The sequence below is a fragment of the Geodermatophilus telluris genome, assembly GCF_900102745.1.
Classification (GTDB): Bacteria; Actinomycetota; Actinomycetes; order Mycobacteriales; family Geodermatophilaceae; genus Geodermatophilus; species Geodermatophilus telluris.
In genome coordinates this window covers 113,595-170,680 of sequence record NZ_FMZF01000004.1, presented here as the reverse complement: position 1 = coordinate 170,680, position 57,086 = coordinate 113,595, and the positions used below count along the sequence as shown (strand labels likewise).

The following is a 57,086-nucleotide window of genomic DNA, read 5'->3' as shown; positions in this document are numbered from 1 at the left end:
GGAGGCGGTGCAGGACCGGGCGGTGCCCGACGACGGCGTGCCGCGGATCGGGGCGCGGCTCAAGGCCGTCCGGCAGGCGCGCCGGCTGACCCTGACCGACGTGGCCGGGGCCAGCGGGTTGACCAAGGGGTTCCTCAGCAAGCTCGAGCGCGACCAGGCGAGCGCCTCGGTGGCCGCGCTGGTCCGCGTCTGCGCCGCGCTGGGCATCTCTCCCGGCAGCCTGTTCGAGGCCGCGCCGAGCGGGGAGGTCGTCCGGGCCGGCAGCTACCCGCCCATCTCCTTCGGCGGCCGGGGCCTGACCGAGTACCTGCTCACGCCCTCCGGCGAGCGCCGGGTGCAGGCGCTGCTGTCGGAGGTGGCGCCGGGCGGCGGCAGCGGCGCGGAGACCTACGCGCTGCCGGCCGAGGTGGAGTTCGTCTTCGTCCTGGAGGGCGACCTCGAGGTGACCGTGGCCGGCGAGGTCACCGCGCTCGGGCCCGGGGACGCGTTCACCTTCTCGCCCGGCGCCGAGCACGGCTTCCGCTCGCTGCGCACCGACGGGGTCACCCGGGTGCTCTGGGTGTTCGCGCCCGCGCTCTCCGAGGGGAGGGCGGCCGCGTCGCCGTCGTCCTAGGAAACCGTGGTTGACAACAGGGCAACCGATGGTGATGCTCCCCTGCGACCCACGCCACAGGAGTCCGCGGAGGACCCTGGGCGGAGACGCCGCACAGGCACGGAGGAGCGCACGTGGGAACCACCAGGTCCGAGCCGGGCACCGCCGCCCGGACGGGGCGCAGCCAGCTGCTGAGGCTCAAGCCGGTCGACGCCATCGTCGCCCAGCACGAGGAGACGGGCGGGCACGGGCTGCGCCGCTCCATGGGCCTGTGGCAGCTGACCGCGCTGAGCATCGGCGCCACGCTGGGCACCGGCATCTTCGTCATCCTCGGCGAGGCGGTCCCGCTGGCCGGCCCCGCCGTCGTCCTCGGCTTCGTGCTCGCCGCCGTGACCGCGCTGTTCTCGGCGCTGTCCTACGCCGAGCTCGCCGGCAGCATCCCGGTCTCGGGCTCCTCGTACTCCTACACCTACGCCACCATGGGCGAGCTGGTCGCCTGGGTCTGCGGCTGGTGCCTGATGCTCGAGTACGGCGTCTCGGTGGCCGCGGTCGCCGTCGGCTGGGGCGCCTACATCGACGACCTCGCCGCCAACACCGTCGGCGCGGTGCTGCCCGCCGCGCTGTCCGCGCCGCCCGGCGACGGCGGGGTGGTCAACGTCCCGGCGATCGTGGTCGTCCTCCTGGCGATGGTGCTGCTGCTGCGCGGCACCAGCGAGAGCGCCCGGGTCAACGCCGCCATGGTCGTGCTCAAGGTCGGCGTGCTGCTGTTCTTCTGCGTGGTCGCCTTCACCGCCTTCCGCGCCGGCAACCTCGCGCCGTTCCTGCCGATGGGCGTCGCCGGCGTGACCGCGGCGGCCTCGCAGGCCTTCTTCTCCTACATCGGCTTCGACGCCGCCTCCACCGCCGGCGACGAGGCCCGCGACGCCCGCCGCGACCTGCCGCGCGCCATCATGCTGTCGCTGCTGGTGGTCACCGTCGTCTACTGCCTGGTCGCGCTGGCCGCCGTCGGCGCCGTGCCGTGGCCGCAGATCAGCGGCTCGGAGGCGGCCCTGGCCGACGTGCTGTCCCTGGCCACCGGCCAGACCTGGACGGCGGTGCTGCTCTCGATCGGCGCCGTCATCGCGATCGCCAGCGTGGTGCTCACCGTGCTCTACGGGCAGACCCGCATCCTCTACGCGATGTCGCGCGACGGGCTGGTGCCCCCGGTCTTCTCGAAGGTGAGCGCCCGCCGGCGGATCCCGGTGGCCAACACCGTGATCGTCGGCGTGCTCATCGCGCTGCTGGCCGGGCTGATCCCGCTCGGCGAGCTGGCCAACGCCACCAGCATCGGCACGCTGTTCGCCTTCGCGCTGGTCAACGTGGGCGTCGTGCTGCTGCGCCGCACCCGCCCCGACCTGCCGCGCACCTTCCGCACGCCGCTCTACCCGATCACCCCGGTGCTCGGCGTGCTGTTCTGCGTCCTGCTGATGTTCGGCCTGGGCGCCTCGACCTGGGTCGTGTTCGTCGGCTGGATGCTGCTCGGCCTGGCCGTCTACTCCGGCTACGGGTACCGCCGCTCGGCCCTGCGCACGGGCGCGTGACCGTGCGGATCGCGCTGCTGCAGGGCCCGGCGCACACGCCCGACCCGGAGGCCGGGCTGGCGGCGGTCGCCGACGCCGCCCGTCGGGCCGCGGCGGCCGGCGCCCGGTTGCTGGTCACCCCGGAGATGTCGCTGACCGGCTACGCCATCGGCGCCGACCGGGTGGCCGAGCTGGCCGGGCCGGTGCCCGGTCCGCTCTCCGACCGGGTGGCCGCGATCGCCGCCGAGCACGGGCTGGCGATCGCCGTCGGGCTGCCGGTGCGCACCGCGGCCGGGGTGGCCAACACCGTCGCCGTCCTCGAGCGGGACGGCAGCCTGCTGGCCACCTACGCCAAGGCCCACCTCTACGGCGACGTCGACCGGGACGCGTTCGTGCCCGGCGACGTCGGCGTGGTGCAGTTCCGGCTCGACGACCTCACCGTCGGCCTGCTGGTCTGCTACGACGTCGAGTTCCCCGAGGCCGTGCGCGCCCACGCGCTGGCCGGCACCGAGCTGCTCGTCGTCCCCACCGGGCTGATGGACCCCTACGGCCACGTGGGCACGGTGCTGGTGCCGGCCCGGGCCTACGAGAGCCAGCTCTACGTCGCCTACGCCAACCGCACCGGCACCGAGGGCGCGTTCGTCTACTGCGGCGCCAGCTGCGTCGTCTCGCCCGAGGGCACCGAGCTCGCCCGCGCCGGCCGCGGCGAGGAGCTGCTGCTGGCCGACGTCGACCCCGCCGTCCTCGCCGCGTCCCGCGCGGTGAACACCCACCTCACCGACCGCCGTCCCGAGCTCTACCCCACGGAGACCCGCGCATGACCTCCGCCATCCCCGTCGCCACCCACGAGCCGGGCGAGGAGCGCCCGGCCCGGCCGCTGACGATGTTCGGCCCGGACTTCCCCTTCGCCTACGACGACTGGCTGGCCCACCCCGCCGGGCTGGGCGAGGTGCCCGAGAGCGAGCACGGCACCGAGGTCGCGGTCATCGGCGGGGGCCTGTCGGGCATCGTCACCGCCCACGAGCTGATGAAGCTGGGCCTGCGGCCGGTCGTGTACGAGGCCCACGAGATCGGCGGCCGGCTGCGCTCCACGCCGTTCGAGGGGCACCCCGGCGTGGTCGCCGAGATGGGCGCGATGCGCTTCCCGCCGTCGTCGACGTCCTTCTTCTCCTACGTGCGGCAGCTGGGCCTGCGCACGACGCGCTTCCCCAACCCGCTCGACGTGGCCACCCCGAGCACGGTGGTCGACCTCAAGGGCGAGACCCACTACGCGCAGACCCTCGACGACCTCCCGCCGCTCTACCGCGAGGTGGCCGACGCCTGGCACGACACGCTGGCGCACGGGGCGCGGCTGGCGGAGATGCAGACCGCCATCCGCGACCGCGACGTCAAGACGATCAAGGCGATCTGGGACGAGCTGGTCGAGCAGCTCGACGACACCACCTTCTACGGCTTCCTCGCCGCCTCGCCGGCCTTCCGCTCCTTCCGGCACCGCGAGGTGTTCGGCCAGGTCGGCTTCGGCACCGGCGGGTGGGACACCGACTACCCGAACTCGATGCTGGAGATCCTGCGGGTGGTCTACACCGCCGCCGACGACGACCACCTGTCGATCGTGGGCGGTTCCCAGCAGCTCCCGGTGGGGCTGTGGCGGCACGCGGTCGAGGAGCCGGTGCACTGGCCGGCCGGCACCAGCCTGGCCTCGCTGCACGCCGGCGGGCGCCCGCTGCCCGGCGTGACCCGGCTGCACCGCACGGCGCCCAACTGCCTCACCGTCACCGACTCCGCCGGCGGCATCCGCACCTTCCGGGCGGCGGTGTTCACCGCGCAGAGCTGGAACCTGCTCTCCCGGATCGCCTGCGACGAGAGCCTGTTCCCGATCGACCACTGGACGGCGATCGAGCGCACCCACTACATGGGCTCGACGAAGCTGTTCTGCCTGGTCGACCGGCCGTTCTGGAAGGACGTCGACCCGCGGACCGGCCGGCACCGGATGAGCATGACCCTGTCGGACCGGATGACCCGCGGCACGTACCTGCTCGACCAGGGCGAGGGGAAGCCCGGGCTGATCTGCCTGAGCTACACCTGGGCCGACGACTCGCTCAAGTGGCTGCCGCTGTCGGCCACCGAGCGGATGGAGGTCATGCTCGCCTCGCTGCGCGAGATCTACCCCGACGTCGACCTGCGCCGGCACGTCATCGCCTCGCCGGTGACGGTGTCGTGGGAGTCCGAGCGCGACTTCATGGGCGCGTTCAAGGCCAACCTGCCCGGCCACTACCGCTACCAGCGGCGGCTGTTCACCCACTTCAAGCAGGACGACCTGCCCGAGCAGTACCGCGGGCTGTTCCTCGCCGGCGACGACATCTCCTGGACCGCCGGCTGGGCCGAGGGCGCGGTGCAGACGGCGCTCAACGCGGTGTGGGGCGTGGTGCACCACCTCGGCGGGCGCAGCCACCCGGACAACCCGGGCCCCGGCGACCTGTTCGACGAGCTCGCCCCGGTGCGCCTGCCCGAGGACTGAGCCGCCAGCCGGCCGGGCGCACCTCTGCCGGCTCGTTCCGTCCCCTCCGGGTCGGACCGGGCCGGCAGAGCACGGAACCGGCCCGGGAGGCGCCGCGCACCCTGCCCGGCCGAGGTGGCCCGGTGGTCCTCAGCAGTCCCCGGGACCGAGGTCGGGCGGGGTGACGTCGATGCGATCGGCGTCGTCCTCCAGCCGGAGCTCGACGTAGCCGGCCGGCTCGCAGGTGACGTCGAAGCCGACCAGCGCGTCGCCGACCGTGTCGGGGTCCACGAAGTCGGGGGTGGGGGAGAAGCACGTCGGCGGGAACGCCCGCTGCCCGACGACGAGGGAGTCGTACCGCCAGGAGCCGTGGTAGGCGCCCTCGGGCACGTCGGCGGTCATGCTCGTCTCGAGGACCACCTGCCAGGCGGCCCGGTCCGCGCGCCAGTGGGCGGCGGCCACCGCGAAGTCGAGCCGGCCGCCGTCGACCTGCTCCTCGCCGGTCGGGTCGGCGCTGAGGGGGAGGGTGCTCCACCCGTCGCCGGCCGGCGGGGTGCACGACGCGATGTCCTCCTCCGAGTCCTCCTCTGTAGCCGTCTCCGTCGCCGCGGCCGGGTCGCCGCCTCCGCCGCCGGCCGGCCGCGCCAGCCACCAGGCCCCCGCCCCGAGGACGACCAGCAGGACGGCGACGGCGAGCAGGACCGGTCCGCGGCGGCGGCGCCGGCCGGTGGGTGCCGCCGCCTCGCCCCGCAGCGACCGGAGGAGCCCGTCGACGTCCTGGTGCCAGGACTCGTCGCGCAGCACCACGGCCTGCCGCTGCGCCAGCCGCCGCAGGTCCTCGGGCAGCTCGCCGGCCGCCGGCAGCCGGGCGCCGCCGACGAGCACCGGGACGACCCGCACCCCGCGGTCGAGCGCCCGGACGACCTCCAGCCGCACGTAGTCGTCGGCCTGGGCCAGCCGGGCGGACCCGTCCGGCGCCGTCGCCGTGAGCCAGCCGGGCCCGATGACGGCCAGCAGCACGTCGCTGTCGTCGAGGGCGCGGTCGATGACCGCCGTGTAGTCCTCACCCGGGGCGATGGTCAGCACGTCCTGGAAGACGTTGTCCGCGCCGACGCCGCCGCGCAGCCCGTCGGCCAGCCGGCCGGCGTACCCGCCGACGTCGCTGCGCCGGTAGCTCAGGAAGATCCGCACCGCCCGACCTCCGCGCGGCCCGGCGACGGCGGGTCGCTCCGGGCAGAGGCTCCCACCGCTGACCGGTGGCGACAACGAGCACCGGCGCGACGATCGTGAGCGGATCTTCTTGCCGAAGACCTCATCAGGTTCGTCGTCTGGGTCGAGGGCACGATGCCGACGCTGCTCAACGCGGCGTGGAGTCGTTCACCAATTCGGTGAGCACACACCCGGACACTCCTTGGTCCTGGAGGTGAGTTCGATAGACGCGCCCCGCGCGCCTCCCCAGGCTGATGCATCACATATCACTCACCTGTCCACCGCGGTCCAGCCACGCTCAGTGCGCGAGCTGGACCGCGGTGCACAGGTGAGTTGAAGGGATGGTGCCCATCTAACGCTTAAGGCACCTCAAGCTAGCCGCGCAACAGGGCTGTGCATCAGTCGTCCTGTGGACTGTTTAGCTCCCCAGTAGCACCGAGAGTGTCTGTATGTGGAACCGCAGTGGCCGACTGCAACTCCTGCTTCACTTCCGATTGAGCTCGCGTTGTGGCGGCGAAGTCTCGAATCTCTTGCAACAGCGGCCAGCTCTCCCAGGCTGCTTGTTCGAGCTCATTCTGTTCTAGAAGGGTCTGAGCCAAATCGTGCGCCTCTTCAGTCCTATCTAGTAGCGCAAGTCGAGCAAGTCGAAAACGGGGGGCCAGAGCGGAAACCTGCCAGGCATCTACTTCGGAACGAATTGCTTCCACTCCATTGAGCCGCTTCCGAGCGATCCATCCGTTGACCTTCATAACGTATCGCGTGTAATCGGATGTGCAGGCATCGGACAAGGCTGACGTCAGCGTGATTACAACTGACCAGCGGGCGCTTCGCAGGAACTCGTATGCCACGTCGCTGGCCATGCTGTCGGCCGGATGCTCATGATCAACGGCGGTGAACAGCTTGCGAACAATGAGCGTCGTAAGAATCGTTCCTGCAGCAGTCAGATCATCTATCGCCGAGGACAAGTAGGCTGGATCCACGTTGAGTTGAGTGTCAATCGCGGGGGGACTCTTGAGCTCCGGCAGCTTACTCAGGTACAGCCTGTTCACTCTGCCGCCGTTGTGAACAAAAAGATGGCGACGCTGGAAGACCTCCCTTAGGCCAGATGAAGTGGCTGATACGTCGTGCAATTTGATCTTCAGTTGTTTGTCGAACCAGTTCATCCAATCATCGAAGCTACCACGCAGCACGCCTTCCGCATACCGATCTGCCGCGTAGTCTCGAAACTCCTCAAGCGACTCATAGGCGGACACCTCTGCGAGCGAGTACTTACTGTCGTCGCCTCGCAGTGCATCCGGCCTCTCTCGGAGAAATTGTTTGATCAGATTCGAGATGAGGACTTCAAAGTTGCTGACGGCGGATGTCAGCAGTGAAGCGTTTAAGGTCCCGAGTCGTGCAACGCGCGCCCGGTTCTTCGAGTACACCATGATGTAATGCGCCATGACGCTGGTGTCAGTTGATACTTCTCGGATGACTTCAATGGCTTCTTCCACAGCGGGGCGGACGGCGGCGTCGACTCCCTCTGGGGACTCGGCACTGGCATCTTCGCTCGCTTGTCCCTTTTCTGAGAGCGCGTCAGTAATCCCTTCCATCATTCGACGCACTGCCGCGTATGCGGCCATATTTTGCTCTGGGGTTGCCTTCACGCGCGAGGACAGCGCCTGCTGTATCACTCGTTCCTCATCGTCAAGAGGATGGGCATGCTCCCGCGCGAACGTTGCCAATTCCTCAACAGCTTCCATGCCTGCCAAAAAGTTGCTGAGCGGTTGCTGAAAGGCGGCCGTCTTCAGCGCGCCCGAACCATCTGTAGCCATGTGGCTACTCTAAGACGTTGTCCAAGCCTCCCGCAGGAGGGGTCGCGCCGGACAAGCGGCCCTTGGTCCGCCCAAGAAGCCGCATACAACGGACCCGTCTCATCGCTGGCTGGGCATAGTTCGACCTCGGCCTGCTAATCCGCGTCCGGCTGCTCCGCTAGAGACGGCGCAGGGCCGGTCCGACCGCACCCAGCGCGCGGACGGCGGCCAGCAGCAGCGCCACCACCGCCAGCAGGCCCGCGACCGGCGCGGCCCACACGGCCAGGCCGGTCGCGGGGGCGTGCACGTGCCCGCCGGCGACCGGCGGGTGGGCGAGCAGCATCGCCGTCGTCAGCACGACGTGCGCCGCCCACGCCGCCCGGCCCGGCCGCCGCCACAGGTGCACCGCGCACAGCAGGCAGGCCGCCGACAGCAGCGCCGTCCCTGCGTGCGGCGCGGCGAGGAGGGCCAGGCCGTGCACGGCGGCGCACCCCGCCGCGGCCCCCGCCGCGCTGTGCGCGAGGAACCGCGGCAGGGCCGCCGGACCGAGCGGCAGTGGCGGCTCCCCTGCAGGGGCCCGCCGCGAGCCTGCGAGTGGTGGGGGGCAGGGGGGTCCTTCTAGTGGCACGTGCCGGGGGCCGGGGGAACGTCGAGGGCCGGGTTGCGGTCGAAGAAGCCCACCGGCTTGAGGTCGAAGCTCACGACGTCGACCGGCATGACCGGCCAGTCCTCCGGCCGTGGCACGTGGTGGATGCCGAAGACGTGCCAGAGCACGACCTCGGTGTCCACCAGCGGGCGGTCGGCCTCCTGCCACACCGGCAGGCCCGCGTCGCGGCGGCTCTGGTTGCAGAACTCGCCCGAGGGCCAGCGCTGCTCCTCGTCGAACCGGCTCACCCACACCGGGTGGTCGATGACCTGCGCCCGCTGCCGGAACGGCGCGTCCGGGTGCGCCAGCGAGGGCAGCGCCGCGTTCGGGTACAGCTTGTAGCCCGGCGCCGTCCCCAGCCGGTTCGGCTTGGTCCGGTTGACCACCTTGAACGACCGCTGGGTGGCGAAGTCGACGTCGAGCCGCCCCTCCGACTCCCGCTCCACCGGCCGGCTCCTCGTCACGACGGCGAGCCCGTACGGGTTGTCGTCGGACACCGGCAGCGCCTCGCTCTCGGTGACGACGACGGTGTTCTGCGGGCCGTCGACCTCCATGTCCAGCCGCGCGACGATGAAGTGCTGGTGGATCGGCGCGTAGGTGCGCTCGTCGACCACGGTGCCGTAGGCCGGCGGGGTGTCCTGGTAGGCGCTGGTCACCATGATCCCGGTGGCGCGGACCTCGCACTGGATCGTGCCGTCCTGGTAGAAGCGCCAGTAGGTCAGGTACTCGTAGTTGGCCACGGTGGCGTGGAACGACACCACCATCCGCCGCGACCGCCGCACCTCCGAGCCCGCCTGCTCGTCGACGTGCTTCCACAGCACGCCGTCGTCCTCCTCGTGCAGGCAGAGGGCGTTCTCGATGGTGTACGGCTCGCCGCGGGTGTCGTGCAGGACGGCGTCGACGTAGGTGATGTCGCCGAGGCAGTCGCAGCCGAGCTTGAGCGAGGTGGTCATGAACCCCAGGCCCCACTCGCCGATGTCGAACGCGGTGCGCCGGTGGTGGTCGGGGCTCGGGTCGCGGTAGGGCACCACCATCTCGGCGAACGACATCCGGTGCGCCACCGGGCGGCCGTCGTAGGACACCCGGTGGATGACCAGGCCCTCGCGGTGGTTGAAGCCCAGCCGCATCGACCACTTCTGCCAGCGCAGCTCGTGGCCGTCGAGCTCGAAGGACACGCCCTCGGGCTGGGTGATCTCCAGCGGCTTCACGTCGGTGCGCTGCTGCAGGCCCGGCACGAGCGCGGGGACGTACTCGCCCATCACGGCGGGCTGCGGCGGCGGGGCGGTGTCCTCGACCTGCAGCAGCTCCATCGTGTTGAGGTCGACGACGAAGTGCAGGCCCATGACCGGGTTGGCGTACGGGTTGCCGTTCGGCTCCGAGCGGCGCCACACGTCGGTCCAGCCGACGCGGCGGTCCTGCAGGCCCTGCGGGATGAGCGAGTGGCCGTAGGCCCAGGTGTCGATGAGCACCAGGTCGAGGTCGGTGATGCCCCGCTTGCCCAGCGCCGCGACCACGTCGGGGTGCTGGATGAGCACCTCGTGCGCCTCGTGCCACTCGTCGAGGGTCATGTTCGCCTGCTCGCCGGGCACCGCCTCCCAGGAGAGGACGGCGTCGTCGGTGAGCGAGACGACCGCCTTGTACGGCGTGCCCTCGTCGCGGCTCCACACGGTCACCCGGGCCTCGCGGCGCATCGGGTCACCGGGGGAGAAGGCGCGGACGACGTCCTTGGCCGGCTCGCGCAGCTCGATGGAGGCGAACCGCCAGCGCTCGTCGACCCCCCTGTCCCGGCGCAGGATCGCGGCGGCGGCGCGGAACTCGTCGGGCCCCAGCGGGTCGAGCGGGTGCGGGGTGCCGGCGGCCGCCGACCGGCCGGCCGAGCCGGAGGCGTGGCAGGACGTCGCGGGCTCGGTCATGACGGGTTCTCCTGGGTGGGGGTGTCGGGGCGGTTCGCGAGCAGGGGGAGGGCGGGGTCCCAGCGGGTGCCGTCGCGGGCGTCGCGCCGGCGGCGGGCCAGCGCCGAGAGCGCCTCGAGGACGACGCGGTTGGCCAGCGCCGCGGTGATGTCGGCGTGGTCGTAGGGCGGGCTGACCTCGACGACGTCGATGCCGACCACCGGCAGCTCCAGGCACAGCCGGCGGACGGCGTCGAGCAGCTGGCGGGCCGTCAGCCCACCGGGCTCCGGCGTCCCGGTGCCCGGCGCGTGCCCGGGGTCGCAGACGTCGATGTCGACCGAGAGGAAGACGCCGTCGCACTCGTCGGTGGCGATCGCCGAGGCCTCGGTGAGGCACGCGTCGAGCCCGCGGTGGCCGATCTCGGTCATCTCGTAGGAGCGCATCCGCTGCGCGGCCATCCAGTCCAGCGTCTCCGGCGGCGGCCAGTAGCCGCGCAGCCCGACCTGCAGGAACCGGTCGCCGCGCAGCGCACCGGACTCGATGAGCCGGCGCATCGGCTGGCCGTGGCCCCACAGCGACCCGAACTCGATGTCGCCGGTGTCGGCGTGTGCGTCGAAGTGGATCATCGACACCCGGCCGTGGCCGAGCACGTTGGCCACGCCCTTGGCGTCGGCGAAGGCGATGGAGTGGTCCCCGCCGAGCACGACCGGGACAGCCCCGGACCGCGCGACGGTCTCCACCGCGGCCTCGAGCGCCGGCAGCGCCGTCTCGATGTCGCCGGAGTACATCTCGACGTCGCCGGCGTCGAGCACGCGCAGGTCGCGCAGCCCGTCGGTGCGCAGCGCCAGGCTCGGCCGCGACCCGTCGTGCGGGAGGTAGTCGGTCATCCGGATCGCCTGCGGGCCGAAGCGGGTGCCGGGGCGGTGCGAGGTGCCGCCGTCGAAGGGTGCGCCGAGCACGACGACGTCGGCGCCGGCGAAGGAGGCCGGGTCGTCGAGGTCGCAGCGGTCGACACCGAGGTAGGTGATGTCCGGCCCGAACTGGGCGCCGTAGCGGGTCATGACGTCGTGGTCCGATCGGGTGTGCGATGGGGGACGGCGAGTCGGAACGCTCCCGAGCCGTCAGGACGACGGAATCCGTGTCGCAGGACACGGTAGACGACGGTTTCCGTGATGCCAAGTGTCGCGGCGGGTCCGGCACGGCTCTCCCCCGGTCGGGTCGGGCGGCGCGACGGAAAGACGTCGCGGTGAGCCGACACGCACGCGAAACAGTCGTGGTGCATGCTCCTCGCGCTCGGATCCGTGGCGCTGCCAGTGCCGGACTGTCGACGGAGCCCGGGCCGGGTGTACAGGTCGGCCTCTTCCCCGTCCGGCGGGCGGGTGGCCTCCTGTTCCCCTGTGAGGCCCGGCACACCCGCCGGGCCGAGGAGGCCGCCGACGGCGGTGCGACGAGAGGAGGGCCGCGTGGCGGTCGAACAGGGAACCGGGCACCGGCCCGAGGCCGACCTGCGGGCCAAGGGGCTGGCGGGCAACTCCGTCGGCCTGGTGGCGAGCATCGTCCTGGGGGTCTCGAGCATCGCGCCGGTCTACGCGCTGACGGCCACCCTCGGGCCCACGGTCACCGAGGTGGGCCTGCAGATGCCGGCCATCTTCCTGGCCGGCTTCCTGCCGATGCTGCTGGTGGCCTACGCCTACCGGGAGCTCAACCGGGTGGCGCCGGACTGCGGCACCTCCTTCACCTGGACGACGAAGGCGTTCAACCCCTACGTCGGCTGGCTGTGCGGCTGGGGGGCGCTGCTGGCCACCGTCATCGTGCTGTCCAACCTCGCCGGCGTCGCGGTCTCCTTCTTCTACCTGCTGCTCGGGGAGATCACCGGGTCGGAGTCGGTCGCCACCCTCGGGGACAACGCGGTGGTCAACGCCCTCACCTGCGTGGCGTTCGTCGCCATCGCCACCTGGATCACCTACCGGGGCGTGGAGGCCACCAAGCGCGTGCAGTACGTGCTGGTCGGCTTCCAGATGGTCGTGCTCCTGGTGTTCGCCGTCCTGGCGCTGGCCAAGGCCGGCTCGGCCCCGGGCGGTATCGACTTCGAGCTGTCCTGGCTCGACCCGACCGCGGTGTCCTCCTTCAGCGCCTTCACCGCGGGGCTCTCGCTGTCGCTGTTCATCTACTGGGGCTGGGACACCTGCCTGACGGTCAACGAGGAGACCGCCGGCAGCGACCGCACCCCGGGCCGCGCGGCGCTGCTGACCATGCTGGTGATCATCGTGACCTACGTCGGCGTCGCGATCGCCGTGCAGATGTACGCCGGCGTCGGCACCGAGGGCACCGGCCTGGGCAACCCCGACACCAGCGACAACGTGTTCGCCGCGCTGGCCGGACCGGTGCTCGGCCCGGGCCTGGCGTTCCTGCTCTTCCTCGCCGTCGTCGCCAGCTCCGCGTCGTCGCTGCAGACCACGTTCCTGCCGACCACCCGCACCATGCTGGCCATGGGCACCTACGGGGCCCTGCCGCAGCGGCTGGCCGAGGTGCACCCGCGCCACAAGGCGCCGTCGACGGCGACCCTGGTGGCCGGGGCCGCGACCGCGGTGTTCTACGTCGGGATGACGATCATCAGCGAGAACGTCCTCATCGACACGATCTACGCGCTCGGCCTGATGATCTGCTTCTACTACGGCCTCACCGCCTACGCCTGCGTCTGGTACTTCCGCCGCGAGCTGACCCGTAGCGCCCGCGACCTGGTGTTCAAGGGCGTGCTGCCGCTGCTGGGCGCGCTCATGCTCACCGCGGTGTTCGTGCAGACCGCCGTCGACACCCTCGACCCCGCCTACGGCAGCGGCTCCTCGGTGTTCGGCCTGGGCAGCGTGTTCGTGATCGGCATCGGGCTGCTGCTGCTGGGCGCCGTGCTGATGTTCGTCTGGCGGGCGCGGCACCCGGAGTTCTTCCGTGGCGAGACGCTGCGGGTGGACACCCCCTCGCTGGTCTTCGACGAGTGAGCTGGGGGGCTCCGCGATGATCAGGTGACCTGATCCCCGAGCGTCCTACCTGACGTCCCACGGTCAGGTAGGACGCTCCACGATCAGGTCACCTGATCACCGCCGCCCCCGCCCGAGGAGGACGTCCGTGTTCGCCGTCGTGTACCGCTGGCGCCTGCACCCCGGCGCCGAGGACTCCTTCGTCGAGGGCTGGCAGCGGGTCACCCGCGCCATCCACGCCACCTGCGGCAGCTACGGCTCCCGCCTGCACCGCGCGGACGACGGGACGTGGGTCGCCTACGCCCGCTGGCCGGACGCCGCCACCCGCGACCGCTGCCGGCACGGGGAGGGCGAGGGGGAGCGGATGATGGCCGAGGCGGTCGCCGAGCACCTCGGGGCGACCACCATGGTGATCGCCAGCGACCTGCTGGCCGAGCCCGGCTGACCGGCTGCCGGACGTCCCGGTCTGGGTTACGGTCCGCGCCGACCAGGGGTCCCGTGCCGAGGGGCGCCCGCACCTCACGACCGGACGGACGGCCATGAGCGCGCAGCACCCGCACGACGCCGACTCCCACCTCGCCCAGCTGGGCTACCAGCAGCGGCTCGACCGCAGCATCGGCGGGTTCTCCAGCTTCGCCGCCGGGGTCAGCTACATCTCCATCCTGACCGGCACGTTCCAGCTCTTCTACTTCGGCTTCGGTGCCGGCGGCGCGGCCTACGTCTGGTCCTGGCCGATGGTCTTCCTCGGGCAGCTGATGGTGGCGCTGTGCTTCGCCGAGCTGGCCGCCCGCTACCCGGTGGCCGGCTCGCTCTACAACTGGACCAAGCGCCTGGGCAGCCGGACGACGGCGTGGATGACCGGCTGGATGATGCTCACCGCGTCGGTCGTCACCCTGTCGGCGACCGTGCTCGCCTACCAGATCACGCTGCCGCAGCTGTGGTCGGGCTTCCAGCTGGTCGGCGACGGCACCGGCACCTACGACTTCGCCGTCAACGCGGTCGTCCTGGGCAGCGCGCTCATCCTGTTCACCACGCTGGTCAACGCCTACGGCGTCCGGCTGATGGCGCGGATCAACAGCGCCGGGGTCTTCATCGAGCTGGTCGCCGCCGTGCTGATCGTCGTCATCCTGGCGCTCGCGGTGACCCGCAGCCCGGTCGAGGTGCTCACCGACACCGGCGGCCGCGGCGCGGGGGAGGACGGCGGCTACCTCGGCGCGTTCCTCGTCGCGGCGCTGGCCTCGGCCTACGTGATGTACGGCTTCGACACCGCCAGCTCGCTGGGCGAGGAGACGATCGAGCCGCGCCGCACCGCGCCGCGGGCGATCCTGCGGGCGGTCACCGCGTCCTTCGTCCTCGGCGGGCTGATCCTCCTGTTCGGGCTCATGGCGGTGCGCGACCTGGGCGACCCGGCGCTGTCCTCGAGCACCGGCGGGCTGCAGTACGTGCTGCTGCAGGCGGCCGGACCGGGCCTGGGCAAGGCGTTCCTCGTCTGCATCGTCGTCGCGATCACCGTGTGCTGCCTCGCGGTGCACACCGCCACCATCCGGATGGCCTTCGCGATGGCCCGCGACAACAACCTGCCCTTCAGCAGCCGGCTGGCGCGGGTGGACCCGCGGCGCAAGACGCCGGTGGTGCCGGCCGTGGTCACCGGGGTGCTCGCGGTGTCGATCCTGCTGCTCAACATCCGGCAGCCGCAGATCTTCACGGTGCTGACCAGCATCGCGATCATCATGGTGTACCTGGCCTACCTGCTGGTCACCGTCCCGATGCTCGTCGCCCGGCTGCGGGGGCGCTGGCCCGGGCCCGAGGCGCCCGGCGACCGGCGGTGGTTCTCCCTGGGCCGCTGGGGCCTGCCGGTCAACGCGCTGGCGGTGCTCTGGGGGGCGGGCATGGCGCTCAACCTCGCCTGGCCGCGGCGCGAGGTCTACAACGCCACCGAGCCGCACCGCTGGTACCTCCAGTGGGGCGCGTTCGTGTTCATCGGCGCCATCGCGGCCGTGGGGCTGGCCTACTACCTGCTGCGCCAGCGGCACCGCACCGGCGTGCTGCCCGAGCACGCGCTGGTGACGGCGGCGCCCGCGGAGGCCTGACCGCTCACCACCCCGCGGCGGGGGCGGCGGCGGCGGGGGCGGCGGCGGCGGCGAAGGAGAGCACCCGCCGGCCCAGCGCCTCGAGGACCACCGTGGTCCCGTCGACGTCGACCGCCGTGCGGGTCCGCTCGTGCGGCGACCGGCCGGCCAGGCGCAGGGCCAGCAGCGCGGCCAGTGCCGGCACCCGGTCGGCGGCCACCGCGCCGGGCACGCCGGGCAGCCGGGCGGGGACGGCCGGGCCGAAGACCCGCCCGACGAGGCCGGCGACCCGCAGCCAGCGGCGCAGCGGGTCGCTGAGCAGCCGGTCGAGGACGGCGGTGGGCTCCTCGGGGGCGGCCAGCAGGAGCGGCGGACCGGACGGCGGGAGACGGTCGGGCCAGCCGGTGTCACGGGTGTCGACCGCGCCGTCGCCGTCCCCGTGCACCAGCGTGACGGGCCGCCGGCGGTCGGGCGGGGGCGGCTGCGCACCGGGGGCGGGTGGCAGCCCGGCGTCGGCGTCGGGGTCGGGTGCCGCGGCGGTGAGCAGGCCGCTCAGCGTGCCGACCACGACGGCGGCCCCGGTCGGGCGGCGCACCGTCCACCCGCCGGGGACGGCGCGCACCGCCGTCCCCCGGGGGGACGCGGCGGCGAGCACCGCCGCCGCGGCCGCGCGTGCCGGGCGCGAGCCGAGGACGGGCGAGGCCCAGTCCTCGGCCGGGGAGCCGCCGCAGGCGCCGCACACGCCGCGGTCAGGACCGGCGCGGCGAGCGCGCGGCGAAGTCGTCGGCGATCTGGTCGAACGTGCACCAGCGCACGCCGGCGTGGGTGTCGACGTGCGCGATGAGCCGCTCGAGCATGAGCAGCACCTGCGGGCGGCCGGAGACGTCGGGGTGGATCGTGAAGGTGACCACCGCGTGGTCCATCTCCCGGTAGACCCAGTCGAACTGGTCGGTCCACATCTCGCCGAGGTGGCGGGGGCTGACGAAGCCGTGGCTGTTCGGGCTGCTCTTGACGAACATCATCGGCGGCAGGTCGTCGAGGTACCAGTTCGCCGGGATCTCGATGAGGTCGGTCTCCTCGCCGCGGACCAGCGGCCTCATCCAGGTCTCGGCCGGCTGCGAGTAGTCGATCTTCGTCCAGCGGTCGCCGACCCGGACGCGGTAGCACTCGACGTCGCGGTGCATGAGCGAGTGGTCGTACCTGATGCCGCGCTCGAGGAGCAGCTCGTTGGTGACGGGGGAGAACTCCCACCACGGGGCGACGTAGCCGGTGGGGCGGCGGCCGGCGCGCTCCTCGATGAGCCCGATGCAGCGGTCGAGCACGGCCGCCTCCTGCTCGCGGCTCATGGCGATCGGGTTCTCGTGGCTGTAGCCGTGCACGCCGATCTCGCAGCCGGCCGCCACGCAGGCGTCGAACTGCTCCGGGAAGGTCTCGACGGAGTGCCCCGGCCAGAACCACGTGCTCGGCATGCCGCGGCGGGCGAACAGCTCGAGCAGGCGGGGCACCCCGACCTCGCCGGCGAAGAGGCCGCGGGAGATGTCGTCGGGGGAGTCCTCACCCCCGTAGGACCCGAGCCAGCCGCCGACCGCGTCGACGTCGACACCGAAGGCGCACAGGATCTCCTTGGGCATGCCCTTCTCCTCTCGTGGGGCCTCCGTGGGGCCTCGGGTGGTGCCGGGTCGGTCAGCCGGCGGCCTCCCGCCAGCCGGCCCGCACCCGGTCGGGGTCGCCGTGCAGGCCGAGCAGGACCGCCAGCAGCACCCGCGCCTGGGAGGGGCGCAGCAGGCCGGCCGGGAGGGCCCCGGCGGCCAGCAGGTCGGTGCCGCCGCCGTCGCCGTACAGCGCGGCCACCGGGCCGGCCGCCACCCGCGTGGAGGTGACGACGACGACCCCGGCGGCGGTGAGCTCGGCGACCGCCCGGCAGACGACCGGGTTGGCGTTGCCCGCGCCGGTCGCCTGCAGGACCAGGCCGCGGGCGCCGGCCGCGGCGAAGGCGTGCAGCGCGGTGGCGTCGGCGTCGGGGTGGCAGGCGACGACGTCGACGCGCACCCCGGCCGGGTCGAAGGCCGCCAGGTCGAACGGCGGGCGGCGCACCGGCCGCCGCTCGACGCGCACCGTCGCGCCGTCCACCCGCCCCAGCGGGCCGGCGTCCGGCGCGGCGAACGTGTCCGGGGCCAGGGTGTGGCTCTTGCGCGTCCCGCGGGCGGGGAACAGCTGCCCGCCGAAGGCGATCAGGACGCCGAGGTCCCGGGCGGCCGCGGCGGCGGCCACGGTGACCGCGTCGGCCAGGTTGCGCGGGCCGTCGCCGTCGGGCGCGTCGGCGGGCCGCTGGGCGCCGGTGAGCACGACCGGGCGCGGGTCGGCGTGGAAGAGGTCGAGGAGGAAGGCGGTCTCCTCGGTGGTGTCGGTGCCGTGCGTGACGACGACGCCGTCGACCTCCGGGTCGGCGAGCTCCCCGGCCACCGCCCGCGCGACCTCGGTGGCCTGGGCCAGCGTCATGCGGTAGCTGCCGACGCGCAGCACGTCGCGGACCCGCACCTCGGGGAGCGCGCCGGCGCCGAGGCGGGAGAGGAGGTCGGCCCCACTGTCCCGCGCGGTGGACACGCCGCGCTCGTCGGTGCGGGTGGCGATCGTGCCGCCGGTCGCGAGCACCGTCACGAGGGACACGGACGCGCCTCCGGTGGTCGCCGGTGTGACACCGGCCACCGTAACGGCCCTGCGCGCCGCCCGCCGGGGGGCGGCGTCGGCACCGGGTCGGCTGTGGCCCGCCGCACACCGCGAGGATGGGGGTCGTGATGGCACGCAGGAGAGTCGGTCCCGAGGACGCCCGTTCGTGGCTGCTGGTCAACGGCGCCCGCCCCGAGCTGTTCGACCCCGCGCACGGGTCGCGCGCCGACCAGGTGGTGCTCGACATCGAGGACGCCGTCGACCCCGCGCGCAAGGACGAGGCGCGCGCCGGGGTGGTCGAGTGGCTGTCCGACGGCGAGCGGTCGGCGTGGGTGCGGATCAACGACCACTCCACCCCGTACTGGGAGGACGACGTCGCCGCGCTCGCCGGTGTCCCCGGGCTGCTCGGCGTCATGCTGGCCAAGACCGAGGCCGCCGAGCACGTGACGGAGACGTACGACCGCCTCGGCGGCGCCACGCCGGTGCTCGCGCTGGTGGAGTCGGCGCTGGGCATCGAGGAGTCGGTGGGCATCGCCCGCGCCCGCGGCACCTTCCGGCTGGCCTTCGGCAGCGGCGACTACCGCCGCGACACCGGCACCAGCGCCGACGACCTGGCGATGGCCTACCCGCGCTCCCGGCTGGTCGTGGCCAGCCGCATCGGCGAGCTGCCCGGCCCCATCGACGGGCCCACGGTCACCCACAGCCTGCCGGTGCTGCGCGAGCAGAGCGCGGTGACGGTGTCGCTGGGCCTCACCGGCAAGCTCTGCCTCGACCCCGACCAGGCGCCGGTGCTCAACGAGATCATCAGCCCCGCGCCGTCCGACGTCGCCTGGGCGCAGGACTTCCTGGCCGACTTCGACGCCCGCGGCCAGGTCATCCGCGACGGCAGCGACCTGCCCCGGCTGGCCCGCGCCCGCAAGATCACCCGGCTGGCCGAGACCTTCGGCGTCCAGCCCGCCTGAGCCCCGCCGGCCCGGTGGTCCCGCGGGACCACCGGGCCGCACCTCACACCGCGGTGGCGGTGACGAACGTGCAGACGCCGTCGCCGGAGCGGGGGCGGCGGGTGCGGATGCCCAGCAGCGCCAGCACCGCCATCTCCAGCCGGAAGGCCAGCCGCATCGCGCCCCGGTAGAAGTGGTCGCCGCCGGTGCTGACCCGCAGGTCGCCGAACCCGGCCAGCCGGACGTGCTCGGTCAGCGCCCAGTCCGGCAGCAGCGTGATGTGCCCCGGCGCGTGGTAGAAGCGCGGCCCGAAGACGTAGGGCGCGCCGCGCAGCAGGGTGAGCAGCCGCGAGTGCGGGTGCGTCACGTTCGGCGTGCTCACCACCAGCCGGTCGCCCGGCCGCAGCAGCCCGCGGATCGACCGCAGCACCTGCCGCGGGTTCTCCACGTGCTCCAGCGTCTCGACGCAGACCACCAGGTCGAAGGGCCCGCGGGTGTCGTCGGTCCAGGTGGGGTCGTCGAGGTCGAGCCGGGCGATCCAGTCGTGCGGCGGGTCGAGGTCGGTGGGGACGACGTCGAGGCCGGCGTCGCGCAGCCGCAGCGCCAGGGCACCGCAGCCCGAGCCCACCTCCAGCACCCGCCCGCCGTCGGGGAGCGCGGCCCGCACCAGCTCCAGCGCGTACTCGTGCACGCCGGGCGCGGCGTGGATGCCGTGCCCCTTGTAGCTGGAGACGGCGGGGGTCCGGGAGCCGCTGGCCTGCTCGACGTCTGCCATGCCCCCACCCTGTCAGCCGACCCTCCCGGGCGCCGACCGCACCCCCGCCGCGCCGGCCGCTCAGGCCAGCGCGGCGGCCTGCTCGGCGCACAGCTCGGCCAGCGCCTGGGGCGCCGAGCGGCACAGCCGCGGGAAGGCGAGGAAGCCGTGCGGCATGCCGACGTACTGCGTCAGGCGGACCGGCACGCCGGCCGCCCGCAGCACCTCGGCGTAGCGGTACCCGTCGTCGCGGATCGGGTCGTGCTCGGCCACCTGGACCAGCGCCGGCGGCAGCCCGGAGTGGTCGGCGGCGAACAGTGGTGAGGCGTGCGGCTCCCGCGGGTCCTGCCCGCCGAGGTAGTGGTCGCGGAAGGCCAGGCAGTCGGCCCGGGTGAGGATCGGCGCGGAGGCGTTCTCCTCGATCGACGGGCTGCTCATCGTGAGGTCGACCGACGGGTAGACCAGCCCCTGGTGCGCGATCCGCGGGCCCGACCGCTCCCGCGCCACCAGGCTGACGACGGCGGCCAGGTTGCCGCCGGCGCTGTCGCCCATCACCGCCACCCGGCCGGCGTCCGCGCCGAACTCGCCCGCCCGCTCGACGACGTCGACCAGCGCCGCGTAGCAGTCCTCGGCCGCCGCCGGCCAGCGGTGGTCCGGCGCCAGCCGGTACTCCACCGAGACGACGACGGCGCCGACCGTCGCCGCGACGTTGCTGCACAGCCAGTCGCCGGAGTCCAGGTTGCCGAGCGTCCAGCCGCCGCCGTGGAAGTGGACGACGAGCGGGAGCGTGCCGGCCGCGCCCACGGGCCGGTAGCTGCGGACGGGCACCGGGCCCGCCTCGCCGCGCGCCGTCCCGTCGGTCAGGCCGACTCCGCGGGCCACGCCGCCCAGCAGGAGGTCGGTCACCGGGCCGTGGCCGACGCGCCGGCTCTGGGCGCGGCGCAGCTGCTCGGCGTCCATCGTCGCGACCGACAGCCGGGCCAGGGCGCGGCCGAGCAACCGCACCCGCAGGTCCATCCGTGCCATGCGTCCTCCTCGGGGCCGACGGGTCGGGTCAGGGTTCGGCGAACCAGGCGGAGCCGAGCCCGGGGACGGTCAGCCGGCCGCCGCGCACCCCGAGCCGGCCGTCGCTGCCGTGCACCTGCACGAAGCTGCCGAACCCGGTGACGGTGTCGGCGTCGACCTCCTGCGGGCGCGGCGAGAAGTTGGCGACGCCGACGAAGGCGCCGCTGCGCGGGTGCCGCCGCCGCCACACCAACACCGCGTCGCTGCCGGCGTCGAGCACCTCCGGCTCGGTGCCGCCGCGCAGCGCCAGCAGGGAGCGGCGCACCCGCCCGAGCTCCCGGACGCCGGCGAACACGCGGCCCTCCAGGCTCTCCGGGTCGGTGCGCCGGGCCGCCGCGGCCCAGTCCATCGGCGGGCGGTGCATCCAGCGGTTGTCCGGCGCCCGCGCGGGGTCCTCGAGGTAGCCGGTGTCGTTGCGCAGGGCCAGCTCGTCGCCCATGAAGAGCAGCGGGATGCCGCCGAAGGCGTAGGCCACCGAGTACAGGAGCAGCAGCCGCCGGGTGCCGGCCTCGAGCGCGGCGGCGTCGTCCCGTGCCAGGGCGTCCTCGATGCCGCACAGCGAGGCCGCCGAGCCGGAGACCCGGGCGTCGCCGGTGACCTCGTTCTCCTGGAACAGCGCGCCGCGGGCGAAGGAGCCGGGGAAGCGGCCGGAGTAGAAGTCGTTGAGGAAGCGCCGGTGGGCGAAGGCGTCGAGGCCGACCGCGGCGGCGTCGGCGTCGGTGATCGCCCAGCCGATGTCGTCGTGGCCGCGCACGTAGGTCACCCACGACGTCGACGGCGGGATCGGCCGCATCCGGCGCAGCGCCTGCCGGGCCAGCCGGACCTCGCCGGTGGCCAGGCTGCTCCACAGCAGCACCATGAGCTGGTTGTGGTAGGCCAGCTCGCACTCCGGGCGGAAGCGCTCGTGCGCGCCGAGGTACTGCACGAGGTCGTCGGGGGCGACGATCGCCTCGGCCTTGAACACCACGCCGGGCGCGGCCAGCCGGGTCACCGCGTGCAGCAGCTGCAGCAGCGTGTGCCCCTCGGGCTGGTTCTGGCAGGTGGTGCCCATCCGCTTCCACATGAACGGCACGGCGTCCATGCGGAAGACGTCGACGCCGCGGTTGGCCAGCCAGGTGATCTCGCCGAGCATCGCCAGCGTGACCTCGGGGTTGGTGTAGTCGAGGTCCCACTGGTAGGGCCAGAACGTCGTCCACACCCAGCCGCCGGCGCCGCCGCGGGCCTCGGGCACCCAGCTGAACGAGCCGGGGGCGCGGTCGGGGAAGACCTCGGGGATGGTCGCGTCGTAGGCGTCGGGCAGCGTCCGGTCGGGGAAGGCGGTGTAGAAACCCGCGTACGCGGGGTCGCCGGCCAGCCAGCCCTGCGCCCACGGGTGCTCGCGGGCGGTGTGGTTGAGCACCAGGTCGATGCACAGGGCCATGTCGCGCTCGTGCAGCGCCCCGGCCACCGCCTCCAGGTCGGCCATGGTGCCCAGCCGCGGGTCGACGGCGCGGTAGTCGGCCACCGCGTACCCGCCGTCGTTCTCGCCCTCCCGGGGGCGCAGCAGCGGCATCAGGTGCAGGTAGGTGGTGCCGAGCTCGGCGAGGTGGTCGAGGTGCCCGGGCAGCCGGTCGAGGGTGCCGCAGAAGCGGTCGACGTAGCAGACGTAGCCCTGCAGGCGGGTGCGCTGGAACCAGCCGGGGTCGAGCTCGCGGCGGCGGTCGAGGCGGCGCAGCGCCCGCGGCCGGGCCGCCGCCGCGGCGAGCGCGGTGCGCAGCACCCGGGCGAACAGGTCGTCGGCGCGGTCGCCGTACAGCTGCGCCAGTGGCCCGTGGACGTCGACGAGCGCCAGGTCGACGCGGGTGAGGAAGGCGTCGGCCTCGTCCTCGCCCAGCGCCGCGGTGGCCTCGTCCGACAGCCGCCGCCGCAGCGCCGACCACGCGCGGGTGGCGCCCTCCCGGAGGTCGCCGGGGCCGCCGACCCCGCCCGTGCCCGTCGTGGTCGCCGTCGCGTCGGTGTCCCCGCCTGCCACGGCTGCACCTTAGGAGGACACCGGTGCGCCCCGCCCCTCGTGCGCCCGGTGTCGACCTGTCGTCGTCCCGGCGCCCGGGACACCGCAGCAGGTCGACACCGGGCGGTCCCGGTCCGGTCCCGGTCCGGTGCCGGTCGGGTCAGGCCGGCAGCAGGCGGACGGCGAGCGCGGCGATGTCGTCGTCGGTGCCGTCGGGGACCACGCGGGTCAGCAGCCGGTCGCACACCGCGTCGGCCGGCAGCCCGCCGAGCCCGCGCAGCGCCTCGACCAGCCGGGCCATCCCGGTGTCGACGTCCTGCCGGCCCACCTCGACCAGCCCGTCGGTGACCAGCAGCACCGTGTCCCCGGGCCGCAGCACGGTCTCCTGGTCGCTGCGGCGGGCCGGCTCCTGGGTGCCCAGCAGCCGCTCGGCGGGGGAGGAGAGCACCCGCACCGCGGCGTCCGGCGCGACCAGCAGCGGCGGCAGGTGCCCCGCCGACGACCAGCGCAGCCGGCGGCCGCCGTCGGCGGCGGGCAGCTCCAGCCGGGCGACCAGCGCGGTGGCCAGCGTGCCGGTGTGCAGCCCGGAGAGCACCCGGTCGACGCGGTCGAGGGTGCGGGCCGGGCTGTCGGGGGAGTCGTAGGCCAGCGTGCGGACGGCGCTGCGCAGCTGGGCCATCGCCGCGGCCGCCTCGACGCCGTGCCCGGTGACGTCGCCGATCACCAGCAGCGTCGCGCCGTCGGGCTGGGCGACCGCGTCGTACCAGTCCCCGCCGACCAGGGCGTGCGAGCCCGCGGGGCGGTAGCGGACGGCGATCTCCAGCCCCTCGCGCTCCGGCGGCGGGGTGAGCAGGCTGTGCTGCAGGGTCTCGGCCACCCGCAGCTGCCGGCCGTAGCGGCGGGTGTTGTCCAGCACCAGCGCCCCGCGCCGGGCGGCCTCCATCGCGAGGTCGACCTCCTCGGGCGTGTGCGGCGGCCGGTCGCCGCTGCACACCAGCGACAGGACGCCGAACGCCGAGCCGCGCGCCTGCAGGGGCACCAGCAGGCTCGAGCTGGGGTCCAGCCGCCGCCACGCCTCGCGCACCGCGCCCTCGGGGAGCGACTCGGGGCCGAGGTCGGGGTCCACCCGGTCCAGCCGCACCGGCTCGCCGGACCGCAGGGCGGTGGTCAGCGCGACCTGGTCGCGGGGCGCGGTGACCCGCCCGGCGAGGTAGGTGTCGACGTCGGCGAGCAGGCCGGGGTCGCGGTGCGCGCGGGCCGTGCGGCCCGGGGCGCCGTCGCCGGCCAGGACGGTGACCGTGGCCCAGTCGGCCAGCCGCGGCACCACCAGGCGGGCGAGCCGGTCGGCGGCCGCGCCGGTGTCGAGCAGCTCGGCCAGCGAGTCGGTCACCCCGGCGAGGAAGCGCACGCGGTCGTGCTCGGCCTGCTCGGCGGTCGGTCCAGGCACCTCGGCTCCAGGTCGGGCGCCGGTCGGGCGACCGGGCGCTGGCCGGGGAAGCCTACGGGAGCGACGGGGCGGCGCCGGTGTGCCGGCGGGTCAGCCGGACCGCCGGTCGCGGTAGCGGGCCGCCCGGCGGGCGGCCGCGGCGCGGCGCCGCTCGGTGTCGCGCGCCTGCCGCTGCGCCGAGCTGCGGTCGCGGACCGCCTGGGCGGTGCCCGGCGGGTAGCCGGCCTTCTTCACCCGGTTCTCGGTGGCCTCGGGCATGTAGGCGATGGAGAACGCCAGCCCGAGGATCAGCCCGCCCAGCGCCGCCACCCCGCGGATCCAGAACGGCCCGGGCACCAGCAGCAGCACCAGGGCGATCGGCACGGCGAGCTGGGCGAGGCTGCGGGCCACGTGCCGCAGCACCCAGGTGCCCGTCGTCGTGTCGTGCAGCACCCAGGTGCGGTGGCGGGGCGGCAGGCCCGCGCCCATCGCGTACCCGAGCCACCGGAGGACGCCGGGCCGGACGCGCTGACTGGGGGGACCGGTGTCCGGGGGCGGCTGCACGTGCCCTGTCTACACCGCGATATCAAGCACACCAACCATTGGTGCCCCAATCAATCTGTCGCGTCCGCCACGGCGTCGTCGTCGAGCGCGTGCTGCGCGGCGTCGATGACCCTGGTCAGGGACGCGTGCAGGTCCTGCAGCTCCTCCACGGGCATGCCCAGGTGCGCGCTGATGCCGGCCGGGACGGCCTCGGCCTCGGCCCGCAGGGCGCGGCCCCGGTCGGTGAGGGTGATGGTCAGCGCCCGCTCGTCCCGGGGGTCCCGGTCGCGCCGGACCAGGTCGGCCGCCGCGAGCCGCTTCACCAGCGGCGACAGGGTGCCGGGGTCGAGCTGCAGCAGCCGGCTGAGGTCCTTGATCGACAGCGGGCCGTGCTGCCACAGCGCCAGCATCACCAGGTACTGCGGGTGGGTGAGCCCCATGGGCTCGAGGAAGCGCCGGTAGACGGCGACGACGTTGCGTGCGGCCACGGACAGCGCGAAGCAGACCTGGCGCTCGAGGGCGAGCGGGTCGGCGCGGAGGAGGTCGGCGTCGGAGGCGGGCACCCCCCGATCGTAGGGACGCCGCCGCCCGCCGGGCCCGGTCAGCCGCGGGCGGCCAGGCGCCGGGCGCGCGCCCGCGGGTGCTCCAGCAGCGCGTCGACCCGCCCGTGCAGCTCGGCCAGCCGGGCGCGCAGGTCGCCGTCCAGGGAGCCCGCCGAGTCGTCCCCGCCCAGCGCGACCGGCACGTGGGGCGGCAGCGTGGCCAGCAGCCCGGCGGCGGCCTCCCCGGCGGCGGCCACCTGCCGGGCGCTGAGCCGGACGTAGCCCAGCGCGTCGCCGAGCGCGTCGACCACCGCCTCGACGCCCTCGGGCGTGCCCGACCCCACCGGTACGTCCAGGACGACGCCGCCCCCGCTGGGCGCGACCACCGCGACGGCGTCCTCGACCAGGTCGGGCCGGTCGGCCGGCACCGGCGCGAGCAGGGGCACCAGGCGGTAGGGGCGGGCCTGCTCGGCGAGCCGGGCGAAGACGTCGGCGCCCCGGGCGCGGTCCGGGGTGAGCAGGCGCGCGGTGACGTACCGGGCGCCGAAGCGGGCGCCCAGGTCGAGCACCCGCCCGTGCGCGGCGTGCACGTCGTCGCGCGGGAGGTCGGCGCCCAGCTGCACCCGGCCGACGTCGAGCACGGTCACCCGCGTCTCCAGCAGCAGCGCCACCAGCCGGGCCAGGTTGCGCTCGCCCGCGCCGCCGTGCCACCACGGCTCGACCTCCGCGGCGCCGCCCACGTGCAGGCCGACGGAGTGCCAGCCGGTGCCGGGCAGCGCCTCGGTCAGCTCGAGGGCGTCGCGCGGGTGGACCAGGGACTGGTGGACCGCCAGGCGGTTGGCAGCAGGCACGCCGTCACCCTCTCCCGGCCGTCCGCGTCTGGCGACGGCGGCGGTGGGCGGCCATCCGCACCGGGGTGTCGGCGGTGCCGTAGCCGTCGTAGCCGCCGAGGCGCTGCACGACCTCGAAGAACACCCGGTCGCCGAGGACGTCGGTGGCCAGGTGCAGGTAGCCGCCGTGCGCGTCCTCCTCGTACAGCAGACCGTGCTCGCGGACGGCGTCGAGCAGCTCCCCGGGCAGGTCGAGGCGCGCCTCGAGGTCGTCGGCGTAGTTGGCCGGCACCGGGAGCAGCGGCGCCCCGGCGGCCCGCAGCGCGCGGGCGGTGGCCACCAGGTCGTCGGTGGCCAGCGCGACGTACTGCGGCTCGGGGACGCCGGGCGCCCACCCGCCGCGGCGCAGGGCGGAGGCCGACAGCGCCAGCCGCACCGCGCGGTCGGGCCCGGTGACCGCCCGGGTGCGCACCAGGCCGAAGGGCGCGGCCAGCTCGGTGACCTCCTGTGGCTCCAGGCCCAGCACCGCCCGGTAGAACAGACCCGCCTCGTCGAAGGCGTCGAAGGGCTGGGTGAGCCCCACGTGGTCGGTGCCGGTGATCCCGGTGCCCGGCCCGGGGCGCGCGCCGGTGGGCAGGAAGTCGGCCGGCCACCCGTCCGGCCCGGTGCGGGTGAAGAACACCTGGGTGCCGTCCGGGGCGGCGACGGCGGCCAGCTCGGCCTCCACGGTGCCGCGGGCCCGGGGGAGCACCGGGGCGCTCATGGCCTCGGCGCGCGCGGCCGACCGGCGCGGGTCGGTGCTCTCCAGCCCGAGCGCGGTCACCGACGCCACCCCGACCGCGGTCGGCCGGGTCACCGAGGCGTTGAGCAGCACGCGCGCGGTGCCCTGCTCCCACAGCTGCACCGGCTTGGACCGGTGCTGCCCGGTGTGGGTGAACCCGAGCGCGTCGAGCACCCCGGCCAGCTGCGGGCCGGAGACGCCGTCGACGGCGAGCTCGGTGAACGACCAGCCCGACAGCGCGGGTGCCGCCGGGGGCGTGGGGCCCGGCCGCGCGCGGCGCAGGGCGAGCGCCTCCTCCAGCCACTGCAGGGAGCGCACCGCGTCGACCGCCGTCCGGGCCGGGTCGGCCTGCCGGTAGACGTCGTTGAACACCTCCAGCGACAGGGGCCCGGTGTAGCCGGCGTCGAGCACGCACCCGACGAAGCGCGGCAGGTCGAAGGCGCCCTGGCCGGGGAACAGCCGGTGGTGGCGGCTCCACTGCAGCACGTCCATCCGCAGCGCCGGGGCGTCGGCGAGCTGGAGGAAGAAGAGCTTCTCGGCGGGGACCGTGGCCAGGCCGGCGGGGTCCCCGCCGCGGGAGAGCACGTGGAAGCTGTCCAGGCACAGCCCGAGGGCGGGGGAGTCGGCCCGGCGGACGGCGTCCCACGACCGCTCCCAGGTGGAGACGTGCCGGCCCCACGCCAGCGCCTCGTAGGCGATCCGCGCCCCGCGCTCGGCGGCCCGGGCCGCGGCGGCGGCCAGCTGCCCGGCCAGGACGTCGGCGTCGTCGACGGCGTCGGGCGCCACCGACGAGCAGACCAGCACGGTGTCGACGCCGAGCGCGGCCACCACGTCGAGCTTGCGGTCGAGCCGGCGCAGGTTGCGGGCGAAGCGGTCGGGGTCGGTGGAGTCCAGGTCGCGGAAGGGCTGGTAGAGGTCGATCGACAGGCCGAGGTCGGCGCAGCGGGCGGCGAGCTCGGCCGGTGACCACGGCGCGGCGACCAGGTCGGGCTCGAACACCTCGATGCCGTCGAAGCCCGCGGCCGCGGCCGCGGTGAGCTTGTCCTCCAGCGTGCCGGACAGGCAGACGGTGGCGATCGACCGCCGCGGCCGCTCAGGGGACACGGACGTCGGGCCCCGGGTCGGCGACGAGCTCGGCGAAGTGCGCGACCACCCGGTCGGCGTCGGGCTCGACGCCGGTGAACAGGCGGAACGCGTCGACGGCCTGGAAGACCGCCATGCCGCCGCCGTCGAGCACCCGGCACCCCCGGGCCCGGGCGGTGCGCACCAGTTCGGTCTCCAGCGGCCGGTAGACGATGTCGGCTACCCAGAGGCCGGGGCGCAGCAGGTCCGCGTCCAGCGGCAGGCCCGGGTGCGCGGCCATGCCGGTCGGCGTGGCGTGCACCAGCCCGTCGGCGCCGGCCAGTGCGGCGGCCACGGACCCGGCGTCCCGGCCGGTGGCGCGGGCCGCGCCGAACCGCTCGCCCAGCTCGCCGGCCAGCCGGTCGGCCCGCGCCGCGTCGACGTCGAGCACGGTCAGCCGGCGGGTGCCCAGGGTGAGCAGCGCGTGCGCCACGGCGGCGCCGGCACCGCCTGCGCCCAGCAGGACGACCTCGTCGAGGCCGGCCTCGGGCAGCCCCCGGTCGAAGGCCCGGGCGAACCCCGACCAGTCGGTGTTGTGCCCGACCGCCCGGCCCGCGCGCAGCACCACCGTGTTCACCGCGCCGAGCGCCGCGGCGTCGGGGGAGAGCTCGTCGAGGTGCGGGATGACCAGCTGCTTGCACGGGTGGGTGACGTTGAGCCCGTCGAACCCGGTCAGCCGGGCCGCGGCCAGCACCTCGCCGACCGCCGTCGCCGGGCGGCGGAGCACGTCGAGGTCCAGCCGCCGGTAGAGGTAGCGCAGGCCGAGCTCGTCGGCCTCCCGCTCGTGCATCGGCGGGGTCAGCGACGGCCCGATGCCGCTGCCGACCAGGCCGACGAGGAAGCTCTGCGCGCCGGACGTCATGGACCGCCCCCATCTATGTACCAGGTGGTGAGTTGGTTCCAGGGGACCACACCCCGCGGCGGAAGGCCAGCCCCCGGCGTGATCCGGGCCACCGTGGCACCCCGCGCCCCGGGCGCGCGGGGCTCCGGCGCGGGAGACCTAGGCTGCCGGGGTCGGCCGTCGAGCCAGGAGGACGTCGTGACCGCCCAGCACCCCGAGCCGCCGGCCGGACGCTCCGGTGCGCCCGAGCGGACGCGCGACGCCGACCGCACCCGCGCGGAGATCCTCGCGGTGGCCACCGCCGAGTTCGCCGACCGCGGCTACGCCGGCGCCCGGATCAACGAGATCGCCGACAAGCTGAGCACCACCAAGCGGATGATCTACTACTACTTCGGCGGCAAGGAACAGCTCTACGTCGCCGTCCTGGAGCAGGCCTACAGCCGCATCCGCAGCCTCGAGCAGCAGGTCGACGTCGAGCACCTCGACCCGGTCGAGGCGATCCGCGAGCTGGCCGGCCTGACCTTCGACCACCACGAGGCGCACCCGGAGTTCATCCGGCTGGTCAGCATCGAGAACATCCACCGCGCCGAGCACATCGCCCGCTCCGAGGCGCTGTCCGGGCTGGCCAACCCCGCGCTGGACGTGCTCGGCCGCATCCTCGAGCGCGGCTGGGACGCCGGTGTGTTCCGCGACGACGTCGACGCGCTCGACGTGCACCAGGTGATCAGCGCCTTCTGCGTCTTCCGGACGGCGAACCGGCACACCTTCGGCGCCATCTTCGGCCGCGACATGCTCGACCCGGCCCGCCGCGACCACCAGCGGCGGCTGCTCGCCGACCTCGTCGTCGCCCACCTGACCGCCAGCCAGGGCTGACCCGGCCGCCCCGGCGGCGGGTCAGGCGGCCGGGTGGACGAGCAGGGCGGTGATCCGGCGCCCGGCCGGCCCCTCGACGACGACGTAGGTGGTGTCCACGCGGCCGATCTCGACGCCGTCGGACCGGACGCGGGCGAAGGCCGCCCGGTGCAGGGCGCCGGTGCGGTTGACGACCGTGGTGGCGGAGGAGAGCGGCACGCTCCGGTCGTAGCCGGCCGCGCGCAGGGCCCCGACCTGCTGCCGGGCGGCGGCGAGCACCTCGGCCGCGTCGGCCAGCACGGCGCAGCCGGAGTCGGTGCTCAGCACCAGCGGCACCCCGTACCAGGCGAGCAGCCGCTCGACGTCGTCGACGTCACCCCGGCCGAGGGCGGCGAAGTCGTGCAGGTAGCCCGCGTGCCAGGCGCGGAGCTCGCGTTCGTCCACGCCCGCATCGTGGCGCGCGGCCGGGCGGAGCGGGACGGGGTCGTCCGCTAGGACGGGTTGACACGGTGACCGCGATCACCTCACCATCTGGTACGTAACCAACTGGTACATAAGCGCCCGGCGCACCGCACCGGGCCCCGCCGCCGATCGCCGGCACCCTCCACCGCGCCACCGGCCCTCCAGGAGACCGACCATGAGCCAGCCCACCGTCCCGGGTGGCACCCCCGCCCCCGGCGGTACCGCCCCCGGCGGTACCGCCCACGAGCGCCTGCCGCGCAAGGCCGCCCTGGCGAGCTTCGTCGGCAGCATGCTCGAGTACTACGACTTCTTCATCTACGGCGCGGCCGCCGGCCTGGTCTTCCCGCAGGTGTTCTTCCCCGAGTCCGACCCCTCGACCGGCACGCTGATCTCCCTCGCCACCTTCGGCGTCGCCTACGTCGCCCGGCCGCTCGGTGCCGTGGTCATCGGCCACTTCGGCGACCGCGTCGGCCGCAAGCGGATGCTCGTGCTCACCCTGCTGCTGATGGGCGTCTCGACGTTCCTCATCGGCGCGCTGCCCTCCTACGCCGCCATCGGCGTGGCCGCCCCGGTGCTGCTGGTCGTGCTGCGCGTGCTGCAGGGGCTCTCGGCGGCCGGCGAGCAGAGCGGCGCCAACTCCCTCACGCTCGAGCACGCCCCCGAGGGGCGGCGCGGCTTCTTCACCAGCTTCACGCTGTCGGGCACCCAGGCCGGCCTGATCCTGGCCAACGTCGTCTTCCTGCTGGTGGCGCTGCTGCCCGAGGACCAGCTGCTCACCTGGGGCTGGCGGATCCCGTTCTTCCTGTCCGCGGTCGTCGTCGCCGTCGGCTACTGGGTGCGCCGCTCGCTGCCGGAGACGGCGGAGTTCGAGCGGGCCAGCGAGGAGGAGCAGGTCGCCAAGCTGCCGGTCGCCGTCCTGTTCCGCGACCACTGGGCCTCGGTGCTGCGGGTGGTCCTCTGCGCGCTGGTCTCGGTGGTCAGCACGATCGTCAGCACCTGGGCGCTGGCGCACGGCACCAACGTCGTCGGCATGGAGCGCTCGACCCTGCTGTGGATGGTCATCCTGGCCAACGTCGTCGCGCTGGGCGTCCTGCCGCTGTGGGCCCGGCTGTCCGACCGGGTCGGCCGCCGTCCGGTGTTCGCCCTCGGTGCGCTGGGGTCGGCCGCGCTGGCCTTCCCGTTCCTCTGGGCGCTGCAGCAGGGCAGCGGCCCGCTGGTCGTCGTCTTCGGCGTCGCCCTGTTCGGGGTCGTCTACTCGGCGGCGAACGGCATCTGGCCGTCGTTCTACGGCGAGATGTTCGGCACGCGGGTGCGCTACTCCGGCACGGCCATCGGCACGCAGATCGGCTTCGCGCTCGGCGGCTTCTCGCCGGCCATCGCCGCGGCCATCGTCGGTGAGGGGCCCGGCGGCTGGGTGCCGGTGGCGCTGCTGACCGCCGGCGCCGCCACGGTGGCCGGGCTGTGCGCGCTGACCGCCCGCGAGACCGCGCACGTGCCGCTCGAGCAGCTCGGCGACGTCCACACCCGGGCGGCGGCGCGCCAGAAGACGCTCACCCGCGCCTGACCGCGCACCCTCGTCCCGCGGGCCCCGGCCGGATCGGCCGGGGCCCGCACGCGTCCGCGTCCCGGAGCACACTGGGCGGGTGACCGTCGTGCTCACCGAGGCCGACTACGCGGCGACGGTGTCCGCGCCGGGGATCGTGCTGGTCGACTTCCGCGCTGCCCGGTCGGGGTCGAGCCGGGCGTTCACCCGCGAGTTCGCCGCCGCGGCGGGGCGGCACCCGGGGCTGGTGTTCGCCTCGGTCGACACCGAGGCCGAGGTCGCGCTGACCGCGCGGGTGGGGGTGCGCTCGGCGCCCACGCTGATGGTGTTCCGCGACGGCGTGCCGGTGTACGCCGAGCCCGGCTACCTGCCCGGCGACTCCCTCGACCTGCTCGTCGCCACGGTGCGCGAGCTCGACATGCCCGCGGTGCGCGCGCTGTTCCCCGAGCCGGTCGACCCGCGCTGAGGCGCTGACCCCGCACGCCGTCCTACCGCACCGCAGCGCGTCCCACCCGACGTCCCACGGTCGGGTGGGACACGCCACGATCAGGTTCCCTGGTCATCGCGCGGCCCCTCAGGAGACGAGGACGACGACCAGCGTCCGGGGGCCGTGCACGCCCTCCACCCGCTCCAGCTCGATGTCGCTCGTGGCCGACGGCCCGCTGATCATCGTGAGCGGGCGCAGCGGGTCCAGCCGGCCCAGGCTCTCCGGCACCCCGCCCACGACTTGGTCGGCGGTGACCACGCAGACCAGGCAGTCGGGCAGCAGCGACAGCGCCCGCCGGCCGCACGGCGGCGTCCCGTCGAGCACCAGCGTGCCGGTCTCGGCGATGGCCACCGCGACGGCGGTCACCGAGGCGGCGCGCTCGGCCAGCTGCACCGGCGGCCGGTCGTCGTCGGTGTCGAGACCGTCGGGGCGCCACGCGGCCGGCAGCCCCGGCGCGGCCACCACCGACCCCGGCGCCCAGCCGGTGCCGAGCCCGGCGTCCAGCGCGGCGGTCACGGTGCCGGCGACGTCCTCGGGCCCGCAGCGCAGCACCGAGGCCTTGTAGTCCTCGAGCCGGTCGACGAGGACGTCGAGCAGCTCGGCGACCGGCCGGTCGTCGGTCGTGCGGTAGTCGCGCACCACCTCCGGCACCGGCGCGCGGGTCTCGCCGAGCGCGGTGCGGATGCGGCCCAGCACCTCCTCGCGCGCACTCACGACCGGCCCCCGTGCTCGCGCACCCACTGGGCGGTGAAGCTCTCCGCCGGCGGGGTCGGCAGGTCGCGGCTGCGGGTCCACGCCGAGGCGGGGAAGGGCAGCGCGGCCGGCATCGTGGGCCGGCCCCGGGCGACGAGGCGGCCCAGCCCGGCCGCCCGCTGCGCCAGCCGCCACAGCCGCGGGTGCGACATCGCCCGCGCCAGCGCCCTGAACGCGACCGACTCGGCGGTCGGCCGCTCCTGCGCCTCGACGTGCTCGGCGCGCAGGTGCACCAGGATCGAGGGGATGTCGATCGCCACCGGGCAGACGTCGTAGCAGGCGCCGCACAGGGACGAGGCGTAGGGCAGCGAGGCGTTGTCCTCGACGCCGGTCAGCTGCGGCGAGAGCACCGCGCCGATCGGCCCCGGGTACACCGAGCCGTAGGCGTGCCCGCCGGTGCGCTCGTACACCGGGCAGACGTTGAGGCAGGCCGAGCACCGGATGCAGTGCAGCGCCTGGCGGCCCACCTCGTCGGCGAGCACCGCCGTCCGGCCGTTGTCGACCAGCACCAGGTGGAAGTCCTGCGGCCCGTCGCCGGGCGTCACCCCGGCCCACGTCGAGGTGTAGGGGTTCATCCGCTCGCCGGTGGAGGAGCGGGGCAGCAGCTGGAGGAACACCTCCAGGTCGCGCCAGGTGGGCACCAGCTTCTCGATGCCCATGACGGTGATCAGCGTCTCGGGCAGGGTCAGGCACATCCGGCCGTTGCCCTCGCTCTCGACCACGGCGAGGGTGCCGGTCTCGGCGACGGCGAAGTTCGCCCCGCTGATCGCCACCCGGGCCCGCAGGAACCGCTCCCGCAGGTGCGCCCGGGCGGCCATCGCCAGTCGGCGCGGCTCGTCGGTGAGGTCGGCGTCCACCCGCGGCATGGTGCGCAGGAAGATCTCGCGGATCTCGGCGCGGTTCTTGTGGATCGCCGGCACCAGGATGTGGCTGGGCGCGTCGTCGCCGAGCTGCACGATCAGCTCGGCGAGGTCGGTCTCGTGGGCGGTGATGCCCGCGGCCTCGAGCGCCTCGTTGAGGCCGATCTCCTGGGTGGCCATCGACTTGACCTTGACCACCTCGTCGCTGCCGGTGGCCCGCACCAGGTCGGTGACGATGCGGTTGGCCTCGCCGGCGTCGCGCGCCCAGTGCACCGTGCCGCCGCGCGCGGTCACCTGTCGCTCCAGCTCCTCGAGGTGCTCGTCGAGGCGGGCCATCGTCGCGGTCTTCAGGGCGCTGCCGGCCGCGCGCAGCTGCTGCCAGTCGGGCAGCTCGGCCACGACCCGGGCCCGCTTGCCGCGGATCGTCTGGGTCGCGTGGCCGAGGTTGGCGCGCAGCTGGCCGTCGCGCAGCGCGTCGCGGGCGGCGTCGGGGAAGGACCGGTCGCCGCGCAGGTGGCCGACGCCGCGGGGCGCGGTGGGCAGGCCGAGGAACGTCGTCCCCGACCGCGGCGCGCCGGGCGCGAGCGGGGTCTGGTCGGTGCGCAGGTCCTGCGGGGTGGTGGTCACGCGGTCACCGCCGGGCGGGTGGTCTGGTGCGGGGTCACGGCGTCCTCCGTCGAGGCGAGGATCTCGGCTAGGTGCACCGTCCGGGTGCCCGAGCGCAGCCGCGACAGCCCGCCGCCGATGTGCATCAGGCAGGAGGAGTCGCCGGCGGTGCAGACCTCGGCGTGCGTGGACAGCACGTTGGCCATCTTGTCGGTGAGCATCGCGGTCGAGGTGTCGGCGTTCTTCACCGAGAACGTGCCGCCGAACCCGCAGCACGACTCCGCGCCCGGCAGCTCGACCAGCTCCAGCCCGCGCACCGCGCGCAGCAGCCGCAGCGGCCGGTCGCCCACCTTCAGCAGCCGCAGCGAGTGGCAGGTCGGGTGGTAGGTCACCCGGTGCGGGTAGTAGGCGCCGACGTCGGTCACGCCGAGGACGTCGACGAGGAACTGCGACAGCTCGTAGGTGCGCTCGGCCAGCGCCTCGGCGTCGGCGGCCAGCGCGTGCTCGCCCGCCCGGCGGGCCACCATCGCCTGCTGGTGGTGGATCGAGGCCACGCACGACCCCGACGGCGCGACGACGGCCTCGGCGCCGGCGAAGGCGCGCACGTGGTTGGCCACGATGGGCACCGCCTCGCGCCGGTACCCGGTGTTGACGTGCATCTGCCCGCAGCAGGCCTGCCCGGCGGGCACGACCACCTCGTGGCCCAGCCGCTCCAGCAGTGCCGCGGTCGCCCGGGCGACCTGCGGCACCACCGTGTCCACCAGGCAGGTGGCGAAGAGCGCGACCCTCATGGAACCCCCTCACTGCCCGCCGGTGCGGCGGACGCGGCTGGACTCACGGACGACGAGCACCGGCTCGAAGACCTCCTGGACGTGTACGTGACCCTCGCCCCGCGCCTCGTCCAGCAGCAACTCCGCCGCGCGGGACCCGAGCTCCTGGCGCGGCTTGCGCACCGAGGTGAGCGGGACCGCGGCGGCCGCGGCGAAGTCGATGTCGTCGTAGCCGACGATGGCGAACTCGTCGGGCACCCGCACCCCCTGGCGGACCATCTCCTGCAGCACGCCCAGGGCCATGAGGTCGTTGGCGCAGACCGCGGCGGTGGGCCGGCGGGACGCGGGCATGCCCACGATCCGGGCGGCGGCCTCGCGCCCGCCCGCGACGGTGAGCGCCTCGGGGGAGAGGGTGAGCAGCTCGTCGACGGCGCCGGTGGCCTCGCGCACCGCCGCCTCGACGCCGTCGTGCCGCTCCTGCACCTGCGGCAGGCCCGAGGCGCCGCCGATGAAGGCGATCCGCCGGTGCCCGCGCTCGAGCAGGTGCTCGGCGGCCAGCCGCCCGCCGAGGACGTCGTCGACGGCGACCGCGCACTGGTCGGGCCCGGGCGCGCGGCGGTCGACGAGCACCACCGGGACGCCGCGCCGGCGCAGCGTCTGCAGGTGCGGGGTGAGCTCGGCGGTCGGGGTGATGAGCACCCCCTGCACCCGCTGCTCGGCCAGCACGTCGAGGTGTGCGGACTCCTTCTCGGGGCGGTCGTCGGAGTTGCACAGGATCAGCGCGAGCCCGGCGGGGTTGACGACGTCCTCCACGCCCCGGGCCACGTCGGTGAAGAACGGGTTGGCGATGTCGAGCACGACCAGCCCCACCGTGCGGCTGGAGCCGGCGCGCAGCTGGCGGGCCGACTCGTTGCGCACGAAGCCCAGCGCGGCGATGGCGCCGAGCACCCGCTCGCGGGTGGCCGCGCTGACCACCTCCGGCCGGTTGAGCACGTTGCTGACCGTGCCGACCGAGACGCCGGCGGACTCGGCGACGTCGCGGATGCTCGCGGGCACGGCGCCTCCTCGCAGGCCGGGGGAGGCGCCCGGGGCGGACGCCGTGCGGCGATCGTCACCCTATGCCCTGAAACGTGTCAACCGCCCAGCAGTCCGCCAGCCCGCACTCGTTACCGGGCACCGGAGTGGTCGTTGACACGTCTCAGGCGCGAGCCCTATGGTCTGCGCCACAGGGCCTGTGAATCGTTTCAGCATCGGAGGTGGTCACCGTGGACCACGCGTCGTCGTCGGCGCCCGGCCGGGTCGTACTGGCCCTGGAGGACGTCGGCAAGAGCTTCGGCGCGGTCGCCGCCCTGCGCGGCGCGCGGCTGGAGCTGCACGCGGGGGAGGCCCACGCGCTGGTGGGCGAGAACGGCGCCGGCAAGTCGACGCTGGTGAAGATCCTGGCCGGGGTCCACGGCCCCGACACCGGGCGGGTGCTGCTCGACGGGCAGCCGGTGACCCTCGCCGACCCGGCCGCCGCGCGCGCCGCCGGCATCGCGGTCATCTACCAGGAGCCCACGCTGTTCCCCGACCTGTCGGTCGCCGAGAACATCTTCATGGGCCGCCAGCCGCTGCTGCCCGGCCGCCGGATCGACCGCCGGACGCTGGCCCGCCGCTGCCGCGAGCTGTTCGACCGGCTCGGCGTGGCGCTCGACCCCGACCGCCCGGCGCGCGGCCTGTCCATCGCCGACCAGCAGATGGTCGAGATCGCCAAGGCGCTGTCGTTCGACGCGCGGGTGCTGGTCATGGACGAGCCGACGGCGACCCTGTCGGGCGTGGAGGTGGAGCGGCTGTTCGCCGTCGCCCGCTCGCTGCGCGACTCCGGCGCGGCGGTGCTGTTCATCTCCCACCGCTTCGACGAGGTGTTCGACCTCTGCGACCGGATCACCGTCATGCGCGACGGGCAGTGGGTCTCCACCGACCTCGCCCGCGACCTCACCGTCGACCAGGTGGTCCGCCGGATGGTCGGCCGCGAGGTCTCCTCGCTGTTCCCGAAGGTCGACGTCGAGCCCGGCGACGTCGTGCTCGAGGTGCGCGGCCTGACCACCCGCGGCGTGTTCTCCGACGTCTCCTTCGACGTGCGGGCCGGCGAGATCGTCGCGCTGGCCGGCCTGGTCGGCGCCGGGCGCAGCGAGATCGTGCGCGCGGTCTTCGGCGTCGACACCTACGACGCCGGCACCGTCCGGGTCTCGGGGAAGGCGCTGCGGAAGGGCGACCCGGCCGCGGCGATGGCCGCCGGCATCGCGCTGGTCCCCGAGGACCGCCGCCAGCAGGGCCTGGTCATGGAGCTGTCGGTGGAGCGCAACGCCACCCTCACCCGCCGCTGGCAGCTGGCGAGGGCCGGCCTGCTCAGCTCCCGCGCCGAGCGCGCGCAGGCCGCCGAGTGGTCGACGCGCCTGCAGGTCAAGGCCGGGAAGCTCAGCGACCCGGTGTCCACGCTGTCCGGCGGCAACCAGCAGAAGGTCGTCCTGGCCAAGTGGCTGTCGACCGAGCCGCGGGTGCTGATCGTCGACGAGCCCACCCGCGGCATCGACGTCGGCACCAAGTCCGAGGTGCACCGGCTGCTCTCGCAACTGGCCGCCGAGGGCCTGGCCGTCGTGATGGTGTCCAGCGAACTGCCGGAGGTGCTCGGCATGGCCGACCGCGTCCTCGTCGTCTCCGAGGGCCGCCTCGTCGACGACATCCCGCGCGCCCGCGCCGACGAGGACAGCGTGATGCTGGCCGCGACCGGCCAGGGCGCCCCGAGCGCCGGGGCGGCCCGGTGAGCGCCCCGGCGACCAAGAGCCCCGCCGCGCTGCCCGAGGAGCTGGCCGCCCCCGAGCGCACCGGCCGCCGCGGCTCGGCCCTCGTGCACCGGCTGTTCGTGGTGCGCGAGCTCGGCATCCTCGCCGCGCTGGTGCTGCTGGTGCTGGTCACGGTGGTCGCCAACCCGCGGTTCCTGTCCGGCCAGAACGTCCGCGACCTGCTGCTGTCGGCCGCGATCCTCACCGTGCTCGCCGCGGGCCAGACGATGGTGATCGTCACCCGCAACGTCGACCTCTCGGTCGGCTCGGTGCTGGGCCTGTCGGCCTACGCCACCGGCACGCTGCTGGTGGTCGCGCCGGGCACGCCGGTGGTCGTCGCGGTGCTCGCCGGCACCGCGGTCGGCGCGGTGTGCGGCCTGGTCAACGGCCTGGTCGTGGCCGCCGCCGGGGTGCCCTCGCTGGTGGTCACCCTCGGCACGCTCTACGCCTTCCGCGGCCTGGACTCGCTGTGGGCGTCCAGCGCCGACCGGCTGCAGATCAACGCCGCCGACCTCCCCGCGGGCTTCAAGGCCCTCGGCGGCGCGCGGCTGCTCGGCGTCCCGGTGCTGTTCCTCGTGGCCGTCGCCGTCGTGCTGCTGGTCGGCTGGTACCTGCGCACCTTCCGCAGCGGCCGCGAGCTCTACGGCATCGGCTCGGCACCCGAGGCCGCGCGGCTGTCGGGCATCCCGGTCGGCCGGCGGGTGCTCACCGCGTTCGTCGTCAACGGCGCCCTCGCCGGGCTGGCCGGCGTCCTCTACGCCGCCCGCTTCCAGACGCTGGACACCACCGCCGGCACCGGCCAGGAGCTGTTCGTCGTGGCCGCCGCGGTGGTCGGCGGGGTGGCCATCTTCGGCGGCAGCGGCTCGGTCTACGGCGCCGCGCTCGGCGCGCTGCTGCTCACCACGATCGGCACCGCGCTGCCCCAGCTCGGCCTGGACCCCTTCTGGCGCGACGCCGCCGTCGGCGCGCTGATCCTCGCCGCCATCGCCCTCGACCGCGCGCTGCAGCTGCGCCTGGCCGCCCGACTCCGGGGGAGGAACGCCCGCCGTGACCGTTGACACCGCTCCCGCACCGGCCCCGGCCGCCGCGCCCGCCCGCCGCGAGCGGACCCTGCCCGCGGGCAGCGTCATCACCACGTTCCTGGTGCTGTTCCTGGTCGTCGCCGCGTTCTCGGTCGAGGGCTTCGCCAGCACCCGCAACGCCGGCTTCCTGCTGCTCGACGTCGTCGTCATCGCGCTCATCGCGCTGCCGCTGACGCTGATCGTGGTCACCGGGGAGATCGACCTGTCGGTGGCCAGCACCGTCGGCCTGTGCAGCGCGGTCATGGGCCAGCTGTGGGTGGCCGGGCTGCCGCTGGAGGCGATCGTCCCGCTGGTGCTCGTGCTGGGCGGCGTGCTCGGCGCGGTCAACGGGTTCCTCGTGACCCGGCTGGGCCTGCCCTCGCTGGCGGTGACCATCGGCACGCTGGCGCTCTACCGCGGGCTGGCGTTCGTCGTCCTGGGCGACCAGGCGGTGGCCGACTTCCCGCGGGCCTGGACCACCTGGGCGATCAGCTCGATCGGCTCCACCGGCATCCCGACCGTCGTCGTCCCGCTGCTGGTCCTGATCGCGGTCACCGCCGTCGTCCTGCACGCCACGCCGATCGGCCGCTCGCTCTACGCCATGGGCAACAGCGAGGACGCCGCCCGGTTCAGCGGCATCGACGTCGCCCGCACGAAGCTGTGGCTGTTCGTCGTCACCGGCGTGGTCAGCGCCCTCGGCGGCGTCTACTGGACGCTGCGCTACGGCAGCGCCCGCGCGGACAACGCCACCGGCCTGGAGCTGCAGGTCATCGCGGCGATCCTGCTCGGCGGGGTGTCGATCTTCGGCGGCAGCGGCGGGCTGCTCGGCGTCATCGCCGGCGCGCTGCTGCTCGGCTCGGTCCGCAACGCGCTGCAGCTGGTCAACGTGCCCTCCGACGTCCTCAACATCGTCACCGGCGTGCTGCTGATCACCGCGGTCGTCGCGCCGCAGGTCGCCGCCCGGGTCCGGGGCCGGCGCCGCCGGGCCCCCGCCTGACCCCCCGAACCGCACCACCGCACCACCCCCACCCACCCGAAGAGAGGGACCCCGATGTCGCTGTTCCTGACCAGCCGCCGCGTGCGCGGTGGCCTGACCGGCCTGGCGGTGGCCGCCATGGTGCTCACCACGGCCGCCTGCGGCGGTACCACCCGCGGGGAGGACGAGGGCAGCAGCTCCGGCGGCGACGCGGCCGGCGCGTCCGCGGACCCGGACGCCGAGATCCCCGCCGACCTCGCCGTCGCCTTCCTGCCCAAGCAGCTCAACAACCCCTACTTCGACGTCGCCGCCACCGGCTCCGAGCGGGCCGTCGGCGAGATCGACGGCGAGTTCAGCCAGGTGGGCCCGTCGGAGGCCAGCGCCTCCTCGCAGGTCAGCTACATCAACACGCTGACCCAGCAGGGCGCCGACGTCATCCTGACCTCGGCCAACGACCCCAACGCCATCTGCAGCGCGCTGGACCAGGCCCGCAGCGGCGGCGCCAGCGTGGTCACCTTCGACTCCGACACCGACCCCGAGTGCCGCGACCTGTTCATCAACCAGGCCACGGCCGAGGGCATCGCGCAGACCCAGATCGACACGATGGCCGACCAGATCGGCGGCGCGGGCCAGGTGGCGATCCTGTCGGCGACGGCGAACGCGACGAACCAGAACACCTGGATCGAGCTCATGACGGAGTACGCCGCCCAGGAGTACCCCGACATGGAGATCGTGACGACGGTCTACGGCGACGACGAGGACGAGAAGTCCTTCCAGGAGACCCAGGGTCTGCTGCAGACCTACCCCGACCTCAAGGGCATCATCTCGCCGACCACCGTGGGCATCTCGGCCGCGGCGCGCTACCTGTCCGGCTCGGAGTACAAGGGCCGGGTCGCGCTGACCGGCCTGGGCACCCCGAACCAGATGCGCGAGTTCGTCCAGGACGGCACCGTCACCGCCTTCGCGCTGTGGAACCCCGAGGACCTCGGCTACCTGGCCGCCTACGCCGGCGCCGCGCTGGCCGCCGGCCAGATCACCGGCGAGGAGGGCGAGACCTTCGAGGCCGGTGACCTCGGCGAGTACGAGGTCGGCGCCGACGGCGTCGTCGTGCTCGGCGAGCCCACCGTGTTCAGCGCCGACAACATCGACGACTTCGACTTCTGAGTCGTCCCCCCGCCGCCGGCCCGCCCGGCCGGCGGCGGGGGACCACCACCAGGAGACCACCGTGCCCCGTGCCGTCTTCACCCTCCAGGTCCGCCCCGAGCGGCTGGCCGAGTACCGCGAGCGGCACGCCGTCGTCTGGCCGGACATGCTGCGCGCGCTGCGCGACGCCGGCTGGCGCGACTACCAGCTCTTCCTCCGCGACGACGGCCTGCTCGTCGGCGTCGTGGAGACCGACGACCTCACCGCCGCCCAGGCCGCCGTGGACGCCACCGAGGTGAGCGCCCGCTGGGAGGCCTCGATGGCCCCCTTCTTCGCGACCGGGAACGGCCGCGGCAAGGCCGAGCTGGAGCTCGTCTTCGACCTCGACGCCCAGCTGAGGGCCCTCGAGGAGCCCACCACCGCACCATCGGGAGACCTCTCGTGACCACCGACCTCCGCACCCGCGCCCTCGCCGCGCTGGCCGAGCAGACGATCGAGCTGCCCTCCTGGGCGTTCGGCAACTCCGGGACCCGGTTCAAGGTCTTCGGCCAGCCCGGCGTGGCCCGCGACCCCTTCGAGAAGATCGAGGACGCCGCGCAGGTGCACCGCTTCACCGGCGTCGCGCCGCGGGTGTCGCTGCACGTCCCGTGGGACCTCGTCGACGACTTCGGCAAGCTCGCCGCGCACGCCGCCGACCTCGGCGTCTCGATCGGCGCGATCAACTCCAACCTGTTCCAGGACGACGACTACCGGCTCGGCTCCCTCACCCACCCCGAGAAGCGGGTCCGGGACAAGGCGATCGCCCACCACGCGCAGTGCGTCGACGTCATGCGCGCCACCGGCTCGACCGACCTGAAGCTGTGGCTGCCCGACGGCACCAACTACGCCGGCCAGGACGACCTGCGCGCCCGGCAGGACCGCCTCGCCGACTCCCTGCAGCAGGTCTACGCGCTGCTCGACCCCGGCATGCGGCTGCTGCTGGAGTACAAGTTCTACGAGCCCTACTTCTACGCGATGGACATCCCCGACTGGGGCACCTCGCTGCTGCACTGCCTGGCCCTCGGCGAGCAGGCCACCGTCGTCCTCGACACCGGCCACCACGCGCCGGGCACCAACATCGAGTTCATCGTCATGCAGCTGCTGCGGGTGGGCCGGCTCGGCGCGTTCGACTTCAACTCGCGCTACTACGGCGACGACGACCTCATCGTCGGCTCGGCCGACCCGTTCCAGCTGTTCCGGATCATGAACGAGATCGTCGCCGCCGACGCGCTGCGGCCCGACTCCGGCGTCAACTTCATGCTCGACCAGTGCCACAACATCGAGCCCAAGATCCCCGGCCAGATCCGCTCGGTGCTCAACGTGCAGGAGGCCACGGCCAAGGCGCTGCTGGTCGACCGCGACGCGCTGACCGCCGCCCAGCAGTCCGGTGACGTGCTCGCCGCGCACGGCGCGCTGACCGACGCCTTCTCCACCGACGTCCGCCCGCTGCTGGCCGAGCTGCGGGAGAGCACGGGGCTCGACGCCGACCCCTACGCCGCCTACGCCCGCTCGGGCCACCAGGAGCGCATCGCCCGCGAGCGCGTCGGCGGCACCCAGGCCTCCTGGGGCGCGTGAACGAGGCGCCCGGCCGTTCCCGCACCCCACCCGTCGAGATCCCGCGATCTCGTCCACACCAGCTCGCTCGACCGTGCGAGATCCCGGGATCTCGACGCGGCAGAACCCGGAAGGAACCACCTCCGTGACCAACCCCGTGGTCAGTGACCTCCTCGCGCGGTCGAACCGGCTCGGCGCCGACCCGCGCAACACCAACTACGCCGGCGGCAACACCTCCGCGACGGGCACCGGGACCGACCCGGTCACCGGCCGCCCCGTCGAGCTGCTGTGGGTCAAGGGCTCCGGCGGCGACCTCGGCACCCTGACCGAGTCCGGCCTGGCCGTGCTGCGGCTGGACCGGCTGCGCTCGCTGGTCGACGTCTACCCGGGCGTCGAGCGCGAGGACGAGATGGTCGCCGCGTTCGACTTCTGCCTGCACGGCCGCGGTGGCGCCGCGCCGTCGATCGACACCGCGATGCACGGCCTGGTCGACGCCGCGCACGTCGACCACCTGCACCCCGACTCCGGCATCGCCCTGGCGACGGCGGCCGACGGCGAGGCGCTGACCCGCGAGTGCTTCGGCGACCGCGTCGTGTGGGTGCCGTGGCGGCGCCCGGGCTTCCAGCTCGGCCTGGACATCGCCGCGATCAAGGACAAGAACCCGCAGGCGATCGGCTGCGTCCTCGGCGGGCACGGCATCACCGCCTGGGGCGCCACCAGCGAGGAGGCCGAGGCCCACTCGCTGGAGATCATCCGCACTGCCGAGGCGTTCCTGGCCGAGCGCGGGAAGCCGGAGCCGTTCGGCGCCGTCGTCCCCGGCTTCGAGCCGCTGCCGGCGGCCGAGCGCCGGCACCGGGCCGCCGTCCTCGCGCCCGTCGTCCGCGGGCTCGCGAGCACCGACAAGCCGCAGGTCGGGCACTTCACCGACTCCGACGTCGTCCTGGACTTCCTGTCGCGCGAGCAGCTGGCGCCCCTCGCGGCGCTGGGCACCTCCTGCCCCGACCACTTCCTGCGCACCAAGGTGCGGCCGCTGGTCGTCGACCTGCCGGCCACCGCGCCGGTCGAGGACGTCGTCGCCCGGCTGAAGGCGCTGCACGAGGAGTACCGCGCCGAGTACGCCGCCTACTACCAGCGGCACGCCACCGCCGACTCGCCGGCCATGCGCGGCGCCGACCCGGCGATCGTGCTGGTGCCCGGCGTCGGCATGTTCAGCTTCGGCGCGAACAAGCAGACCGCCCGCGTGGCCGGCGAGTTCTACGTCAACGCGATCAACGTGATGCGCGGCGCCGAGGCGGTCTCCACCTACGCCCCGATCGACGAGAGCGAGAAGTTCCGCATCGAGTACTGGGCGCTGGAGGAGGCGAAGCTCCAGCGGATGCCGAAGCCCAAGCCGCTGGCCACCCGGGTCGCCCTGGTCACCGGCGCGGCCAGCGGCATCGGCAGGGCGATCGCCGAGCGGCTGGCGGGCGAGGGCGCCTGCGTCGTCGTCGCCGACCTCGACCTGGCCAGGGCGCAGGCCGCCGCCGCGGAGATCGGCTCGGCCGACGTCGCGATCGGCGTGGCCGCCGACGTCTCCGACGCCGAGGCCGTGGCCGCCGCCTTCCGCGAGGCCTGCCTGGCCTTCGGCGGGGTGGACCTGGTGGTGAACAACGCCGGCCTGTCGATCTCCAAGCCGCTGCTGGAGACCACCGAGGCCGACTGGGACCTGCAGCACGACGTCATGGCCAAGGGCAGCTTCCTCGTCTCCCGCGAGGCGGCCCGGATCATGATCGAGCAGGGCCTCGGCGGCGACCTCGTCTACATCTCCTCGAAGAACGCGGTCTTCGCCGGCCCGAGCAACATCGCCTACTCCTCGACCAAGGCCGACCAGGCGCACCAGGTGCGGCTGCTGGCCGCCGAGCTCGGCGAGCACCAGATCCGGGTCAACGGCATCAACCCCGACGGCGTGGTCCGCGGGTCGGGCATCTTCGCCGGCGGCTGGGGTGCCCAGCGCGCCGCCGTCTACGGGGTGCCCGAGGAGGAGCTGGGCCAGTTCTACGCCCAGCGCACCCTGCTCAAGCGCGAGGTGCTGCCCGAGCACGTCGCCGACGCCGTCTTCGCCCTCACCGGCGGCGACCTCACCCGGACGACCGGCCTGCACGTCCCGGTCGACTCCGGCGTCGCCGCGGCCTTCCTGCGATGACCCGCGAGCTGACCCTCGCGGCTGTCGACCTGGGCGCCTCGAGCGGCCGGGTGATGGCCGCGCGGGTCGGCCCCGGGCGGCTGGACCTCACCGAGGTGCACCGGTTCCCCAACCGGCCGGTGCGCACGGCGGGCACGCTGCACTGGGACGTCCTCGGCCTCTACGCCGGGGTGCTCGACGGGCTGCGCGCCGCCGGGCGGGAGGCCAACGGCGGCGCGGTCGACGGCGTCGGCATCGACAGCTGGGCGGTCGACGTCGGCCTGCTCGACGCCGACGGCGCGCTGCTGGGCAACCCGGTGCACTACCGCGACGCCCGGCACGAGACCGCGGTGCCGGGGGTGCACGCGCTCGTCCCGCCCGACGAGCTCTACGCCGTCAACGGCCTGCAGCACCTGCCGTTCAACACGGTGTTCCAGCTCGCCGCGATGCGCGGGACGGCGCGGTTCGCCGCCGCCCGGCAGGCGCTGCTGGTGCCCGACCTGCTGGCCTACTGGCTCACCGGGGCGCGCCGGGCGGAGGTCACCAACGCCTCCACCACCGGGCTGCTCGACGCGACGACGCGGCAGTGGGCGACCGGCCTGCTCGACCGGCTCGACCTGCCCCGCGACCTGCTGCCCGCGCTGGTGCAGCCGGGGGAGGAGATCGGCCGGCTGACCGCCGAGGTGCGCGCGGAGACCGGGCTGGGCGAGGTCCCGGTGGTCGCCGTCGGGTCGCACGACACGGCCTCGGCGGTGGTCGGCGTCCCCGCGGAGGGCGACCGGTTCGCCTACGTCTCCTGCGGCACCTGGTCGCTGGTGGGCGTGGAGCTGGAGAAGCCGGTGCTCACCGCGGCGAGCCGGGAGGCGGGGTTCACCAACGAGCTCGGCGTCGACGGCACGGTGCGCCACCTGCACAACGTCATGGGCCTGTGGCTGCTGCAGGAGTCGCTGCGCACCTGGGCGGCGGCGGGCCTGCCTGCCGACCTGCCCGACCTGCTCGCCGCGGCGGCCCGGGTGCCGGCGTTCACCGCGGTGGTCGACGTCGACGACCCGCGCTTCCTGCCGCCCGGTGACGTGCCGAGCCGGATCGCGCTGGCCTGCGCCGCGACCGGCCAGGCGCCGCCCCAGGGCCAGGCCGAGACGGTGCGCTGCATCGTCGACAGCCTGGCGCTGGCCTACCGGCGGACCGTCCGCCGCGCCGTCGAGCTGTCCGGGCGCGAGGTCGAGGTCGTCCACGTCGTCGGCGGGGGAGCGCGCAACGCACTGCTGTGCCAGCTGACCGCCGACGCCTGCGGCCTGCCGGTGCTCGCCGGGCCGGTCGAGGCCGCGGCGCTGGGCAACGCGCTGGTGCAGGCGCGGGCCCTCGGCGGGATCGAGGGCGGCCTCGGGGAGATGCGGCGGCTGCTGCGCGGCACGCAGGCGCTGGTGGAGTACCGGCCCGCGGGCTCGGCCGCCGCCTGGGACGCCGCCGAGGCCCGCCTGTCGTGACGGGCCGGCCCCCTCGCGTCAACCGCTGATCCGCTTGTAGAGATCGGGAGGTGCCGCCCCGCCGGCCACGACGGCCGCCGACCACGCGTCCAGCTGCCGCGTCAGCTCCGGGAGGTCGGCCCCGAGCGCGTCGAGAGCGGGTGCGGTGGCGGCCTCGGTGCGCGCCTCGACGTCGTCGCGCAGCCGCCGTCCCTCGGGGGTGAGCCGCCCGTCGGCGACCAGCCCGCGGCGCTCGAGGTCGGCGTCGGCGGCGGCCATCGCCTCCGGTGACCAGCCGCGGGTGCCGGCGTAGGCGCCGTGCTCCCAGCCGACCCAGTACTCGGTCAGCAGGTTCATCTGCACCGCGGTGAGGCCGGCGGCCACGTTGGCGGCCTGGTGGGCGTCGCCGCGGAACTCGCGCAGCAGCGTCGCGGCGTGCCAGAGCGCGCCCAGCGGGTCGGCCGGCCAGGACAGCGAGAGCTGGCCGGCGAACAGCGGGCGGCCCACGACGTGCGGGGCGGCGGCGTCGACCGCGCGGCGCAGCACCTCGACGGCGTCCCGGACGTCGGCGCCGGGCAGCAGCTCGCGCAGCGACTCCACCACGCCCTCCTCCCGGGCCGCGAGCACCGCGTCGCGGCCGGCGGTGGCGCGGGCCTGCTCGTACCAGGCGGTGAGCGCCCCGGGCTCGAAGACGCCGAACGCGGCGACGACGACCGGCGCGGCCGGCTGACCCATCGGGGCGGCCCGGCCCCACACGTAGCCGGTGAGGAAGTCCAGCCCGAGGGCGGCGAGCCGGTCGTTGACGGGCCTGCCCCACCAGCTGATCGTCGCGATCGGCTCGGCGGCGTCCCGCAGCCGCCGGCCGGGGGTGTCGGGGACGGCGGCGGCCGGGCGCTCGCCGGCCTGCGGGGTGAGGAAGACCTGCTGCGCCTGAGCGTAGTCCACGCGCGCATGGTGCTCGCGGGACGCCGCCCGGGGAAGGTCGCGCCGGGTGGCGGGGTTGTCGGACGTGTCCGCTCCCGACCGGTCAGGAGACGCCCGTGCCTCCCGCCCCGCTCGCGATCACCGGCGCCACCGGACGGCTCGGGGGGCGGGTCGCCCGCCGGCTCGCCGACGCCGGGGTGGCGCAGCGGCTGCTGGTGCGCGACCCCGACCGGGCACCGCGGCTGCCCGGCGCCACCGCCGTCCGCGCGCCCTACGGCGACGCGGGCGCCGTCCGCGCCGCGCTGGAGGGCGCCGCGACGGTGCTCATGGTGTCGGCGTCGGAGAGCCCCGACCGGGTCGGGCAGCACCGGACCTTCGTCGACGCCGCGGTGGCCGCCGGGGTGGAGCACCTGGTGTACGTGTCCTTCGCCGGCGCCGCCCCCGACGCCACCTTCACCCTCGCCCGCGACCACGGGGCCACCGAGGAGCACGTGCGCGCCCGCGGGCTGACCGCGACGTTCCTCCGCGACTCCCTCTACGCCGACTTCGCGCCGGCGCTGGTGGGGGAGGACGGCGCGATCCGCGGGCCGGCCGGCGACGGGCGGGTGGCGCTCGTGGCGCAGGACGACATCGCCGACGTCGCCGCGCTCGTGCTGCGCGACCCGGCCGCGCACGCCGGCCGCACCTACGACCTCACCGGCCCGGAGGCGCTCACGCTGCACGAGGTGGCGGCGACCCTGGCCGCCGTCACCGGCCGGGCGGTGCGCTACGTGCCCGAGACGCCGGAGGAGGCCCACGCGTCCCGGGCGTCGTACGGGGCGCCGGACTGGCAGGTCGACGCGTGGGTGTCCACCTACACCGCGATCGCGGCCGGCGAGCTGGCCGCCGTCAGCAGCGCGGTCCCCGACCTGCTCGGCCGGCCGGCGACGACGCTGGAGCAGGTGCTGCGCGCCGCGGGCTGACCGGCGGCGCGGGGGTCGGGTCGTGGCCGGCGGCGATGCGGGCGAGCGCGCGCAGCGCCCGGACCGCGCCCACCGGCTCGACGGCCGACGGCGAGGCACCGGGGTGCCGCGCCGCGATCCGCACCCGCAGCACCGCGGGCCGGCTCCGGAAGAGCACCGGCGGGTCGAGCACGGCCGCCTCGCCGTCGATGCCGGCGGCCACCGGCCCGCACCCCCCGACGGTGAACTCGGGCGCCGACCACTGGCGCACGGGGCGCCGCCGCGGCCGGGTGCGGCCGTCCGGCGGGTCGACGACGGTGATGCCGAGGAGACCCTGGTCGATCGCCGGCCGCGTCCCGGCACCGGCCGCGCCCGAGAGGCGGTACTGGTTGTTGCCGACCAGGATCACCGCGGCCCCGTGCAGCTGCCGGCCGCCCGGGGTGACCCAGCGCAGGTCGCGGGAAGCGCCGTCCGCCCCGAGGGAGAGCGGCACGGTGCCCAGCAGCGTCCGCACCTTCGACGCCCGGTAGGCCGCCTGCTGCACCGCCTCGGCGTACACCCCGAGCGACACGTTGTTGACGAAGACCCGGCCGTTCACCTCGCCGAGGTCGACCCGCCGCTCCCCGCCCTCGACGAGGGCGTCGAGGGCGCCCACGACGTCGTCGCGGTCCACGCCGAGGTCGAGGGCGAAGTGGTTGCGGGTGCCCGAGGGGATGCAGGCGAAGGGCAGCCCCGCCTCGGCCGCGAGGCCGGCCGCCACCGCCTGCGAGCCGTCCCCGCCGGCCATCGCCACGGCGTCGGCACCGGCGGCGATCCGCTCGCGGACCAGCGCCGCGAGGTCCTGTCCGGGGCCGAGCTCGACGGTCTCGATGCCGCGCTCGCGGGCCGCCGCGACCAGCCCCACCCGCGCCGCGCGCCCGTCGCCGGAGCGGGGGTTGACCACCAGGACCGGGTGGCGCGGGGGCTCGGCGGCCGGCAGCTCGACGACGGGCCGGAACGCGATCCGCGCGGCCACGTACCACCCGAGCGCACCGAGGCCGAGCAGCAGCAGGACGCGCAGGAAGCCCTCGTCGACCAGCAGCCACACCGTGCCCGCCAGCGCGACGGCGGCACCCGCGAGCGCCGCCACCCGCGCCGAGCCGCGGCGGAGCACGCCCTGCCAGACGCCGGCGGCGACCAGCACCGCGCAGACCAGCACGAGCAGGCCCCGCGGGAAGTCGTGGAAGCCCGCGACCACGCCGAGCAGCAGCGTCCAGCCGGCGCAGAGCAGTCCGGCGGCCGCCGCGACGCGGCGCCGTCCGGTCCGCGAGCCGGGACGGGACACGGCCGTCACCGCGTCCCGTCGCGCGGGGTCACGCCCGCGGCCGCCGGCCGATCCGCGAGCCCAGCCAGGTGAGCGGGTCGAACCGGCGGTCCACCACCCGCTCCTTGAGCGGGATGATGCCGTTGTCGGTGAGGTGGATGCCCTCGGGGCAGACCTCCGAGCAGCACTTGGTGATGTTGCAGTAGCCCAGGCCGAACTCGTCCTGGGCGGCGTCCCGGCGGTCGCGCACGTCCAGCGGGTTCATGTCCAGCTCGGCCAGCCGGATGAGGAAGCGCGGCCCGGCGAAGGCCCGCTTGTTCTCCTCGTGGTCGCGGATGACGTGGCAGGTGTCCTGGCACAGCCAGCACTCGATGCACTTGCGGAACTCCTGGGACCGCTCGACGTCCACCTGCTGCACGCGGTGGTTGCCGTCGGGGTCGCGGGGACGCGGGGTGAACGCCGGGATCTGCGCGGCCTTCTCGTAGTTGTAGGAGACGTCGGTGACCAGGTCCCGGATGACCGGGAACGTCCGCAGCGGGGTGACGGTGACCGGCTCGTCCTCGGCGAAGGTGCTCATCCGGGTCAGGCACATCAGTCGCGGCCGGCCGTTGACCTCGGCACTGCACGAGCCGCACTTGCCGGCCTTGCAGTTCCACCGGACGGCGAGGTCGCCGGCCTGGGTGGCCTGGATCCGGTGGACGACGTCGAGGACGACCTCGCCCTCGTTCACCGGCACCGTGAAGGTCTGCAGCGCCCCGCCGGAGCCGTCACCGCGCCAGATCCGGAACGTGGCGTCGTAGCCGCCGCGGCGCTCCTGACCACCCTCGTCGACCGCGCCGACACTGGGTTCCCCGACCTCCGTCACGACTGCTCCTCGAAGACCTCGGCGAGCTCCGGCGGCATCTGCGGCAGCGGCTGGCGGGCCACGGTCACCGCGCCGTCCGCCGTCCGCGTGCAGACCAGGTTGGTGCGGCCCCACTCCGGGTCGGCCGCGGGGAAGTCGTCGCGGGTGTGCCCGCCGCGGCTCTCCTCGCGCTCGAGGGCCGCGCGGGCGACGCACTCGCTGACCAGCAGCAGGTGCGGCAGGTCCAGCGCCAGGTGCCAGCCGGGGTTGTACTGCCGGTGCCCCTCGACCGACACCGCGGCGACCCGCTCCCGGAGCGCGGCGATCCGGCCGAGCGCCTGCTCCACCTCCGCCCGGGTGCGGATGATGCCGACGAGGTCGTGCATCGTCTGCTGCAGCTCCGACTGCACCGTGTACGGGTTCTCCCCGCCCTCCCGCTCGAACGGCGCCAGCGCGGCCCGCGCCGCGTCGGCCAGCGCCTCCTCGGCGAGCGCCACCACGCCGGCCCGCTTGGCCGCGTGCTCGGCGGCGGCCGCACCCGCGCGGCGGCCGAACACCAGCAGGTCCGACAGCGAGTTGCCGCCCAGCCGGTTGGAGCCGTGCATCCCGCCGGCCACCTCGCCGGCGGCGAACAGGCCCGGGACCGACGCCGCGGCGGTGTCCGGGTCCACCTCGACGCCGCCCATCACGTAGTGGCAGGTCGGGCCGACCTCCATCGCCTCGGCGGTGATGTCGACGTCGGCCAGCTCCTTGAACTGGTGGTACATCGACGGCAGCCGCCGGCGCACGTACTCGGCCGGGCGGCGGCTGGCGATGTCGAGGAAGACCCCGCCGTGCGGCGAGCCGCGGCCGGCCTTGACCTCGCTGTTGATGGCGCGGGCGACCTCGTCGCGGGGCAGCAGCTCGGGCGGCCGGCGGTTGTTCTTCTTGTCCTCGTACCAGCGGTCGGCCTCGTCCTCGGTCTCCGCCGTCTCCTTGCGGAAGAAGTCGGGGATGTAGTCGAACATGAACCGGTTGCCGGCCGAGTTGCGCAGCACGCCGCCGTCGCCGCGGACGCTCTCGGTCACCAGGATGCCGCGCACCGACGGCGGCCAGACCATCCCGGTCGGGTGGAACTGGACGAACTCCATGTTGACCAGCCCGGCACCGGCGTGCAGCGCCAGCGAGTGCCCGTCGCCGGTGTACTCCCAGGAGTTCGAGGTGACCTTCCAGGCCTTGCCGATGCCGCCGGTGGCCAGCACGACCGACGGGGCCTCCCAGGCGACGAACCGGCCGGACTCCCGCCAGTAGCCGAACGCCCCGGTGACGCCGTCGGCGTCGGTCAGCAGCCGGGTGACCGTGCACTCCATGAACACGTCGACGCCGAGGGCGACGGTGCGCTGCTGCAGGGTGCGGATGAGCTCCAGGCCGGTGCGGTCGCCGACGTGGGCCAGCCGAGCGTAGCGGTGCCCGCCGAAGTCGCGCTGGCTGATCAGCCCGTCGGGGGTGCGGTCGAACAGCGCGCCCCAGTCCTCGAGCTCGCGGACCCGGTCGGGCGCCTCCTGCGCGTGGATCTGGGCCATGCGCCAGTGGTTGAGCATCTTCCCGCCGCGCATGGTGTCCCGGAAGTGCACCCGCCAGCCGTCCTCCGGCCAGGCGTTGCCCATCGCCGCGGCGATGCCGCCCTCGGCCATGACCGTGTGCGCCTTGCCGAGCAGGGACTTGCAGACGACGGCGGTGCGCGCCCCCGCCTCGTGCGCGGCGATCGCGGCCCGCAGGCCCGCGCCGCCGGCCCCGACGACCACGACGTCGTACGCGTGCCGCTCGAGCTCCATCAGAAGAACCTCGGATCCGGGATCGTGCCGGTGGCCAGGAGGAGGACGTAGAGGTCGGCGAGGGCGACGCCGAACAGCGAGACCCACGCGAACCTCATGTGGTGGGCGTTGAGCCGTGAGACCAGCGTCCAGGCGCGGTAGCGCAGCGGGTGCCGGGAGAAGGAGTTCAGCCGGCCGCCCACCACGTGCCGGCAGGAGTGGCAGGACAGCGAGTACAGCCACAGCAGGGCGGCGTTGGCCAGCAGCACGAGCGTCCCCAGGCCCATGTGCCCCCACGCGCCTGTCTCGTCGCGGAAGGCCAGGACGGCGTCGTAGGTGAGCACGACGTTGAACAGCAGGCCCAGGTAGAAGAAGTACCGGTGCACGTTCTGCCCGATGAGCGGGAAGCGCGTCTCGCCGGTGTAGCGCCGGTGCGGCTCGGCCACCGCGCAGGCCGGCGGGGACAGCCAGAACGACCGGTAGTAGGCCTTCCGGTAGTAGTAGCAGGTCAGCCGGAAGCCCAGCGGGACGACCAGGATGTAGATCGCCGGCGAGATCCACGACGGCCCGGTGAACAGCTCGGGGAACGTGTCGCCCTCGCAGCCGGTGGTGAGGCAGGGCGAGTAGAAGGGCGAGATGTAGGGCTCGGCGAAGTAGTGCGCGTTCTGGAACGCGCGGACCGTCGAGTAGACGACGAACAGCACCAGCGCGACGACGGTGACCGCCGGCTGCACCCACCAGCGGTCGGTGCGCAGCGTCCGGGCCGCGATGGCCGCCCGTCGCCCGGCCGGCTCGCCGTCGCCCCCTCCCGCCGAGGTCGCTCCCGACCCGCGCGGCGCGGTGGTGGTCACCGCCGGGTGCGGCCCGACCCGCCCAGGCCCTCGTCGTCCCCGTCGCCGTAGACGGCGGCGGCGAACGGTTCGTACGCGCCGTGCACCGGTGCCCCGCACAGCAGGGTGAGGTCGTCGCGCAGCCGCCCGACGTCCTGCCGCAGCCGGCGGGCGTCCACGGTGTCCCCGAAGTGCCTCGTCAGGGGCGCGCACGCCCGTTCGAGCGCCTCGATGGCTCCGCGAGCCGCCGCCACGTCCTGCTCCAGGGACATCGCTGCCTCCAGATCGCTCCGACCACCGCCGGGAGGGCTGGGAGGGAGTCGACCACGGACGCGCGGCCGGGCAAAGGGGGTTCCGCGCCGCCGCGGGTCGGCCGGAGGGCGGCCGCCGGTGGCCGCGGCGACCCTGCCCGCGCCGGGCGGTGAGCCGGGAGCAGGATGCTCGGCATGCCCCTGTTCACCGGCGTCGGCGTCGCCCTGGTCACCCTCTTCCGCGAGGACGGGGCGCTGGACGCCCCGGCCACCGCCGACCTGGCGGCCCAGCTGGTCGACCTCGGCGTGCGGTGCGTGCTCGTGGCCGGGACGACAGGGGAGGCGTCCGCCCTCACCGCCGAGGAGCGGGACGCGCTCGTCGGCACGGTGCGGGCGGCGCTGCCGGCGGAGGTGCCCGTGCTCGCCGGCACCGGCGCACCCACCGGCCGGCAGGCGGCGGCGCTGACCGAGCGCGCCTTCGCCGTCGGCGCGGACGCCGTCCTGGCGCTCTCGCCGCCCGGCGTCCCCGACCCGCGGCCGTACTACGCGGCGGTCGCGACGGCGGCCACGGGACCGCTGCTGGCCTACCACTTCCCGGGGGCCTCCGCGCCCGGGATCCCCGTCGACCTGCTGCCCGACCTGCCGGTGTCCGGGCTCAAGGACTCCTCGGGGGACGCCGCCCGGCTGCTGCACGAGCGCGAGGTCCTCGCCGGCGACCTCTACACCGGGGCGGCGTCCCTGGTGGGGCTGTGCGGCGCGATCGGGGCCGCCGGCGCGCTGGTGGCGGCCGCCAACGTCGCGCCCGAGCTGTGCGTCGCGGCCGCCGGCGGCGACGCGGACGCCCAGGTGCGGCTCGCCGCGGTCGACCGCGGTGCCTCCGCCGACTTCCCCGCGGGCTACAAGCGGGCCGCCGCCGAGCGGTTCGGCACGTCGGCGGTCACCCGGGTGGGCGCCTGACTCAGTGGGACTCGCGGCTCACCGCCGACCCGCTCGAGCCGACGAGGAAGTCCAGGTCCGCGCCCGTGTCGGCCTGCAGCACGTGGTCGACGTAGAGCCGCTCCCAGCCGCGCCGGGGGGCGGCGAAGCCCGCGACGGTGGCCGCGCTCGGCGAGCGGGCGGCCAGCTCGTCGTCCGGGACCTCGACGTCGATCCGCCGGGCGGCGACGTCGAGTGCGACGACGTCGCCGGTGCGCACCCGTCCGAGCGGTCCGCCGGCCGCGGCCTCCGGCGCCACGTGCAGGACGACGGTGCCGTAGGCGGTGCCGCTCATCCGGCCGTCGCAGACCCGCACCACGTCGCGCACCCCCTGCTCGAGCAGCTTGCGCGGCAGCGGCATGTTGGAGACCTCGGGCATGCCGGGGTAGCCCCGCGGGCCGCAGCCGCGCAGGACGAGCACGGAGTCGGCGTCGACGTCGAGGTCGGGGTCGTCGACCCGGGCACGGAAGTCCTCGATCGAGTCGAACACAACGGCTCGGCCGCGGTGGCGCATCAGCCGCGGTGAGGCCGCGGCCGGCTTGATGAGCGCGCCGTCGGGGGCGAGGTTGCCGCGCAGCACCGCGATGCCGCCGTGCTCCACCAGCGGCTCCCCGCGCGGCCGGATGACCTCCGGGTCCCAGACCGCGGCGTCGTCGAGGGCGGCCACCAGCGGCTCGCCGGTGACGGTGAGCGCGGTCGGGTCGAGCAGGTCGCGGACCTCGCGCAGCACGGCGAGCAGGCCCCCGGCGCGGTACAGGTCCTCCATCAGGAAGCGGCCCGCCGGGAGCAGGTCGACGAGCACCGGCACGCCCGAGCCGATCCGGTCGAAGTCGTCCAGCGTCAGGTCGACGCCCAGCCGGCCGGCGACGGCCAGCAGGTGGACGACGGCGTTCGTCGACCCGCCGACGGCGGCGAGCGCGACGATGGCGTTGGCGAACGACGCCTTCGTCAGGAAGGTGGACGGACGGCGGTCGGCGGCGACCATCTCCACGGCCAGCCGGCCGGTGGCGTGCGCGGCCTCCAGCAGTCGGCTGTCCGCGGCCGGGGTGCCGGCGACCCCGGGCACGACGGTGCCCAGCGCCTCGGCGACGACCGCCATGGTCGAGGCGGTGCCCATGGTGTTGCAGTGCCCGCGGCTGCGGATCATCGCCGACTCCGAGCGGGTGAACTCCGCGGCGGACAGGGCGCCGGCGCGGACCTCCTCCGACAGCCGGAAGACGTCGGTGCCGCAGCCCAGGGGCACCCCGCGGAAGGTGCCGGTCAGCATCGGGCCGCCCGGGACGACGACGGCGGGCAGGTCGACCGAGGCGGCGGCCATGAGCAGCGACGGGATCGTCTTGTCGCACCCGCCGAGCAGCACCAACCCGTCGACCGGGTTGGCCCGGAAGGCCTCCTCCATCTGCATCGCGGCCAGGTTGCGCCAGAGCATCGCCGTGGGCCGGACCTGCGTCTCGCCGAGGCCGAACACCGGCAGCTCGAGCGGGGTGCCGCCGGCGGCGTGGACGCCGTCCCGGACGGCGGCCGCCACCTCGGTCAGGTGCCGGTTGCAGGGCACGAGGTCGGAGGCGGTGTTCGCGATGGCGATCTGCGGGCGCCCGAACGCGTCGTCCGGGAGTCCGCGGCGCATCCAGGCCCGGTGGATGTAGGCGTTGCGGACGTCCCCGGAGTACCACGCCGCGCTGCGCAGGGTCACGCCCGCCATCCTGGCGCTGTGTCGAGGACCATGCGCGCGGTCGTGCTCTCCGGGCCGGGGCGGTGCACGGTGGAGGAGGTGCCCGCCCCGGCCGCCGTCCCGGGCGAGGTGGTCGTCGACGTCGAGCGGGTCGGCGTCTGCGGCACCGACGTCGAGCTGTTCACCGGGGAGCTCTCCTACCTGCGGACCGGGCACTCCTCCTACCCGCTGCAGCCCGGCCACGAGTGGTGCGGCCGGGTCACCGCGGTGGGCGAGGGGGTCGACCCGGCCTGGCTCGGCCGGCGCGTCACGGGGGACACGATGCTCGGCGACCGGGTCTGCCGCCGGTGCCGGCGCGGGCGGCAGCACGTGTGCGAGCACCGGCAGGAGGTCGGCATCCGCGGTGGCCGGGCGGGTGCGCTGGCCGAGCAGCTCGCCGTCCCGGCGTGGTCGTTGTACGAGCTGCTCGACCCCGTCGACCCGGTGCTCGGCGCGCTGGTCGAGCCGGGGGGCAACGCCTGGCGGGCGGCGCAGGCGGCCGCGGTGGCCGCCGGCGACCGCGCGCTGGTGGTCGGGCCGGGGACGATCGGGCTGCTGACGGCGCTGTTCCTCCGCGCCCAGGGCGCCGAGGTCCACCTGCTGGGCGTCACCGGCCCCTCGCTGGACTTCGCCCGCGGTCTCGGCTTCCCCGACGCCTGGACCCGCGACACCCTCCCGCAGCTGCCGTTCGACGCCGTCGTCGACGCCTCGACCGCGCCCGGGTCGCCGGCGCTGGCCCTCGAGCTGGTGGAGCCCGGCGGCCGGGTCGTCTGCATCGGCATCGCGGGAACCCCGAGCACCGTCGACACCCGCGCGCTGCTGCTCGCCGACGTCACGGCGGTCGGGGTCCTCTCGGCGTCCCCGGGACTCGCGCCCGCCATCGCCGCCTACCGGGCCGGCGCGGTCGACCCGCGGCCGCTGGTCGCCGCCACCGTCGGTCTCGGGCAGGTCGGCGCGGTGCTGGCCGGGGAGCGACCGGGCGGCTGCGGCGCGGGACCCAAGGTCCACGTCGACCCGCGGCTGGACGCGTGAACGGAGCGGCCGGACCCTGGTGCACCCGCGGCTCGCTCGTGGTGCGCTCCTCCGCGTACGCCGGTGCCGACGACCCCCGGGAGCTCCCGTGACCGACCTGGCCGCCCTGTCGCTCGAGGAGAGGGCCACCCTGCTCTCCGGCCAGGACTTCTGGTCGACCCCGCCGGTCGAGGCGGTGGGGCTGCCCTCGCTC

Annotated in this window: 52 protein-coding genes (2 of these 52 cut by a window edge); 23 read left to right on the top strand and 29 right to left on the bottom strand. The window is 74.8% G+C overall.

The annotated features are described in order from the left end of the window. The 4 genes from BLQ97_RS14195 to BLQ97_RS14180 all read left to right on the top strand — a co-directional run. Positions 1–613 carry the 3' portion of a helix-turn-helix domain-containing protein gene (locus BLQ97_RS14195; protein ID WP_091366970.1) on the top strand. 2 nt of this gene lie to the left of the window's left edge, so the window shows 613 of its 615 coding nt (coding positions 3–615); its start codon straddles the left edge of the window (only 1 of its three bases is visible, at position 1); the stop codon is at positions 611–613. A gap of 113 nt (positions 614–726) precedes the next feature. After that, positions 727–2,172 carry an amino acid permease gene (locus tag BLQ97_RS14190; protein ID WP_217637199.1) on the top strand — a complete coding sequence of 482 codons (1,446 nt, stop codon included), beginning with the start codon at positions 727–729 and terminating at the stop codon, positions 2,170–2,172. Continuing rightward, positions 2,169–2,972 (top strand): carbon-nitrogen hydrolase family protein, encoded by an 804-nt coding sequence (locus tag BLQ97_RS14185; protein ID WP_245692179.1) that lies wholly within the window; start codon positions 2,169–2,171, stop codon positions 2,970–2,972. The genes BLQ97_RS14190 and BLQ97_RS14185 overlap by 4 nt, the downstream gene beginning before the upstream one ends. After that, on the top strand, positions 2,969–4,669 hold the full coding sequence (locus BLQ97_RS14180) for a flavin monoamine oxidase family protein (RefSeq protein ID WP_091366660.1): 1,701 nt from the start codon (positions 2,969–2,971) through the stop codon (positions 4,667–4,669). Before BLQ97_RS14185 ends, BLQ97_RS14180 begins: the two co-directional genes overlap by 4 nt. Before the next feature lie 129 nt (positions 4,670–4,798). Here BLQ97_RS14180 and BLQ97_RS14175 read toward each other — a convergent pair whose 3' ends face one another. The 5 genes from BLQ97_RS14175 to speB form a co-directional block, all read right to left on the bottom strand. Continuing rightward, positions 4,799–5,839 carry a toll/interleukin-1 receptor domain-containing protein gene (locus BLQ97_RS14175; protein ID WP_139173653.1) on the bottom strand — a complete coding sequence of 347 codons (1,041 nt, stop codon included), beginning with the start codon at positions 5,837–5,839 and terminating at the stop codon, positions 4,799–4,801. Positions 5,840–6,255: 416 nt separating this feature from the next. Beyond that, positions 6,256–7,671, bottom strand: a complete 1,416-nt coding sequence (locus tag BLQ97_RS22990) for a hypothetical protein (protein ID WP_139173651.1) — start codon at positions 7,669–7,671, stop codon at positions 6,256–6,258. A gap of 157 nt (positions 7,672–7,828) precedes the next feature. After that, a complete protein-coding gene (locus BLQ97_RS14170; protein ID WP_091366658.1) occupies positions 7,829–8,131 on the bottom strand; it encodes a hypothetical protein in 303 nt (100 codons plus the stop codon). Between the two features lie 137 nt (positions 8,132–8,268). Further along, entirely contained in the window at positions 8,269–10,209 is a 1,941-nt protein-coding gene (locus BLQ97_RS14165; protein WP_091366657.1) for a primary-amine oxidase, read from the bottom strand. Further along, positions 10,206–11,249, bottom strand: coding sequence for an agmatinase (speB, locus tag BLQ97_RS14160; RefSeq protein WP_091366656.1), 1,044 nt, complete (start codon positions 11,247–11,249; stop codon positions 10,206–10,208). The genes BLQ97_RS14165 and speB overlap by 4 nt, the downstream gene beginning before the upstream one ends. Positions 11,250–11,651: 402 nt before the next feature. On the opposite strand from speB, the gene BLQ97_RS14155 reads away from it, so the two are divergent. The 3 genes from BLQ97_RS14155 to BLQ97_RS14145 all read left to right on the top strand — a co-directional run bounded on the left by BLQ97_RS14155 (position 11,652) and on the right by BLQ97_RS14145 (position 15,253). Beyond that, on the top strand, positions 11,652–13,184 hold the full coding sequence (locus BLQ97_RS14155) for an APC family permease (RefSeq protein WP_091366655.1): 1,533 nt from the start codon (positions 11,652–11,654) through the stop codon (positions 13,182–13,184). A gap of 127 nt (positions 13,185–13,311) precedes the next feature. After that, a complete protein-coding gene (locus BLQ97_RS14150) occupies positions 13,312–13,608 on the top strand; it encodes an antibiotic biosynthesis monooxygenase (RefSeq protein WP_091366654.1) in 297 nt (98 codons plus the stop codon). A 94-nt stretch (positions 13,609–13,702) separates the two neighbouring features. After that, entirely contained in the window at positions 13,703–15,253 is a 1,551-nt protein-coding gene (locus BLQ97_RS14145; RefSeq protein WP_091366653.1) for an APC family permease, read from the top strand. Positions 15,254–15,257: 4 nt separating this feature from the next. Here the strand turns inward: BLQ97_RS14145 and BLQ97_RS14140 are convergent, their stop codons facing one another. Genes BLQ97_RS14140 through BLQ97_RS14130 form a run of 3 tightly spaced genes read right to left on the bottom strand, consistent with a single transcriptional unit; the run spans position 15,258 to position 17,899 of the window. Next, positions 15,258–15,974, bottom strand: coding sequence for a hypothetical protein (locus tag BLQ97_RS14140; protein ID WP_091366652.1), 717 nt, complete (start codon positions 15,972–15,974; stop codon positions 15,258–15,260). 7 nt (positions 15,975–15,981) lie between these two features. Beyond that, positions 15,982–16,863 carry a polysaccharide deacetylase family protein gene (locus BLQ97_RS14135; RefSeq protein WP_091366651.1) on the bottom strand — a complete coding sequence of 294 codons (882 nt, stop codon included), beginning with the start codon at positions 16,861–16,863 and terminating at the stop codon, positions 15,982–15,984. 52 nt (positions 16,864–16,915) lie between these two features. Next, positions 16,916–17,899, bottom strand: coding sequence for an asparaginase (locus BLQ97_RS14130; protein WP_091366650.1), 984 nt, complete (start codon positions 17,897–17,899; stop codon positions 16,916–16,918). Positions 17,900–18,027: 128 nt separating this feature from the next. Here BLQ97_RS14130 and BLQ97_RS14125 point away from each other — a divergent pair, with 128 nt between their 5' ends. After that, on the top strand, positions 18,028–18,861 hold the full coding sequence (locus BLQ97_RS14125; protein WP_091366967.1) for an HpcH/HpaI aldolase/citrate lyase family protein: 834 nt from the start codon (positions 18,028–18,030) through the stop codon (positions 18,859–18,861). A 43-nt stretch (positions 18,862–18,904) separates the two neighbouring features. Here the strand turns inward: BLQ97_RS14125 and BLQ97_RS14120 are convergent, their stop codons facing one another. From BLQ97_RS14120 to BLQ97_RS14080, 9 genes are all read right to left on the bottom strand, one after another. Next, positions 18,905–19,615 (bottom strand): class I SAM-dependent methyltransferase, encoded by a 711-nt coding sequence (locus BLQ97_RS14120; protein ID WP_091366649.1) that lies wholly within the window; start codon positions 19,613–19,615, stop codon positions 18,905–18,907. A 60-nt stretch (positions 19,616–19,675) separates the two neighbouring features. Next, the gene (locus tag BLQ97_RS14115) at positions 19,676–20,620 is read right to left on the bottom strand and encodes an alpha/beta hydrolase (protein ID WP_091366648.1); all 945 of its coding nucleotides are present in this window, start codon (positions 20,618–20,620) and stop codon (positions 19,676–19,678) included. Between the two features lie 28 nt (positions 20,621–20,648). Continuing rightward, complete coding sequence (locus tag BLQ97_RS14110) at positions 20,649–22,670, bottom strand: alpha-amylase family protein (RefSeq protein ID WP_091366647.1); 2,022 nt, start codon at positions 22,668–22,670, stop codon at positions 20,649–20,651. 139 nt (positions 22,671–22,809) lie between these two features. After that, complete coding sequence (locus BLQ97_RS14105) at positions 22,810–24,096, bottom strand: PP2C family protein-serine/threonine phosphatase (protein ID WP_091366646.1); 1,287 nt, start codon at positions 24,094–24,096, stop codon at positions 22,810–22,812. Between the two features lie 90 nt (positions 24,097–24,186). Continuing rightward, the gene (locus tag BLQ97_RS14100) at positions 24,187–24,639 is read right to left on the bottom strand and encodes a DUF5313 family protein (RefSeq protein WP_091366645.1); all 453 of its coding nucleotides are present in this window, start codon (positions 24,637–24,639) and stop codon (positions 24,187–24,189) included. Positions 24,640–24,689: 50 nt separating this feature from the next. Then, positions 24,690–25,181 (bottom strand): MarR family winged helix-turn-helix transcriptional regulator, encoded by a 492-nt coding sequence (locus BLQ97_RS14095; protein WP_245692178.1) that lies wholly within the window; start codon positions 25,179–25,181, stop codon positions 24,690–24,692. Between the two features lie 38 nt (positions 25,182–25,219). Next, the gene (locus BLQ97_RS14090; protein WP_091366644.1) at positions 25,220–26,011 is read right to left on the bottom strand and encodes a hypothetical protein; all 792 of its coding nucleotides are present in this window, start codon (positions 26,009–26,011) and stop codon (positions 25,220–25,222) included. Positions 26,012–26,015: 4 nt separating this feature from the next. Then, a complete protein-coding gene (locus BLQ97_RS14085; protein ID WP_091366643.1) occupies positions 26,016–27,875 on the bottom strand; it encodes a bifunctional sugar phosphate isomerase/epimerase/4-hydroxyphenylpyruvate dioxygenase family protein in 1,860 nt (619 codons plus the stop codon). Further along, positions 27,865–28,755: a shikimate dehydrogenase gene (locus tag BLQ97_RS14080; RefSeq protein WP_091366642.1), complete on the bottom strand. Its 891-nt coding sequence runs from the start codon at positions 28,753–28,755 to the stop codon at positions 27,865–27,867. Before BLQ97_RS14080 ends, BLQ97_RS14085 begins: the two co-directional genes overlap by 11 nt. Before the next feature lie 177 nt (positions 28,756–28,932). On the opposite strand from BLQ97_RS14080, the gene BLQ97_RS14075 reads away from it, so the two are divergent. Continuing rightward, positions 28,933–29,607, top strand: a complete 675-nt coding sequence (locus tag BLQ97_RS14075) for a TetR/AcrR family transcriptional regulator (protein WP_091366641.1) — start codon at positions 28,933–28,935, stop codon at positions 29,605–29,607. Positions 29,608–29,628: 21 nt separating this feature from the next. Here BLQ97_RS14075 and BLQ97_RS14070 read toward each other — a convergent pair whose 3' ends face one another. After that, on the bottom strand, positions 29,629–30,030 hold the full coding sequence (locus tag BLQ97_RS14070; protein WP_091366640.1) for a DUF6841 family protein: 402 nt from the start codon (positions 30,028–30,030) through the stop codon (positions 29,629–29,631). Between the two features lie 193 nt (positions 30,031–30,223). Here BLQ97_RS14070 and BLQ97_RS14065 point away from each other — a divergent pair, with 193 nt between their 5' ends. Beyond that, on the top strand, positions 30,224–31,612 hold the full coding sequence (locus tag BLQ97_RS14065) for an MFS transporter (protein WP_091366639.1): 1,389 nt from the start codon (positions 30,224–30,226) through the stop codon (positions 31,610–31,612). Positions 31,613–31,691: 79 nt separating this feature from the next. Further along, positions 31,692–32,057 carry a thioredoxin family protein gene (locus BLQ97_RS14060; RefSeq protein ID WP_091366638.1) on the top strand — a complete coding sequence of 122 codons (366 nt, stop codon included), beginning with the start codon at positions 31,692–31,694 and terminating at the stop codon, positions 32,055–32,057. Between the two features lie 108 nt (positions 32,058–32,165). Here BLQ97_RS14060 and BLQ97_RS14055 read toward each other — a convergent pair whose 3' ends face one another. The 4 genes from BLQ97_RS14055 to BLQ97_RS14040 are packed head-to-tail and all read right to left on the bottom strand — an operon-like array spanning position 32,166 to position 36,123. Continuing rightward, positions 32,166–32,792, bottom strand: coding sequence for a LutC/YkgG family protein (locus tag BLQ97_RS14055; protein ID WP_091366965.1), 627 nt, complete (start codon positions 32,790–32,792; stop codon positions 32,166–32,168). Beyond that, positions 32,789–34,318: a LutB/LldF family L-lactate oxidation iron-sulfur protein gene (locus BLQ97_RS14050; protein ID WP_091366637.1), complete on the bottom strand. Its 1,530-nt coding sequence runs from the start codon at positions 34,316–34,318 to the stop codon at positions 32,789–32,791. Before BLQ97_RS14050 ends, BLQ97_RS14055 begins: the two co-directional genes overlap by 4 nt. Further along, on the bottom strand, positions 34,315–35,088 hold the full coding sequence (locus BLQ97_RS14045; protein WP_091366636.1) for a (Fe-S)-binding protein: 774 nt from the start codon (positions 35,086–35,088) through the stop codon (positions 34,315–34,317). The genes BLQ97_RS14050 and BLQ97_RS14045 overlap by 4 nt, the downstream gene beginning before the upstream one ends. A 9-nt stretch (positions 35,089–35,097) precedes the next feature. After that, the gene (locus BLQ97_RS14040; RefSeq protein ID WP_217637198.1) at positions 35,098–36,123 is read right to left on the bottom strand and encodes a LacI family DNA-binding transcriptional regulator; all 1,026 of its coding nucleotides are present in this window, start codon (positions 36,121–36,123) and stop codon (positions 35,098–35,100) included. Positions 36,124–36,332: 209 nt separating this feature from the next. Between BLQ97_RS14040 and BLQ97_RS14035 the strand changes: the two genes are divergently transcribed. The 8 genes from BLQ97_RS14035 to BLQ97_RS14000 all read left to right on the top strand — a co-directional run bounded on the left by BLQ97_RS14035 (position 36,333) and on the right by BLQ97_RS14000 (position 46,310). Continuing rightward, positions 36,333–37,871, top strand: coding sequence for a sugar ABC transporter ATP-binding protein (locus tag BLQ97_RS14035; protein ID WP_175471743.1), 1,539 nt, complete (start codon positions 36,333–36,335; stop codon positions 37,869–37,871). After that, a complete protein-coding gene (locus BLQ97_RS14030; RefSeq protein ID WP_217637197.1) occupies positions 37,868–38,947 on the top strand; it encodes an ABC transporter permease in 1,080 nt (359 codons plus the stop codon). Before BLQ97_RS14035 ends, BLQ97_RS14030 begins: the two co-directional genes overlap by 4 nt. Continuing rightward, positions 38,937–39,947 carry an ABC transporter permease gene (locus tag BLQ97_RS14025; RefSeq protein ID WP_217637196.1) on the top strand — a complete coding sequence of 337 codons (1,011 nt, stop codon included), beginning with the start codon at positions 38,937–38,939 and terminating at the stop codon, positions 39,945–39,947. Before BLQ97_RS14030 ends, BLQ97_RS14025 begins: the two co-directional genes overlap by 11 nt. A gap of 54 nt (positions 39,948–40,001) precedes the next feature. Continuing rightward, positions 40,002–41,090: a rhamnose ABC transporter substrate-binding protein gene (rhaS, locus tag BLQ97_RS14020; RefSeq protein ID WP_091366635.1), complete on the top strand. Its 1,089-nt coding sequence runs from the start codon at positions 40,002–40,004 to the stop codon at positions 41,088–41,090. A 61-nt stretch (positions 41,091–41,151) separates the two neighbouring features. Further along, complete coding sequence (locus BLQ97_RS14015; RefSeq protein WP_091366634.1) at positions 41,152–41,514, top strand: L-rhamnose mutarotase; 363 nt, start codon at positions 41,152–41,154, stop codon at positions 41,512–41,514. After that, entirely contained in the window at positions 41,511–42,683 is a 1,173-nt protein-coding gene (gene rhaI / locus BLQ97_RS14010) for an L-rhamnose isomerase (RefSeq protein ID WP_091366633.1), read from the top strand. The genes BLQ97_RS14015 and rhaI overlap by 4 nt, the downstream gene beginning before the upstream one ends. 124 nt (positions 42,684–42,807) lie before the next feature. After that, positions 42,808–44,844: a bifunctional aldolase/short-chain dehydrogenase gene (locus tag BLQ97_RS14005; protein ID WP_091366632.1), complete on the top strand. Its 2,037-nt coding sequence runs from the start codon at positions 42,808–42,810 to the stop codon at positions 44,842–44,844. Beyond that, positions 44,841–46,310 (top strand): rhamnulokinase, encoded by a 1,470-nt coding sequence (locus BLQ97_RS14000; RefSeq protein WP_091366631.1) that lies wholly within the window; start codon positions 44,841–44,843, stop codon positions 46,308–46,310. Before BLQ97_RS14005 ends, BLQ97_RS14000 begins: the two co-directional genes overlap by 4 nt. Positions 46,311–46,328: 18 nt before the next feature. Here the strand turns inward: BLQ97_RS14000 and BLQ97_RS13995 are convergent, their stop codons facing one another. Then, positions 46,329–47,234 (bottom strand): SCO6745 family protein, encoded by a 906-nt coding sequence (locus BLQ97_RS13995; RefSeq protein WP_091366630.1) that lies wholly within the window; start codon positions 47,232–47,234, stop codon positions 46,329–46,331. Positions 47,235–47,329: 95 nt separating this feature from the next. Here BLQ97_RS13995 and BLQ97_RS13990 point away from each other — a divergent pair, with 95 nt between their 5' ends. Then, positions 47,330–48,175, top strand: coding sequence for an SDR family oxidoreductase (locus BLQ97_RS13990; RefSeq protein ID WP_217637195.1), 846 nt, complete (start codon positions 47,330–47,332; stop codon positions 48,173–48,175). Here the strand turns inward: BLQ97_RS13990 and BLQ97_RS13985 are convergent. Genes BLQ97_RS13985 through BLQ97_RS13965 form a run of 5 tightly spaced genes read right to left on the bottom strand, consistent with a single transcriptional unit; the run spans position 48,102 to position 53,196 of the window. Beyond that, positions 48,102–49,478 carry a diacylglycerol/lipid kinase family protein gene (locus BLQ97_RS13985; protein ID WP_091366959.1) on the bottom strand — a complete coding sequence of 459 codons (1,377 nt, stop codon included), beginning with the start codon at positions 49,476–49,478 and terminating at the stop codon, positions 48,102–48,104. The genes BLQ97_RS13990 and BLQ97_RS13985 overlap by 74 nt on opposite strands. A 28-nt stretch (positions 49,479–49,506) precedes the next feature. Beyond that, on the bottom strand, positions 49,507–50,322 hold the full coding sequence (locus BLQ97_RS13980; RefSeq protein ID WP_091366629.1) for a succinate dehydrogenase/fumarate reductase iron-sulfur subunit: 816 nt from the start codon (positions 50,320–50,322) through the stop codon (positions 49,507–49,509). Continuing rightward, positions 50,319–52,115, bottom strand: coding sequence for a fumarate reductase/succinate dehydrogenase flavoprotein subunit (locus BLQ97_RS13975; protein WP_175471742.1), 1,797 nt, complete (start codon positions 52,113–52,115; stop codon positions 50,319–50,321). Before BLQ97_RS13975 ends, BLQ97_RS13980 begins: the two co-directional genes overlap by 4 nt. Further along, positions 52,115–52,945: a hypothetical protein gene (locus tag BLQ97_RS13970; RefSeq protein WP_091366628.1), complete on the bottom strand. Its 831-nt coding sequence runs from the start codon at positions 52,943–52,945 to the stop codon at positions 52,115–52,117. The genes BLQ97_RS13975 and BLQ97_RS13970 overlap by 1 nt, the downstream gene beginning before the upstream one ends. After that, positions 52,942–53,196 carry a hypothetical protein gene (locus BLQ97_RS13965; protein ID WP_091366627.1) on the bottom strand — a complete coding sequence of 85 codons (255 nt, stop codon included), beginning with the start codon at positions 53,194–53,196 and terminating at the stop codon, positions 52,942–52,944. The genes BLQ97_RS13970 and BLQ97_RS13965 overlap by 4 nt, the downstream gene beginning before the upstream one ends. A gap of 174 nt (positions 53,197–53,370) precedes the next feature. Here BLQ97_RS13965 and BLQ97_RS13960 point away from each other — a divergent pair, with 174 nt between their 5' ends. Beyond that, a complete protein-coding gene (locus tag BLQ97_RS13960) occupies positions 53,371–54,132 on the top strand; it encodes a dihydrodipicolinate synthase family protein (RefSeq protein ID WP_175471741.1) in 762 nt (253 codons plus the stop codon). 1 nt (position 54,133) lies between these two features. Here BLQ97_RS13960 and BLQ97_RS13955 read toward each other — a convergent pair whose 3' ends face one another. After that, positions 54,134–55,852, bottom strand: a complete 1,719-nt coding sequence (locus BLQ97_RS13955; protein ID WP_217637194.1) for a dihydroxy-acid dehydratase — start codon at positions 55,850–55,852, stop codon at positions 54,134–54,136. Positions 55,853–55,861: 9 nt separating this feature from the next. Here BLQ97_RS13955 and BLQ97_RS13950 point away from each other — a divergent pair, with 9 nt between their 5' ends. Then, the gene (locus BLQ97_RS13950; protein WP_091366624.1) at positions 55,862–56,893 is read left to right on the top strand and encodes a zinc-dependent alcohol dehydrogenase; all 1,032 of its coding nucleotides are present in this window, start codon (positions 55,862–55,864) and stop codon (positions 56,891–56,893) included. An 88-nt stretch (positions 56,894–56,981) separates the two neighbouring features. Continuing rightward, positions 56,982–57,086: the start of a glycoside hydrolase family 3 C-terminal domain-containing protein gene (locus BLQ97_RS13945; protein WP_091366623.1), read on the top strand. The gene runs 2,118 nt beyond the window's last position; the window shows 105 of its 2,223 coding nt (coding positions 1–105); it begins with the start codon at positions 56,982–56,984; the stop codon falls past the right edge of the window.

What these genes read in the sequence shown, in the direction of transcription:
- BLQ97_RS14045 (WP_091366636.1), bottom strand. Translation starts at nt 35,088, where the DNA reads ATGAGGGTCGCGCTCTTCGCCACCTGCCTGGTGGACACGGTGGTGCCG.
- BLQ97_RS14000 (WP_091366631.1), top strand. Translation starts at nt 44,841, where the DNA reads ATGACCCGCGAGCTGACCCTCGCGGCTGTCGACCTGGGCGCCTCGAGC.
- speB (WP_091366656.1), bottom strand. Translation starts at nt 11,249, where the DNA reads ATGACCCGCTACGGCGCCCAGTTCGGGCCGGACATCACCTACCTCGGT.
- BLQ97_RS14145 (WP_091366653.1), top strand. Translation starts at nt 13,703, where the DNA reads ATGAGCGCGCAGCACCCGCACGACGCCGACTCCCACCTCGCCCAGCTG.
- BLQ97_RS14120 (WP_091366649.1), bottom strand. Translation starts at nt 19,615, where the DNA reads ATGGCAGACGTCGAGCAGGCCAGCGGCTCCCGGACCCCCGCCGTCTCC.
- BLQ97_RS14135 (WP_091366651.1), bottom strand. Translation starts at nt 16,863, where the DNA reads ATGCCCAAGGAGATCCTGTGCGCCTTCGGTGTCGACGTCGACGCGGTC.
- BLQ97_RS14080 (WP_091366642.1), bottom strand. Translation starts at nt 28,755, where the DNA reads ATGACGTCCGGCGCGCAGAGCTTCCTCGTCGGCCTGGTCGGCAGCGGC.
- BLQ97_RS13975 (WP_175471742.1), bottom strand. Translation starts at nt 52,115, where the DNA reads ATGGAGCTCGAGCGGCACGCGTACGACGTCGTGGTCGTCGGGGCCGGC.
- BLQ97_RS14165 (WP_091366657.1), bottom strand. Translation starts at nt 10,209, where the DNA reads ATGACCGAGCCCGCGACGTCCTGCCACGCCTCCGGCTCGGCCGGCCGG.
- BLQ97_RS14065 (WP_091366639.1), top strand. Translation starts at nt 30,224, where the DNA reads ATGAGCCAGCCCACCGTCCCGGGTGGCACCCCCGCCCCCGGCGGTACC.
- rhaS (WP_091366635.1), top strand. Translation starts at nt 40,002, where the DNA reads ATGTCGCTGTTCCTGACCAGCCGCCGCGTGCGCGGTGGCCTGACCGGC.
- BLQ97_RS14115 (WP_091366648.1), bottom strand. Translation starts at nt 20,620, where the DNA reads ATGGCACGGATGGACCTGCGGGTGCGGTTGCTCGGCCGCGCCCTGGCC.
- BLQ97_RS13965 (WP_091366627.1), bottom strand. Translation starts at nt 53,196, where the DNA reads ATGTCCCTGGAGCAGGACGTGGCGGCGGCTCGCGGAGCCATCGAGGCG.
- BLQ97_RS14180 (WP_091366660.1), top strand. Translation starts at nt 2,969, where the DNA reads ATGACCTCCGCCATCCCCGTCGCCACCCACGAGCCGGGCGAGGAGCGC.
- BLQ97_RS13960 (WP_175471741.1), top strand. Translation starts at nt 53,371, where the DNA reads ATGCCCCTGTTCACCGGCGTCGGCGTCGCCCTGGTCACCCTCTTCCGC.
- BLQ97_RS14125 (WP_091366967.1), top strand. Translation starts at nt 18,028, where the DNA reads ATGGCACGCAGGAGAGTCGGTCCCGAGGACGCCCGTTCGTGGCTGCTG.
- BLQ97_RS13955 (WP_217637194.1), bottom strand. Translation starts at nt 55,852, where the DNA reads ATGGCGGGCGTGACCCTGCGCAGCGCGGCGTGGTACTCCGGGGACGTC.
- BLQ97_RS22990 (WP_139173651.1), bottom strand. Translation starts at nt 7,671, where the DNA reads ATGGCTACAGATGGTTCGGGCGCGCTGAAGACGGCCGCCTTTCAGCAA.